The 51,916-nt window shown below is 66.9% G+C and carries 37 protein-coding genes and 10 pseudogenes; 21 read left to right on the top strand and 26 right to left on the bottom strand.

Annotated features, from left to right (window positions below):
- Positions 1-600 precede the first annotated feature (600 nt).
- From ACFYR0_RS35460 to ACFYR0_RS35470, 3 genes are read left to right on the top strand one after another with little or no spacing between them, the layout of a single operon-like run.
- Positions 601-2,706, top strand: coding sequence for an ATP-binding protein (locus ACFYR0_RS35460; protein WP_389337726.1), 2,106 nt, complete (start codon positions 601-603; stop codon positions 2,704-2,706).
- Complete coding sequence (locus ACFYR0_RS35465) at positions 2,703-5,027, top strand: hypothetical protein (RefSeq protein ID WP_389337729.1); 2,325 nt, start codon at positions 2,703-2,705, stop codon at positions 5,025-5,027. The genes ACFYR0_RS35460 and ACFYR0_RS35465 overlap by 4 nt, the downstream gene beginning before the upstream one ends.
- Positions 5,024-5,905 carry a serine peptidase gene (locus tag ACFYR0_RS35470; protein ID WP_389337732.1) on the top strand — a complete coding sequence of 294 codons (882 nt, stop codon included), beginning with the start codon at positions 5,024-5,026 and terminating at the stop codon, positions 5,903-5,905. Before ACFYR0_RS35465 ends, ACFYR0_RS35470 begins: the two co-directional genes overlap by 4 nt.
- Positions 5,906-6,182: 277 nt before the next feature.
- Here the strand turns inward: ACFYR0_RS35470 and ACFYR0_RS35475 are convergent, their stop codons facing one another.
- From ACFYR0_RS35475 to ACFYR0_RS35485, 3 genes are all read right to left on the bottom strand, one after another.
- Positions 6,183-6,425: a hypothetical protein gene (locus ACFYR0_RS35475; RefSeq protein ID WP_389337735.1), complete on the bottom strand. Its 243-nt coding sequence runs from the start codon at positions 6,423-6,425 to the stop codon at positions 6,183-6,185.
- A 537-nt stretch (positions 6,426-6,962) separates the two neighbouring features.
- Positions 6,963-7,190, bottom strand: a complete 228-nt coding sequence (locus ACFYR0_RS35480) for a hypothetical protein (protein WP_389337738.1) — start codon at positions 7,188-7,190, stop codon at positions 6,963-6,965.
- A 152-nt stretch (positions 7,191-7,342) separates the two neighbouring features.
- Positions 7,343-7,765: a phospholipase A2 gene (locus ACFYR0_RS35485; RefSeq protein WP_389337741.1), complete on the bottom strand. Its 423-nt coding sequence runs from the start codon at positions 7,763-7,765 to the stop codon at positions 7,343-7,345.
- 807 nt (positions 7,766-8,572) lie between these two features.
- On the opposite strand from ACFYR0_RS35485, the pseudogene ACFYR0_RS35490 reads away from it, so the two are divergent.
- Positions 8,573-8,713 (top strand): annotated as a pseudogene (locus ACFYR0_RS35490) (transposase); the annotation flags it as partial.
- A gap of 49 nt (positions 8,714-8,762) precedes the next feature.
- Here ACFYR0_RS35490 and ACFYR0_RS35495 read toward each other — a convergent pair.
- From ACFYR0_RS35495 to ACFYR0_RS35510, 4 genes and pseudogenes are all read right to left on the bottom strand, one after another.
- Positions 8,763-9,167 (bottom strand): hypothetical protein, encoded by a 405-nt coding sequence (locus ACFYR0_RS35495; protein WP_389337744.1) that lies wholly within the window; start codon positions 9,165-9,167, stop codon positions 8,763-8,765.
- A gap of 395 nt (positions 9,168-9,562) precedes the next feature.
- Positions 9,563-10,087, bottom strand: a pseudogene (locus ACFYR0_RS35500) (transposase); the annotation flags it as partial.
- Between the two features lie 31 nt (positions 10,088-10,118).
- A protein-coding gene (locus tag ACFYR0_RS35505; RefSeq protein ID WP_389337828.1) for an IS3 family transposase occupies positions 10,119-11,365 on the bottom strand; the annotation gives its coding sequence in 2 pieces (ribosomal slippage) (positions 10,119-11,030 and positions 11,033-11,365; 1,245 coding nt in all).
- A gap of 72 nt (positions 11,366-11,437) precedes the next feature.
- Positions 11,438-12,454 (bottom strand): annotated as a pseudogene (locus tag ACFYR0_RS35510) (ISL3 family transposase); the annotation flags it as partial.
- A gap of 139 nt (positions 12,455-12,593) precedes the next feature.
- Here ACFYR0_RS35510 and ACFYR0_RS35515 point away from each other — a divergent pair.
- Positions 12,594-13,136: an SMI1/KNR4 family protein gene (locus ACFYR0_RS35515; protein WP_389337747.1), complete on the top strand. Its 543-nt coding sequence runs from the start codon at positions 12,594-12,596 to the stop codon at positions 13,134-13,136.
- Positions 13,137-13,280: 144 nt separating this feature from the next.
- Here ACFYR0_RS35515 and istB read toward each other — a convergent pair whose 3' ends face one another.
- Positions 13,281-14,072, bottom strand: coding sequence for an IS21-like element helper ATPase IstB (gene istB, locus ACFYR0_RS35520; protein ID WP_389337750.1), 792 nt, complete (start codon positions 14,070-14,072; stop codon positions 13,281-13,283).
- Complete coding sequence (istA, locus tag ACFYR0_RS35525) at positions 14,072-15,577, bottom strand: IS21 family transposase (RefSeq protein WP_389337753.1); 1,506 nt, start codon at positions 15,575-15,577, stop codon at positions 14,072-14,074. The genes istB and istA overlap by 1 nt, the downstream gene beginning before the upstream one ends.
- Positions 15,578-15,848: 271 nt before the next feature.
- Between istA and ACFYR0_RS35530 the strand changes: the two genes are divergently transcribed.
- Positions 15,849-16,517: a VWA domain-containing protein gene (locus ACFYR0_RS35530; RefSeq protein WP_389337756.1), complete on the top strand. Its 669-nt coding sequence runs from the start codon at positions 15,849-15,851 to the stop codon at positions 16,515-16,517.
- A 389-nt stretch (positions 16,518-16,906) separates the two neighbouring features.
- Here ACFYR0_RS35530 and ACFYR0_RS35535 read toward each other — a convergent pair whose 3' ends face one another.
- The 3 genes and pseudogenes from ACFYR0_RS35535 to ACFYR0_RS35545 form a co-directional block, all read right to left on the bottom strand.
- On the bottom strand, positions 16,907-17,506 hold the full coding sequence (locus tag ACFYR0_RS35535; protein ID WP_389337759.1) for a hypothetical protein: 600 nt from the start codon (positions 17,504-17,506) through the stop codon (positions 16,907-16,909).
- Positions 17,507-17,747: 241 nt separating this feature from the next.
- Positions 17,748-17,954, bottom strand: a pseudogene (locus tag ACFYR0_RS35540) (transposase); the annotation flags it as partial.
- 85 nt (positions 17,955-18,039) lie between these two features.
- Positions 18,040-19,914: a pentapeptide repeat-containing protein gene (locus ACFYR0_RS35545; protein WP_389337761.1), complete on the bottom strand. Its 1,875-nt coding sequence runs from the start codon at positions 19,912-19,914 to the stop codon at positions 18,040-18,042.
- Positions 19,915-19,941: 27 nt separating this feature from the next.
- Between ACFYR0_RS35545 and ACFYR0_RS35550 the strand changes: the two are divergent.
- Positions 19,942-20,175, top strand: a pseudogene (locus ACFYR0_RS35550) (transcriptional regulator); the annotation flags it as partial.
- Positions 20,176-20,293: 118 nt separating this feature from the next.
- Entirely contained in the window at positions 20,294-20,554 is a 261-nt protein-coding gene (locus ACFYR0_RS35555; RefSeq protein ID WP_389337831.1) for a hypothetical protein, read from the top strand.
- Positions 20,555-20,584: 30 nt separating this feature from the next.
- On the opposite strand, the gene ACFYR0_RS35560 is transcribed toward ACFYR0_RS35555, so the two are convergent.
- The 3 genes from ACFYR0_RS35560 to ACFYR0_RS35570 form a co-directional block, all read right to left on the bottom strand.
- Positions 20,585-20,869, bottom strand: a complete 285-nt coding sequence (locus ACFYR0_RS35560) for a hypothetical protein (protein WP_389337764.1) — start codon at positions 20,867-20,869, stop codon at positions 20,585-20,587.
- A gap of 131 nt (positions 20,870-21,000) precedes the next feature.
- Complete coding sequence (locus tag ACFYR0_RS35565; RefSeq protein ID WP_389337767.1) at positions 21,001-21,657, bottom strand: DUF6461 domain-containing protein; 657 nt, start codon at positions 21,655-21,657, stop codon at positions 21,001-21,003.
- Between the two features lie 108 nt (positions 21,658-21,765).
- Entirely contained in the window at positions 21,766-22,347 is a 582-nt protein-coding gene (locus ACFYR0_RS35570) for a hypothetical protein (RefSeq protein WP_389337770.1), read from the bottom strand.
- Positions 22,348-22,646: 299 nt separating this feature from the next.
- On the opposite strand from ACFYR0_RS35570, the pseudogene ACFYR0_RS35575 reads away from it, so the two are divergent.
- Positions 22,647-23,066, top strand: a pseudogene (locus tag ACFYR0_RS35575) (transposase family protein); the annotation flags it as partial.
- 665 nt (positions 23,067-23,731) lie between these two features.
- On the opposite strand, the gene ACFYR0_RS35580 reads toward ACFYR0_RS35575, so the two are convergent.
- The gene (locus ACFYR0_RS35580) at positions 23,732-23,953 is read right to left on the bottom strand and encodes a hypothetical protein (protein WP_389337772.1); all 222 of its coding nucleotides are present in this window, start codon (positions 23,951-23,953) and stop codon (positions 23,732-23,734) included.
- Between the two features lie 73 nt (positions 23,954-24,026).
- On the opposite strand from ACFYR0_RS35580, the gene ACFYR0_RS35585 reads away from it, so the two are divergent.
- Positions 24,027-24,548, top strand: coding sequence for a hypothetical protein (locus ACFYR0_RS35585; RefSeq protein ID WP_389337775.1), 522 nt, complete (start codon positions 24,027-24,029; stop codon positions 24,546-24,548).
- Positions 24,549-24,735: 187 nt separating this feature from the next.
- Here ACFYR0_RS35585 and ACFYR0_RS35590 read toward each other — a convergent pair whose 3' ends face one another.
- Entirely contained in the window at positions 24,736-25,077 is a 342-nt protein-coding gene (locus ACFYR0_RS35590; RefSeq protein WP_389337778.1) for a hypothetical protein, read from the bottom strand.
- Positions 25,078-25,803: 726 nt separating this feature from the next.
- Here ACFYR0_RS35590 and ACFYR0_RS35595 point away from each other — a divergent pair.
- Positions 25,804-26,139, top strand: a pseudogene (locus tag ACFYR0_RS35595) (transposase); the annotation flags it as partial.
- A 14-nt stretch (positions 26,140-26,153) separates the two neighbouring features.
- On the opposite strand, the gene ACFYR0_RS35600 reads toward ACFYR0_RS35595, so the two are convergent.
- Entirely contained in the window at positions 26,154-27,833 is a 1,680-nt protein-coding gene (locus ACFYR0_RS35600; protein ID WP_389337781.1) for an IS4 family transposase, read from the bottom strand.
- A 142-nt stretch (positions 27,834-27,975) separates the two neighbouring features.
- On the opposite strand from ACFYR0_RS35600, the pseudogene ACFYR0_RS35605 reads away from it, so the two are divergent.
- Positions 27,976-28,434 (top strand): annotated as a pseudogene (locus ACFYR0_RS35605) (IS5 family transposase); the annotation flags it as partial.
- A gap of 252 nt (positions 28,435-28,686) precedes the next feature.
- Here ACFYR0_RS35605 and ACFYR0_RS35610 read toward each other — a convergent pair.
- The 3 genes from ACFYR0_RS35610 to ACFYR0_RS35620 all read right to left on the bottom strand — a co-directional run bounded on the left by ACFYR0_RS35610 (position 28,687) and on the right by ACFYR0_RS35620 (position 30,328).
- Positions 28,687-29,145 carry an ATP-binding protein gene (locus tag ACFYR0_RS35610; protein WP_389337784.1) on the bottom strand — a complete coding sequence of 153 codons (459 nt, stop codon included), beginning with the start codon at positions 29,143-29,145 and terminating at the stop codon, positions 28,687-28,689.
- A gap of 158 nt (positions 29,146-29,303) precedes the next feature.
- Positions 29,304-29,897 carry a hypothetical protein gene (locus tag ACFYR0_RS35615; protein ID WP_389337787.1) on the bottom strand — a complete coding sequence of 198 codons (594 nt, stop codon included), beginning with the start codon at positions 29,895-29,897 and terminating at the stop codon, positions 29,304-29,306.
- The gene (locus ACFYR0_RS35620) at positions 29,894-30,328 is read right to left on the bottom strand and encodes an ATP-binding protein (RefSeq protein WP_389337790.1); all 435 of its coding nucleotides are present in this window, start codon (positions 30,326-30,328) and stop codon (positions 29,894-29,896) included. Before ACFYR0_RS35620 ends, ACFYR0_RS35615 begins: the two co-directional genes overlap by 4 nt.
- 368 nt (positions 30,329-30,696) lie before the next feature.
- On the opposite strand from ACFYR0_RS35620, the gene ACFYR0_RS35625 reads away from it, so the two are divergent.
- Both ACFYR0_RS35625 and ACFYR0_RS35630 read left to right on the top strand, forming a co-directional pair.
- Positions 30,697-31,473, top strand: coding sequence for an aminotransferase class IV family protein (locus ACFYR0_RS35625; RefSeq protein ID WP_389337793.1), 777 nt, complete (start codon positions 30,697-30,699; stop codon positions 31,471-31,473).
- Between the two features lie 9 nt (positions 31,474-31,482).
- Complete coding sequence (locus ACFYR0_RS35630) at positions 31,483-32,421, top strand: SUMF1/EgtB/PvdO family nonheme iron enzyme (protein WP_389337796.1); 939 nt, start codon at positions 31,483-31,485, stop codon at positions 32,419-32,421.
- Positions 32,422-32,857: 436 nt separating this feature from the next.
- Here ACFYR0_RS35630 and ACFYR0_RS35635 read toward each other — a convergent pair whose 3' ends face one another.
- The 3 genes from ACFYR0_RS35635 to ACFYR0_RS35645 all read right to left on the bottom strand — a co-directional run bounded on the left by ACFYR0_RS35635 (position 32,858) and on the right by ACFYR0_RS35645 (position 34,881).
- Positions 32,858-33,214, bottom strand: a complete 357-nt coding sequence (locus ACFYR0_RS35635) for a hypothetical protein (protein ID WP_389337799.1) — start codon at positions 33,212-33,214, stop codon at positions 32,858-32,860.
- A 193-nt stretch (positions 33,215-33,407) separates the two neighbouring features.
- Positions 33,408-33,875 carry an SMI1/KNR4 family protein gene (locus tag ACFYR0_RS35640; protein WP_389337802.1) on the bottom strand — a complete coding sequence of 156 codons (468 nt, stop codon included), beginning with the start codon at positions 33,873-33,875 and terminating at the stop codon, positions 33,408-33,410.
- Positions 33,876-34,170: 295 nt separating this feature from the next.
- A complete protein-coding gene (locus tag ACFYR0_RS35645) occupies positions 34,171-34,881 on the bottom strand; it encodes a hypothetical protein (protein WP_389337805.1) in 711 nt (236 codons plus the stop codon).
- Between the two features lie 573 nt (positions 34,882-35,454).
- On the opposite strand from ACFYR0_RS35645, the gene ACFYR0_RS35650 reads away from it, so the two are divergent.
- The 3 genes from ACFYR0_RS35650 (at position 35,455) to ACFYR0_RS35660 (ending at position 37,612) form a co-directional block, all read left to right on the top strand.
- Positions 35,455-36,072, top strand: coding sequence for a hypothetical protein (locus tag ACFYR0_RS35650; RefSeq protein ID WP_389337808.1), 618 nt, complete (start codon positions 35,455-35,457; stop codon positions 36,070-36,072).
- 350 nt (positions 36,073-36,422) lie between these two features.
- Positions 36,423-37,253, top strand: a complete 831-nt coding sequence (locus ACFYR0_RS35655) for a barstar family protein (protein WP_389337811.1) — start codon at positions 36,423-36,425, stop codon at positions 37,251-37,253.
- Positions 37,254-37,309: 56 nt separating this feature from the next.
- The gene (locus ACFYR0_RS35660; protein ID WP_389337814.1) at positions 37,310-37,612 is read left to right on the top strand and encodes a hypothetical protein; all 303 of its coding nucleotides are present in this window, start codon (positions 37,310-37,312) and stop codon (positions 37,610-37,612) included.
- Between the two features lie 16 nt (positions 37,613-37,628).
- On the opposite strand, the gene ACFYR0_RS35665 is transcribed toward ACFYR0_RS35660, so the two are convergent.
- Positions 37,629-38,384 (bottom strand): calcium-binding protein, encoded by a 756-nt coding sequence (locus ACFYR0_RS35665; RefSeq protein WP_389337817.1) that lies wholly within the window; start codon positions 38,382-38,384, stop codon positions 37,629-37,631.
- 487 nt (positions 38,385-38,871) lie between these two features.
- On the opposite strand from ACFYR0_RS35665, the gene ACFYR0_RS35670 reads away from it, so the two are divergent.
- From ACFYR0_RS35670 to ACFYR0_RS35685, 4 genes and pseudogenes are all read left to right on the top strand, one after another.
- Positions 38,872-42,513, top strand: a complete 3,642-nt coding sequence (locus tag ACFYR0_RS35670; protein WP_389337820.1) for a LamG-like jellyroll fold domain-containing protein — start codon at positions 38,872-38,874, stop codon at positions 42,511-42,513.
- Between the two features lie 114 nt (positions 42,514-42,627).
- Positions 42,628-49,650 (top strand): DddA-like double-stranded DNA deaminase toxin, encoded by a 7,023-nt coding sequence (locus tag ACFYR0_RS35675; RefSeq protein ID WP_389337823.1) that lies wholly within the window; start codon positions 42,628-42,630, stop codon positions 49,648-49,650.
- Between the two features lie 40 nt (positions 49,651-49,690).
- Entirely contained in the window at positions 49,691-50,227 is a 537-nt protein-coding gene (locus ACFYR0_RS35680; protein WP_389337825.1) for an Imm1 family immunity protein, read from the top strand.
- Between the two features lie 206 nt (positions 50,228-50,433).
- Positions 50,434-50,784: pseudogene (locus ACFYR0_RS35685) on the top strand (transposase); the annotation flags it as partial.
- 16 nt (positions 50,785-50,800) lie between these two features.
- On the opposite strand, the pseudogene ACFYR0_RS35690 reads toward ACFYR0_RS35685, so the two are convergent.
- Positions 50,801-51,841: pseudogene (locus tag ACFYR0_RS35690) on the bottom strand (IS110 family transposase); the annotation flags it as partial.
- Positions 51,842-51,916 lie beyond the last annotated feature (75 nt).

Below are 51,916 nucleotides of genomic sequence, written 5' to 3' on the forward strand. Positions count from 1 at the left end.
TCGCACCGTCCAGGCATACACACTGGAGGTGCAGATCATCCAGGACGGCGTCCTTGACACCACCCCCAAAACCTAAAAGCAACGGTGTTGCACGTAGCGGGAGATGACCTGGTGATCTCGGTGAAGCTGCCGCTGCCGAGGGCCAAGGTTGCATCGGCATTGACGGCGCAGTAACGCCGTGCTGACGCCACCGGCGTACCTTCAAACCGGGCGAAGTGAACGGACCCGCCCCGGTCACTGTCTATAGTCCGCGAAAGGCTGACTGGCTCGCAAATGTAGCCGTGACTACAGCAGCCAAGGGCGGCATCTGACGCTGGTACTACGCGGGCAACCCGCCACGGACGCCAGGCCACCACAGACGAGCGCAGTGGACCATCGCCGATCGCGTCGGGGCCATGACCAGTGCGCCGGAAGAGAGGCGGCCTCCGTGCCTTACTGGGGGCTGGGTGATGTGTGATCAGTCGATGGAACAGATGTGAGGGAGTCGCCCGGAAGCAGGAGGTTTCCCGAGTGGGTGGGCGACCTTCAGGGAGGCGGATCGCCGGGAGGCCTGTCCGGTGCCGAGATGCTGTCCGCAGACGAGCGCCAAGTCTCAGATGCTTGGGCGTGTTTCTGTTAAGTCCCGGCAAGTGGAAGGGCGGGGCCATGTATAAGGCTGTTGATCGCGGAAGCGGGGCACGAACTGCGCTAACTATTGGCCTGTCTCTGCTTGCGCGACACGATGAGGATGATTTGCCAGTACTCGGCGAGTTGGATCCGCTGTATGAGGCTCCCGCGCATGCTGCGTCGATCGCTGAGGTGCTAGGCGGTTTTGGTTACCGCGCAGGCTGGCGGCCCGACGATGCCGTAGAACCCGGTGACGAGATCCGCAAGGCTGTGACGTGCGCTGACACGGAGGTGTTGGTGGTACATATTGTCGCGCACGGCAGACTGGCTAGGACCGGAGACCGCGATCTGCACGTGGTAGGCAGCGATGGAAAAGACCTCGATGATCCGATCTCCGCTTGGATCGGCTTGATCGAATCTCACCCCGAAAAGCCAAGGCCGCGAACTCTGTTTGTGCTCGATTTGTGTCATTCCGGCGCTGCAGCGACGCTGCCCTGGCACCAAGAGATGCCGGTGGTCCGCCGCCGAGCCTGGGTGATCGCTGCCTCCGGACGCGAAGAGAAGGCGTTCGACTACCGGCTGAGCCGGGCTACGACTGCAGTACTTCGACAGTATCTCGATGGTGATTTGCAGGTGGACTCAATCTATCCGTACATACCATTGTCAACCGTCGGTCATGAGATAGAACGTGCGGTGACCGAACTCAATGCGGCAGAGGGATATCCTCAGCAGATCGAAGGCAGCCGAGTCTCTTTCTTCGCTGCGCGCGAGGATGATCTGCCCTTCTTCCCCAACCCTTTTTACCGCCCTCTAAATAGTGCGCTGACAGGAGTTGATTCCGGAATCTCTTCACTGCTGGACGAGGCATTCGACCCGCGGCACTTCATGTTGCGCGGCGCTGGCGCGGAACCACTAGACCGCGGAGTGGGGCAGGGATACTTCCACGGCCGAGAACGGGAGATCGGCACACTGACCGCCTGGTTTAACGGCCAGGGACCCGGTTTTCGCATCGTCACTGGTAAGCCTGGGGTAGGCAAGTCCGCACTGCTTGGCGTCCTGGTCTGCGCAGCCCACCCGAAACTACGCGATGCTACGCAAAACTTGTGGCTCCGGCTGCCAGCCAAGCCAGCCTGCAACTACCGTCTGGCCGTTGTCCACGCCCGGCGCCGTGACCTGGAGCAGATCACAGGGTCCATCGTCCGACAATTGGGTGCCGCTGAGCAAGGCAGCCCTACAAGTAAATGGGACACACACAGGCTGATCGAATTCACACAAACCATCCCCGGCGCCCCGCACACACTGGTGATTGACGCCCTGGATGAAGCGGAACGCCCCGAAGATATCGCCCAAGCCCTGTTGCTGCCTCTCGCTCGCGCCACCGAAGCTTCACGCCTGCGGCTGCTGGTGGGCACTCGCCTCGAGCCACGCTTGGCTAGCCTGATTCGCTTGGCCGAGGACACAGGAGGGCTGATTAACCTTGACGCAGCCCAGCCATCGGACATCTTCGCTGCCCTGCAGCGGTACGTCGGTGACCTACTTGCGGTCGACACCCCCTACGCCGCTTGGGATATGGCTGATGCCGCAACTGCCCTTGCCGAGGGGATCGCGGCGCGCCTGACCGGCACCAACGACCCGACCTGGCGGAGCGGGTCAGGATCACTGGGGTGGGGCGAGTTCCTTGTCGCTGGCCTCTACCTGCGCCACGTGCTCACCATGCCCGCTCAGCGGGATCCGGCAGCCGCCCGCAATCTTGGCCTAGCCGTTCCCTTGGATCTGCACGAACTCCTTGAGCTTGATCTCGCCCGCCGCCCCGACCAGCCAAATCTGCGCCCTGTCCTAACTGCCCTAGCCCATGCTGAGGGACGTGGAATGCCAGAGCGTGTTCTTGCCCATGTCACCACAGCGTTCACTTCTCCCGGACCCTGCGATGGCCCGCTCCCGGTTGGCGACGTTAGATCCGCTCTGGGACAGGCCCGATTTTATCTGCGGCGCGACATCGACATCGATGGGACTACCCTCTTCAGGCTTTTCCACGAAGGGCTTGCCGAACGTCTCCGGGCTACACCGTATGACCGCACAGGGCAGGAGGAAACTCAATGAGCACCCACGTGCCCTATGCCCGGCTTGTCTACGACCGGCTACTCCAGTCCATTCCACCGTCGGAAGACAGCAAGCCCGCCTGGCAAGTGGCCGACCCTTACCTGCTGCGTCATGCCGCCCAACATGCCACACGCGCCAACAGGGCAGGTGAACTCGTCGGCGACCCCCAATTCCTCATGCACGGCGAGCCTGAGGCGATCAATGCCATCCTCCGAGAGGCGACCACAGATTGTGAACGGCTCGCCGCTGCTGTTTACCGGACATCCTACGCGGTTCACTGCACTCTTAACTCCGCTGATCGCCAGCAAATTCTCATGGTGGACGCTGCTCGATTCCGCGCCATGGAACTCGCTGCTGTCTTCGCCCGCAACGCCGACTGGACACCGCTCTGGGCAACTGGCTCACAAGTATCAGCAGCGAACACCGCTGTCTTTACCGGCCACGCTGATTCAGTACGAGCGGTGGCGACAGCCATGGTGGACGACCGGCCCGTTGCTGTCACCGGTAGTGGCGACGGCACCGCGCGCGTGTGGGACCTGGCCACCGGCCGCACCACCGCCGTCCTCGCTGGCCACACCAAGCCGGTGTATGCGGTGGCGACGACCGTGGTGGACGACCGGCCTGTCGCCGTTACCGGTAGTGGCGACGGCAGCGTGCGGAGGTGGGACCTGGCCACAGGCCACCAGATTGGCGCTCCGTTCACTGACTACACGGATTCGATACTCGCGGTGGCGACCGCCGTCGTAGACGAGCTGCCCATCGTCCTCGTCGGCGGCACTAACAGCAGAGTACGAGTGTGGGACCTGGTGACCGGCCATCAAATCGGCGATCCCCTTGCCGGCACCGGCTTTGCTGAATGGGTACTTGCGGTGGCGGTCACTGCGCTGGACGGCCGCCCCGTTGCCGTCACCGGCAGCACCAACAGCACGGTGCGGGTGTGGGATCTGGCCTCCAGGAGCCAGCTCGGCGACCCCCTCGTCGGTCACACCGACCCGGTACTCGCGGTGGCGACTGCCGTCGTAGACGACCTACCAGTTGCCGTCACCGGCGGTGATGACGGCACGGTGCGGGTGTGGGATCTGGCCTCCAGGAGCCAGCTCGGCGGCCCCCTCATCGGTCACACCGACCCGGTACTCGCGGTGGCGACTGCCGTCGTAGACGACCTACCAGTTGCCGTCACCACGAGTAACGACCGCACGGTGCGGGTGTGGGATCTGGCCTCCAGGAGCCAGCTCGGCGACCCCCTCACTGGCCACACCGACTGGGGGCGCACCGTCGCAACCACCGTAGTAGACGGCCGCCCAGTCGCTGTCACGGGCAGCGACGACCGCACGGTGCGGGTGTGGGATCTGGCCTCCAGGAGCCAGCTCGGCGACCCCCTGCCCAGTCACTCCAACTGGGTTCACGCGGTGGCGACAGCCCTGGTAGATGGCCAGCCCGTCGCTGTCACCGGTAGTGGCGACGGCACAGTGCGGATGTGGGACCTGGCCACCGGTCATACCATTGCCGTCCTTACGGGCCACACCGCTGCCGTCCGCACCGGTTATACCGATCCGGTGTACGCGGTGGCGACAACCGTATTGCAGGACCAGCCAGTCGCCGTCACGGGCAGTGGTGGCGGCACAGTGCTGGTGTGGGACCTGACTGCCAGACGTCAGCTCTGCGCCCTCACCGGCCACTCCGACTCAGTGCGTGCGGTGGCGACAGCCGTGGTGAAGGACCGGCTCGTCGCCGTCACCGGCGGTGATGACGACACGGTGCGCGTGTGGGACTTGGCTTCCAGGAGCCAGTTTGGCGACCTCCTCACCGGCCACTCCGACTGGGTTCACGCGGTGGCGACAGCCATGGTGGACGACCGGCCCGTCGCTGTCACCGGTAGTGGCGACGGCACCGCGCGCGTGTGGGACCTGGCCACCGGCCGCACCACCGCCGTCCTCGCTGGCCACTCCGACTCGGTGCGTGCGGTGGCGACCACCGTGATGGAGAACCGGTCCGTCGCCGTCACCGTTAGCGCTGACACCACGGTTCGGATGTGGGACGTGGCTGCTGGCCACCAGGTTGGTGGCCCCCTCACCGGCCACACCGGCTCGGTGCGTGCGGTAGCGACAACCTTGGTGCAGGGGCGGCCTCTCGCTGTCACCACCAGCAACGACCGCACCGTGCGAGTATGGGATCTGACCACTGCCTCCTGTCTGACCATCTTGCAGCTACCGGGCGTGTCGGGGTGCGTAGAGATTGCATCGGGCGACACCATCATGCTTGGCATGGGCCACGACGTCATGGTGCTTACGCTGGCACCGCTCTTCGGGAGACAGTCATGAGCAAGTCCCCGTCTCAGCGTCTCAGTATCGTTGCTGTCCACGGTGTGGGATACCACAATCGCCGCCTCCCAGCCGACCAGGTACGTGCGGCACAGCGCACCCACTGGGCACAGCATTTGGCCAAGGGGATGGGACTGCCCCCGAACCACATCGACCTGGATTTCGCCTACTACGCGGAGGCGCTGAGCACAGGCCCTACAGCCCAGGGGCCGGTGGACGTGGAGGAACTGTCAGACCCGTTGGCGAAGGAGCTACTGGCGGATTGGTTGGGGGAATTGGGAGCTCCGCAGCCTGTTGCGCTGGGAGCCCTGACGCTACCGCTGCGCTATGCGGCCTCCTGGGTGGCGGAGAAGTTCAGTTTGGACGGCCGGCTGACGCAGTTGTTCGTTCAGCTCTTCTTCCGTGAGGTGGCCGAGTACCTGCGGGCTGATGACAGCCCGGCGCGTGTGGCTGCCCGAGACGAGGTCGCGACTCGGATAGCCCAGCACCATCCGAGAGTCGTCACCGCCCACTCGCTGGGCACGGTTGTGGCTTACGAGGCGCTTCACGCGCACCCTGATCCAGGGGTGGAGCTTTTGCTTACCTTGGGCTCCCCTCTGGCCCTACCTCATGCTGTCTTCGACCGCCTTCTGCCCCGCCCCGTTGGCTCACGATCACTACGCGGTGCCCGCCCTGCTAGTGTCGGACGCTGGGTGAACATCGCTGACCCGGGAGATCCGGTAGCAATCCCACCCCGCCTCGCCCGCGCTTTCACCGGCATCGACTTGGATCTCACAACCTCCATCCATGAGGCGTTCGGCTTCCACCACGCCAAGAACTATTTGGTCTGTGCAGCCACTGCAGCCACCCTCGGACCCTACCTTGGCGCTTACCGGTAGTTCGTTACTGATTTCGCCTTATTACTGAGTTTTTCGTTAGTTCTGTGGCGTTTTGGGATGAATGGCCAGGCCGGTGTGGGCGAGGAAGGACCATGGGAGTTGCTCACCGGAGCAGACTCGGTGGATGCCGCGTTCGGCTGCGTCAGCGACACCGGCGAGGTGGTCGCCGGCGAGGTTGGCCAGCTCGCGGGTCTTGATGGCCGACCACAGCAGTTCGACCGGGTTGAGTTCGGGTGCGTAGGCCGGCAGCCGCTCGAGGTGGGCCTTGACCCCGGGGTCAAGGCCCCCCGTCCTCCACGGAACGGGCCGTCTGCCCGTCCACTCCGGCCGAGCGAGCGCCCCTGTTCCTTCGCACCCGAACCCACGCGACCAGCAGGAACGCGGGATCGGCGACGAGATTGAACAGGTCATCGAACCGGCGATCACGATCGTCGGTCGCCCAACAGTGCAGTTTGGTCTGCATCTCCAGTACCCGGCGCTCGGCCTTGAGCAGCGCGAACTCCAGCGCGTCGGTATTCACCGGCGGCCTCCCGGCATTGCAGCATCCTCCCTGCCGACTTGCTGGCCCCCTTCGCCATGCACGGAGCTTTCCTCCGCTCGGACTACTACAGGGCCTCCGCCCCACCTGCGGCCCTCAGCCGGCAACGGGCCTGCCCTCCTCGCCGGACCGGCTGTCCGGAGGAGAAGGGCGACCGCGGGCGGTTCCCACGTTCACCATGTGCCGATCGGCCAGGTCGGCGTCCCGCTACTACCCCGGCAGCATCACCACGCCTACGCCGCAGACCTTCGGCGTGGCCTCCCCATCAGCAGTTGGAGACCGGCTTCGGAGTTGATCGCCCCTGCCGAAGCGAGCGGTCACGCACTGCACCCCGGGCCCATATCCGCCAGATTGGAGCCCGGTGACAAGACTTACGGGGCTTTACACGGATTCCTCTTCGTACGCCTTCTGGCCTTGCTTGCCGAACCCGACGCGTCTGGCAGTTCCGCGCCGTCCCGGCGTTGTCAGGGCTGCTTTCCGTCCTCACCGGCGTTCCCCGGCCCGGACTGCCCTCAGCTTCTACCCGGCCGCTGCGACGGCCCGGCGGTGGAGGTCTCCCACCTCCACTCGGTCACATGGCGCCTCGTGGCGTACCCAGCTGTTCTTGCGGGCTACCGGGGCGAGCAGCCCGCGCACGTAATCCCGCATCCGGCGGCGGAGCTCGACTCGGCCGAAGCGGTGCCCGATGGTCAGGAAGAGGTCATCCAGTTCGAGGTCCCATTGCGCGGCGGCAGACTCGGTGATCACCCTCGGAGGCTGCCCCGCCGCTGTCACTACCTGCGGCGTTGTCGCACGATCGAGGGCGGTCTCCGTGAGACCGCCCCCGCACGATCGAAGTCCCGCTACACTCCCGCCACCCGGCGAAAGGCCAGGTCAGGTGGCGGAATCCTGCTGGAGTACTAGACCACAGGGGTGTTGAACGTCCACACGGCGCTGAAGTAGAGCCCCGCCGTCGCGTGGCAGGCCGAGCGGGCTGCCAGGGACCGGTTGGGTGTGGTGTCGCACACCCGGTGCAGCTCGGTCGAGAACTGGTTGTGACACGCGTACGCGGCTTCCCGGTGCCCCTTCAGGTCGGTGCGGCCGGCGTTGCGGTCGGCGTCGGCCTGGGAGCGGCAGGCGTCGTGGTTGCGGCAGGGCTGGGTGTAGTCGAACCCGAGGGGCTGGTCGGGCACGCCGGTCGTCCATGGGTCCTGGCCGCACGCGTCGGGGGCCCCGGACGCGACGGCGGTTGCGGCCTGGGCGGTGGGGGTGACGGTCAGGCTCACGCCGAATCCGGCGAGGCTGAGGGCCGTGAGCGTGGCGGCGAATCTACGGGAGAGCATCGTTGACCTCCTCAAATGCGCAGGGCGCATCCCGCCCTGCGCGGCGTGGCCATGACAATAAGATGGTCGTTGGTTGAAAGGCAATCAGTTGAAGGAACAAAGTCAACAGCACCGGACACATTCGATGATCCAGAAGCCTCTGTGCCACCCCTCCGCATCCATGCATCCATCATGAAGTCGCCGTCTGAACAGGTCTTTTGTGGATCCGATCAGAGCAAACTCCGGAATCGCTCGATAGACGGAATCGATTACGCTACGGTGGGAGAGCGTGCCAGGAGAGAGCGCTGGCCGTGCACCGAGGGCGGGAATCGCCGTACCGGCAGGCCGACACGCAAGCGGAACCGGTGGTGGGGATCCCCGCATCGATCCCCCTCGGACAGACATTTCGCCTCGCCTGGCCTTTTCGGGCAGAGGCGAAATGTCTGTCGTCATCCGCTCGTATCTGCCGTAGGCGCCAGGTCGGCACGGTGAGGGCTGCGGCGTGTGCGGGAGGCGGAGGGAACACGGCGCCTGAGGCTGTCCGTGCGGCGGCACCGCCCAGTGGTGCGGTGCAGCGCAGCAGGCCTCGCCGGCTGAGCTGAGGGCGGGGGCCGGGGAAGGGCGGAAGGTGCCTGCTGGGGAAGGCGGCTGTGGTGCAGACGTGTCCGGGCGTGGTGAAGGGATCTCGCCGCAGCCGCCCGGGGGCGAGCGGGTGCCCGGGCGCCGGAGGTGTGCTCCGACGGCCAAAGGGGTGTCTCCGTCCCCGTAGACCTCGGCGGGGCCGACGGTTATGGAACACACCCCAGACTGGGTCCTACCGTTCGCCGCCAGCCGGTGCAGTTCTGGCCGTCCAGCCTGCCCTCCGGGATGCTCCTGGCGACGCTGGTGCGGCTGGCCAGGCTCCGCTGGCGCATCGAGCACGACTACCGCGAGATGAAACAGGCCCTGGGACTTGCCCACTTCGAGGGTTCGCACCGGGGTGCTCGAGGCGCGATGTCAGGGGGTTTCTGTGGCGGAGTCAGCCGAGTCGCTTCCAGGTCTGGCAGCCGGAGGTCTGGAATGCCTCGTCGGCGGCGAGGATGGTGATCGTGGTCGGCCCCTTGCCGGAGGCGTTGGCGATGATCTCGCTGAGCTCACCGGTCGTGCCTTTGAGGCGGGCCCAGTAGCAGTCCGCGAGCCCGCCGGAGGGCCCGGCGCTGCGGTAGGTTCCGGGCCGGACCTCCTGGCCCACCAGGAAGGTGCCGTCGCCAGGGATCTCCTGAGCGTTCGCCTGCTCGGGTTCCGTCCCGTCAGGAGTGGAGCGGTCCGTGGACGGGACGCCGGCAGCGGACGCCTGGACCGTTTGGGCGGCGCTCGGCCGGGAGCCGCTCGCCTCGTCACCCGCGTCGCCTGCCGCGCCCACGACGCCGATAAGCACTCCCACGCCGACCCCGCCGAGGGCCGCCAAGGTGTGCGTCAGCGCGGGACGACGCCTGCTCGCGGCGCTCGGGGCAGGTTGTCCCCATTGCGGTCCGCGCGGCGGGCCCGTCGGAGGCCTGCGATCCGTCATGGACTCAGGGTGGGGCCGAGCCCGTCCGATCGCACCCCGGGTGGTCTCTCTGACGTCCGCGTGCACTCACGCGGCGCGTGTGTTCGACAATGCCGGGCTGGGCCGCGGGCACGGCCAGGCCAGTGTCGGAGTTGGCGGAGCCGGAGGCCCGAGGCGAGCCGCCGCACGCCCCTGGCCACGAGCCGTGACAGGGGCCGGGCCCCTTTCGAAGAGAGGGAGTGTAAATCTAACGGCCCTGTCTCACTTTCGGTGGTCACCCAAGGTGACTGTTATCCGAGGAGGATGCGGTGGCGGAGCAGAGCGAAGTCTGCTCGTCCGTGCATCTGGCGCGCGATGCGCTTGGTCTTGGTGTTGACACCCCCGGTGGGGCCGTTGCTGTACGGAAGCGTGAATGCGGCGTTGACGGCGTCGCATTCACGCTCCAACCCGCGCGTGAAGGCGTGCAGGTGAGGCAGGTCGGCGTCACAGACCTGGGTGACCCAGCGTGTGAGCGCGTCGGCGTTGTCGGCGTGAGGCGTGAGGAGCGGAGCGAAGTCCCTCACAGCTGTTGCCAGTTGGGTCATTTCGGCGCAGGCGGCGGTCAGTTGGGCCAGGAGCTCGTGTTGCTGGGTTTTGAGGTTGTCGGGCCCGGTCAGCAGCATCCGGGCGAGTCTGCACGGGGAGATGTGGCTGCGGTCGGCGTCTGCGCGGCCCTGGTTGATGTACTTGTGCAGGAGGTTGAGGCAGCCGATGAAGCCGAGAGCCTTGATCTCTTCGAAGAGGTGCTTGACGGGGACGCCGGGGTCTTCGGGCCTTCCCCCGTGATGGTGGGCACGCGGTCATTGATCACGCGGCGAGCGTGAGCTTAGCGGCGTGGTGTCGGCGTTCGTATTCGTTGGGGCTGAGGTGGCCGTTGGCGGAGTGCCGGCGGCGGGTGTTGTAGCGGGTCAGCCAGGCGAAAACCGTTCTTCTGCAGGTGGCGGCGTCGCTGTAGTCGTGGGCGCCCTGGAGGGTTTCGCGTTTCAGGGACGCGTGGAAGCTCTCGCAGGCTGCGTTGTCCGCGCTGGTGCCGACCGCGCCCATCGAGCGGGTGACCCCCAGCTGGGTGCAGAGGTCGGCGAAGGCCCGAGACCCGTATTGCGCTCCGTGATCGGAGTGGAAGAGCGAGCCGTCCAGACCGCCGCGGCTGCGGGCGGCCATGCGAAGGGCGTCGGCGACCAGGTCGGTGCGCATGTGATCGGCGATGGACCAGCCGACGACCTTGCGGCTGAAGCAGTCCAGGACGGTCGCGAGATAGAGAAACTCCCCGCCCGCCAGAGGGAGATAGGTGATATCCCCCATGTATTTCCGGCCTGGTTCCGGGGCGGTGAAGTCCCGCCGGAACAGGTCCGCGACCAGCGTGGCGGCCGGGTCGGGGACGGTGGTGCGGACGCGTCTGCGCAGACGGATGCCCGTAATCGAGAACGCCCGCATCACCCGGGCGACGCGTTTCTCGTTGACCGGTAGACCCTTCTCCTTCAGCTCGGCGGTCACCCTCGGTGAGCCATAGGCGCCGCCGGACTCTCCGTGAACCTCGCGGATCTTCTCGGCTAGGACCCGATCCCTGTGCTGCCGGGCTGCCCTGGCCTGCCGGCCGGAGAGCCACTTGTAGTAGCTGGACCTGTTGAGCTCCAAGACCTCACAGAGCCGCTTCACCTCGTAGGTGGCCCGGTGATCGTCGACGAACTGGAAGCGGCTGATCACCAGTTCGTCTCCCCGGCGAAATACTTGGCCGCCTTGCGGAGTATGTCCCGCTCGGTCGCCAGCTTGCGCTCACTCGCCTCGAGTTCGGCCACCCGGGCCTCGAGTTGCCGGATCCGTTCGTCCGGATCGGTCGACGATGTTGCCGCCCCGGCCCGGGCAGGCGCCTCAGCGGCCGTCGCAAGGGAAGCGGTGACGCCGCGGCGTTCGCGGTCTCGCAGTACCCACTCGCGCAAGGTGGCCCGGTTGATGCCCAGGTCGGCGGCGATGCTTTTGTAGGTCGCCCCGGGTGTGGACTCGTACAGGGCCACGGCATCGGCCTTGAACTCGTCCGAGTAGTCCTTCATCGCCATCGGCGGTCTTCTCGCTTCCTCCGGATCAAGCAGATCCAGTATCAGCGTGTCCACCACTCAGGGGGAGGCTCCTTCGGCCCGGCGATTACGCAGGTGCTGGCGGTAAGGATCGACCAGGCCGGCCTGGTATTTGGGGACGCGGAGCATGCGCTCGGGCCGGTCGGCTCGCGCGTAGCGTTTGACGGTGTTCAGAGCCAGTTGCAGGCGGCGGGCGCATTCGAGCAGGCCCACGCCCTTCTCGAGCAGGCCGTGGACTTGGTGCTGGCGTTCCAGGGTGGTCTGGGCGCGGGGCCCGTCGTAGATCGGCGCGTCCAGCACTGCGGCCCAGCAGGTGCTGTGTGCCTTCACCTCGCTGAGGGCGGCTTCGCACAGGTTGTGCCACAGGTGCCACCGGTCGGCGACCTGCACCGCTTCGGGCAGTGCGCGGCGGATGGCCTCGGCGTATGTGGTCGAGCCGTCGCGGCACACGACCTCGACGCCCGGATGCCCGCGCAGCCACGCTTCCAGCGTGCCGGCCGTGCGGTCGGGCAGTACGTCGATCCGCTCATGGGTCTCGGCGTCGATCACCAAGGTGGCATAGCGGTGCCGTCGGCGCAGGGCGAAGTCGTCGACACCGATCACGCGGGGCACTCGCCCGGCGGGCAACGGAATGCGCGCCAGGACGCGCAGGGCCGTGTGACGGGACAGGCCCGCCGCGAGTATGACCAGCAGACGTGATCCCGCCCGGCCCGCTAACTCCTTGACCACGGCCTTGACCTGCCTGGTCAGACGGGCCGTGCGTCTCTGGTAACGCTCCAGCACGCCGGGCACCTGCTCGCGGAAGGTGTGCCGACAACCGCGCGTGGGACACACCAGACGCCGCACCCGCACGCGAACCACCACCCGACGCTCGTCGACCGGAACGTCGGCCACCGTCCGCCAGTGATAGCCGTGCACTCGTCCCGACGCCACCCCGCACACCGGGCAGGCCGCGGTCTCTCGCCGCGTCCGGGCCCGCACCACGATCCGCTCGCCATTGTCAACCACATCGTCCATGACCAGTGGCGACAGACCTGAAAACACCATCTGCATAAGCTCGTTGACATTCATCACGCAAAGTCAACGAGTCCCGCAACGCTCCGTTACCACCGAAAGTGAGACAGGGCCGTTAAATTGACACACCCTCCGGCTAAAGTAGGTGAGCCCGTTGAGTGGCATAGCGAATCCGTGCAGAGAGGGATAGCGGGGAATGAGTGTGGTGGAGAGCTGGTCCCGTGTAATGAATCTCCTCCGGGCGCATGCTCCGGCCGATCACGCGGACCTGCCCGGCCCGGCCCCGGAGCGGATACTCGCGGCCGCCGAGGAACGTATGGGTGTCTCATTGCCTCAGGAACTGCGGGCGTGGCTGCTGCAGAACAACCTGGATCTTCCCGAGGACGATGTGGACGACGATGTCGCCTGCTGCGGTTACGCCGGGTTCCCGGACGAGGGGAGCTTCTTTCTGGGCATCCGGGCGATGGAGAAGCTCTACACGAACCACCCCTTGTCCGGTGGGGGCGAATGGCGCGAGGAGTGGATCCCGTTCCTGTCGGATCAGGACGGCTGGATGGGGCAGTTCATCGATGCGACGGACGGACGCATCGGCAGATGGTTTGTGGGTGAGCCCACGATCACCGGCGAGTACGCGTCATTGGCCCACTACTTCGACTCCGTGGCGGAGATGCTGACGAGGATCGGCGCGGGGGACTATCCGGTCTGTTCCGTTGTTGATGGGCGACTTGTCTGGTCGTGAGGCCGCGACGCCGTGAAACAGAAGTGCCCCCGTGTCAACGGCCATTTGTGTTCCCCGGTGGCGGCCAGTTGTTCCATGCACTGACAGCCGATTGAGCGTCCCCAGCGGCGGCCAGATACTTCCCCGCCGTTGTGAGGGCTGCGGTCACCTCAGAGGCATCACTCCCTTTCCGGTGGTGGCCTCGGTGAGCCGGAAGCTGTCACCTTGGGTGACCACGACGTGAGCGTGGTGGAGGAGCCGGTCGACGGTGGCGGTGGCGAGGGTCTTGGGCATGATCTCGTCGAATCCGGAGGGGTGGAGGTTGCTCGAGACGGCCAGGGCTCGTCGTTCATATGCGGCATCGACGAGGCGGTAGAAGCCTTCGGCGGCGTCCGGTGAGACGGGCAGCAGGCCGATGTCGTCGACGATGATCAGGTCGGTGCGGATCAGCCGGGTCATCGCCCGGGCGAGGGAGTCGTCGGCGCGGTGGCTGCGGACGAGGGTTCCGAGGTCTTCGATGGTGAACCAGGCGACGGTCAGGCCGGCCTCGACCGCGGTCTGGCCGAGGGCCTCGGTGAAGTGGCTCTTGCCGGTGCCGGAAGGACCGCAGATGCAGAGGTTCTCGCGGCGGGTGACCCACTCCAGGGTCTTGAGGGAGTCCTGGACCTGCCGGGATATCGAGGATGCCTGCTCGTCCCAGTCCCCGAACGTCTTCCCGGCGGGGAACCCGGCCCGTTTGCGACGAGTACGCAGGTTGGCCGCGTCCCGGCCAGCCGCCTCTTCGGCCAGCAGGACCCGGACGACCTCGGCCGGATCCCACCTCTGGGCCTTCGCGGTGGGGATCAGGTCGCTCAGTGCCCTGCGCAGGTGAGGGAGTTTGAGGCGTTTGGTCAGTTCGATGGCCTCGGCCAGCGGGTCGCCGTGGGCGCCGGTGATCGTGCGGATCGGGGTGGCCATCAGGATTCGTCCTTCTCATCGGTGATGCCGAAGCGGGACCAGGCGGAGGTGCCCGGCTGCAGGCTGTGTTCTTCGGTGGCCCGGGTGGGCTCGACGGTCTCGAGTCCGGACTGGTAGGTGAGGATGGAGATCAGGTCGTTCTCCGCGAACCTGCCGGCGATCGCCGCGGCCCCCAGGGCCCGGTCGACCTCGGCGACAGAGTGGAGCTTGGCGAGCTGGACGGCCTCGGCCATCTTCGGCTTGAGGCGGCGGGCTCCGGCTGCCGCTGCTTCGATGAGCCAGGACGCAGCCCCGGGGCCGAGTGCGAGGAAGGCGGCCTCCTCGGCGGTCTTCGCCCGCGGAGTGCGGTCGGCCTCCTTGTTCTCCCTGACCGGGTAGTGCTCGTCCTTGATCGAGGGGTTGCCCGGACTGGAGCGGTCATGGCGGGCGACTTCGGCCGGTCCGTCCTGGCCGACGGCGGTGACGATCAGCTCGTCGCCGTGGAAGCGGGCCCAGACGCGGGTGTCGACGAGGTCGTGCGGGACCGAGTAGCGGACGCCCTCGACGGAGATCGTGGCGTCCCAGTTCACCCGCCGAGTAGTGCCGAACGCGACGGTGAACGGCTGCTTGGGCAGCGGGTGCAGCCGCTGCTGTTCCTCGAGGAGGGCTTCGGCGGGCCGGCGGCGGCTCTCGCGGTGGACCCGGTTGTTGACCGTGTCGCAGAACTCGCGGCAGGCCGCTTCGAGCTGGCCCATCGTTTTGTAATGCGGCAGCAGGTTCGCGCTGGTGGGGACCAGGTCCGCTTTCGCGATGCGGACTGTCGCCTCGCTGCCGCCCTTCGTCTCGGGGTCTGCCGGCAGGCAGGTCCGGATCGTCATGCCGTAGTGCCGGCCGACCTCGACGATCTCCGGGTTGCGGACCGCAATGTTCGCGATGTGCTCGACCGTGACCGTCTTCTCGTTGTCGGTCAGTGCATAGGTCGGCACTCCGCCGATCCGTCGCAGGGTCGCGTCCAGGCAGGCCACGATCGTCGGCAGGGTCTTGTCGAAGACCGGGATCACGACCCGGAATCTCGACCAGGCCAGCCACGCGCACCACAAAGACGTACGTCTTCCGCCGATGCGCGGGCCCTCGCCCCAGTCCCACTGGAGCCAGAGCGCGGGTTCGGCGATCCAGGGCCGGTAGACGCGGTGGTGCCCCGACCGCATGCGCGTCTTCACCTCGGCGACCGCGCGGCGGGTGGTGCGTTCCCCGCCGGTGAAGCCCATCGCAGTGATCCGCCGGTGCACAATGTCCGCCCGTATCCGCCCCTTCGACGCGGCCACGAGCTCCTCGATCTTCTCCAGGAACTCGTCGATCGGGCGAGCCCGGTGCTGCCGCTCGACAGGACGCTCGCCCTGCTCGCGCAACTGGACATATCGCTTCACCGTGTGGTGGTCGCAGCCGGCCAGCTCGGCCGCCGCGCGGTAACTCCCCGTGAGGTCGTAAGCCTCCAGGATTTCCATGATCTCCCTGCTGTTCTTCACACCGGCCAGCTTCGCTGGCCGGTGTCCGTCCAGATCCGGGGAGGTATCTGGCCGTCACCGGGGAGACTCGTGGCCACAGAATGCTAGATAAACGGCCGCCTACGGGGAGTATCTACCGGCCACCGTCACCCCCGGAACCGAAGAACAGCCGGGGGCACTTCTCATGGTCCTGTTACGGAGTGGGTGCGGTGAACCCGTCGAGGTCGACCCCGAGCCCCCTGCCGCGCCACTCCCCGCGCAGACACGCACGACCGCGCAGCAGGCCGCCACTGTGGCAGATCTGACGAAGCTGGAGCGGCAGGCTCCGGGATTGCTGGCACCTGCGCAACAGGCCGGCCAGGCTCTCGCGGCCCGGGGGATCACGGTGCGGCGGGATGCCGTGTATCTCATCCTGGACCATGACTGGCACATGGAAGAGCTCTACGAGTCGTTCGCCGTGCAGGCCTTCGCCGAACGCGTCCTGGCGCTGTCGGCCAACCTCCACGACGACGGCACGGTACCCGTGATCTTCTCCAGCGGACAGGAGCCGTTCCTGGAGGAGATTCGGCTGGACAACTACCGCGGCCGGATCGGGCAGCTGCACACCCAGGTCGACTGGGGCTGCGGCAACGTCGCGGACGCGATGCGACGCGCCGTCAGCCACTACCAGGAGTCCGGGGCTGCAGACCCGGCTTTCATCGTGACCCAGGTCGGCGATGAGCCCTGGGACAAGGCAGAGGTGCGCTCCATGCTCCAGAACACCGCCTCACTGGGGATCTTCTGGCTCTTCGTGGGGTTCGGCCGTGGCAAGCTCGCCTTCTACAAGAACCTCAACGCCTCCGCTTCCGCCACGTTCACCAACGTGGCGTTCTACGACGCCAGCAAGAACCCCGGCTCGGTGCCCGGCGAGCGCTTCTACACCGGGCTCGTCGACGCCTTCGCTGCCTGGATCCGACCGTGAGGCTGCACAACGAGCCAGAACCCTTCACGTGTCGGCGGGAGACTTCGCGCGCCATAGTGAACTGATCGGTGAAGCCGATCGGTCCCGGCACGGCAGACCGTCGGAATCCCGGCCGTGCCCGGCGGCTGGGATCCGGGAAGGCAAGGCCGCCGCACCCCGGCCCACAGGCCCCCTGCCCACCGCAGGGGGAGCGAACACCACACAGTCACATCCACGCCGCATGCTGCCGTACGCACGTCGGGCAGGGCGAGGGGGAGAGGCTGGTGTCGGACCTGAATGCCGTTGCTTGAGGCGTAGGTGGATTTTCGGTGCCGGGCCCCTTGAAAGGGGCCCGGCTTGGGTGTGGTGGCTGCTGTGCCGCTTCACGCCGGTCTGTGCGGGGCTGGAGTTCAGGAGGGGTGTTCTCGCTCGGAGCGGCGCAGCCTTTCACGTTCCTGGACGGCCTGGGGGTTGAGTGCCTCGTAGTCGATGACGATGGTGTCTCTGTCCGGCCGGGCGCGGACCCCGCTTCCGTAGGCGTCGGTCGCCTTGATCAGGAGGGCGTCCTGGTGTGTGGCGGGCCAGCTCTGGATCAGGTAGGACTCCACGACTCCGTGTACCGATGTCCCGTCGGTGTTGCGGTCTCGGCCGGTGGCGTGCAGGCGTAGCCGGTAGGTGCCGGGGCCCTGGTGGGCGAGGGAGGGCAGGTCTGCCGGGTCGTCCATGAGGGGGGTCACCAGCATTTCCCCGGAGGGGGAGTGGCAGGAGATCTCGGCGATCTCTTCCCAGCCTGCCGCCGGGTCGGGTTGCTGTGGGTGCAGTTCGATGGTGACGTCGACATTGCCGCTGTGAATTCCCGTCAGCACCTCGATGTTGCCGGCGACGGCGGAGACCAGTCCGTTGTGGGTCGGACGGAGGTCATCGCTCACGGCCCCTTCCGGATCTGTGATCTGGAAGAGGTGGTACTCGGTGAAGACCAGGGCTGTACGCGTGCGGTTCGGCTCGTTCACGGTTTCGTCTTCCGGGTCGATGGCTGGGCCTACTTGATCCACACCAGGAACCGGTCGCCCTCCACGACGCGATTGTGGACGCAGAAGCCGTTGAGGGCCCGGCCCGCCTCGGTGTTCTGGGTGTCGTTGATCATACGGCGGCTGAACCGGCCGCCGCTGTGCTTGGCACCCTGTCATGTACTGGCGAAGGGGTACTCGTCGCAGGATTTGCCGGGCGGGCGCTGCAGGCTGGACGGGCATGCCGCATCCCGGTTCTCGTCCTTCTCCGTGCTCGTGCTCGTCGTGCTGCCCCCGCCGTGGCGGGCCGTTCGGCCCGCACCCAGTTACGCAGCGTTTCCCGGCTGATCCCCAGGTCCTTGCCGATGCCCTCGAAGGTGTGGCTCGGGTCCGACAGGTACAGCGCGACAGCGTCCGCCTTGAACTCGGGCGAGTAGACCTTCATCATCATAAAAGATGCCTCCTGCCCGGCCCCTACCAGGGTCCGGGATCAGAGGTGTCCACCACTCGGGGACAGGTCCCGTTGGCTCAAGAAGCTATGGACTGGAGGGAAGCCAGGGCTGGGGCAGGGTGACCCCCGCAGGAGCAGGAATCCCGACGGCAGCGATAAGCCCCTCGGGAGCTGGACCATACGCGCCGCCGAAGTTCACCAGGCCGCCGGAGAACTCCGCATAGTAGAAGGACACTGTGCCGCCGGAGAACCTCGCGCTGGCGAAGGACACCGAACCGCCGGAAAATCTCGCCTGGTCGAAGGACCCTGTGTCGCCGAAGGCCACGGTGCCGCCGGAAAATGTCGCGCTCTCGAAGGACACCGTGCTGCCGCAGAACCGCGCCCGGTCCATACCCACCGAGCTGCCGCAGAACCTTGAGCCAGCGAAAGACACCGTGCCGTCGGGGAACACCGCGCCATGGAAAGTCACCCTGCCGCCGGAAAACGTCGCGCCGCGGAAGGACACCCTGTCGCTGGAGAACCTCGCACCGTTGAAGGACACCTTGCCGCCGGAGAACCTTGCGTGGTCGAAGGACACCGCTCCGCTGGAGAATGTCGCGCTCTCGAAGGACACCCTGCCGCCGGCGAACCGCGCACGGTCGAAGACCACAGTGCCGCCGCAGAAGGACGCACCGTCGAAGACCACTGTGCCGTCGGCGAACGTCGCACGGTCGAAGACCACTGTGCCGCCGGAGAACGTCGCGTTGTAGAAGGACGCCGTGGCGCCGGAGAAGGTCGAATGCTCAAAGACCACTGTGCCGTCGGTGAACGTCGCGCGGTCGAAGGATGCCGTGCCGCCGGAAAACACTGCGTTCTCCAAGGACGCCGTGCCACCGCAGAAGGATGCACCGTCGAAGGCCAGCGTGCCGTCGGCGAACGTCGCACCGTCGAAGGACACCGTGCCGCCGGAGAACGTCGCGTCGCCGAAATGCACCATGCTGTCGGCGAACGTCGCACCGTCGAAGGAGACATCGCTGCCGGAGAACACCGTGCTGCCAAAGAACACCAAGCCGCCGGAGAACACCGCGCGGTCGAAGTACATCGCGCCGCCGGAAAGCATCGCACCACGGAAGGACAGCTGGCCGCCGGAAAACGTCGCGCCGTGAAAGGAGATCCTGCCGGAGAACACTGCACCGTCGAAGGACAACCTGCCGCTGGAGAACGCGGCACCAGTGAAGTCCATGTCCCCGTCGATGGTGACACCGGTGAGGTCAAAGTGGTAGCCCTGCCACGAGCCGTGGGTCCCTGTGGGGCGCCGGTAGTGGTCGCCGATGAGGCGGAGGACGGTGTGGCGGACCTTACGGAAGGCCAGGTAGCGGTGGTGTTCCTCCTGGTGGGTGGGGTCCTCGCCAGGGTCTGGCGTATAGGGGAGCTGGAGGTAGGCGCACAGGACGTCGATGCACGTCTGGCGCAGGCTGGCGTCGGGGGCGTCGTCGGCGAGGGCGTGGACGCCGCCGAGACGGACGGCGGGGGAGTCGTCGCCGAGCTGGGAGACGGCGGTGGTGAAGCGTTCGGTGTGCAGGCGGGTGGCGTCGCGGTGGGCGCCGGCCTCGTCCACGCGCTGGCGGCGGTAGGCGACGACCAGGGCGACGAGCGCACCGGCCCCGGCGACCACGCCGAAGGAAAGTTTCACCAGGTCGAAGAGTGTGCTGGCGTCGAGTTTCGCGGTGCTGTCGATCTCCCGTACGTCGAGCAGGACGACCAGGGTGTAGAAGACGCTGCCCGCTGCCAGGACTGCGGCGGTGAAGGTGACCGTGAGGGCACGGCCGACCTTCCACAGTCGTAACTCCCGCTCGTGCGGGACGGATCGCGGCGGCCGTCGGTTGGCTGTCATGCGGATGAAGACCAAGCGGGCAGACCTACGGTTGCGGTGCCGCTCCGGAGAATGTGAGCGGCCGTCGACACGGTGCTGGACGGTCAAGATCACTCCTGTTCGACGCCGCTATTTGGTCGCGGTACCCGTGTGGGGATACACCCGGTCGATCAGTCCTGCGTCGGCCGGCTCCGCTGGCGGGCCGTGAAGCTGCGGGCGCTGAACGTGCGCCGCTGGGACCGGATCGTCGCCGCATGGGCGGCCGGCGACAGCCAGGAGCTGGACGATGCCTGGGCCGGCAAGGTCGTGGGCCTCGGCTCCCGATGGGGCCGGTACGAGTACGTGACCCACGTCGGATTCGCCGCATGATGCCTGGCGGCAGCGGGGTGACCGGTGGTGAACCGGCGTCCGGAGCACCTGACCGCGCGGGAGGAGCAGATCCTCGCCTGCATCCGCCGCTGGATCACCGAGCGCGGTGAGGCTGTCGGTGCGGGAGCTCGGCCGTGAGATCGCTCTGAGGAGCCCGGCGTCGGCGGTCTACCACCTCACCCCCCTTGAGCAGCGTGGTGCCCTGGTGCGTGACGGCCGCGGCCGGAACACCTGCGTCTGGCCCGATGACGAGCGCAGACAGCCGACCGCTCCCGGGCTGTTGGTTCCCTCCTTCTTCTTTTCCAGCAGTTTGGCGGTGTTCACGTGGTCCGTGTCGATGAAGAGGTTGTCGGTGACGTCGAGGCCGAAGAGCGCGTAGGTGTGGCGCAGTGCTTGGTAGGCGTCGCGTTCAAGGGTCGGTCGCGGCTCGACTCGTCCCGAGGACCTGCTCACACATCCACTGCTGCACGGCCGTCAGGTTGTCCCACTTGAGCCGGACCGAGCGCACCCACCGTCCGAGATCCTCGCCCTGGTATACGACCTCACCCGGCTCCATCGGCAGCTCGCCGCCGATCTCCTCCAGGTGGAGCCGGACGAGGTGGAAGACGCGCTGCCACTCCACCGGCCAGGATGGGCCGATGTCCTCCAGTTGCTCGCGCCGTTCGTCGGACAGTGCCCCGGCCGGCGACTCCACCGGGAAGCCCTCGGCACGCCGCTGCTCGATCTCGCCGGCCTTCCGGGCGGCGGCCCGCGCGTTGGTTCACTTCGGACCGCCCGATGACGGCCCCGACTTCGCCGCGTCTCATGTGAGGACGCGCGGTGCGCTCATGGGAGCCACGCTGCCTCCGACTGCCCGAATAGCTCAGAAGGTGAGGCGAGCAGCACGGTGCGAAGCGCCGTGTCCATCCACCCGGGATCGATGGCCACGCCCATGGTGCGTTCCATGAGCGCGAAGGACTCGGCGCACAGAGTCTCCATGTGGAAGGCGACCCCTTCTGCCCAGGCGGGGACCTCCGGTTCCGGGGCCATCCAGGCCGCGTCCTCGAGCTCGAAGGGGTCGAACATGCCGTCTACGTGGCCATCAAGGGCGTGCATGACCTGATACCTGGCATTCACACTCTGGTAGACGCTGAAGAACTCGCCTCCGTCAGCGGACGCTCGCCGGGCAATCTCCGGGATGCTGCCGTGGAAGCCCCACTCGATGGCAATGACATGCCGATCGGCACTGACCACACGAAGCAGTTCGTAGTCTTTATAGAGGTGAGATGCCTGCTCGTCGGCGGTCTCGGCGAATGTCATCAGCCGCGACGCTCCAGGATCGCCACCGAACGCCCGGATCACCTCGTCCTCCGTTTTTCCTGAGATCACAGAGAAGGTGTACGCATCCGGCTCATCGGCATCGGCCCACGCGTACCGGGCGACGAGGTCTTCCCACCTCGCAGCGTCGCTGCGCCTCGGGCCCCGAGGCACGTTAGGAGTCATGGAGCTCTTTCCGACTTCATGCTGAGCTGGTCAGATACAGGGGCGAGGACGGCTTGGACATGTGCGGTGATGCGGACCGGACGGCGGCGTGCACGAGCGCCGAGTTGGTCACGGGTGGACGCCCGCCTGCGCAGCCAGGTACTCGACGCCGCGGTGGCCGGACTCCTTGGACACATGGACGTGGACCGCGTGCCGGCCGGACGGCAGCGCAGGGTCGCAGTGGTCGCCGCGGAAGGCGACCTGGACCGCGTCGTGGCGGGAACTGTGCAGGCCGTGCTCGGGTCTGTCCGGCCAGCGGCCCGGCCATACGAGGAAGACCGCGTTGCCGTTGTCGCCCAGTGCCGCGATGACCCGGTCCTCGGCCGTCCCCGGTGCCAACCGTGCCGACATCTCGAGCGGCAGGTGTGCCTCCAGTTCACGGTCGTCCATCACCGGCACGTCCGGTTCGCAGCCGCCGGCGCCGCAAGAGGGTCGGGCGCCAGGGTAAGGGCGGTGCACAAAGCGGGAGTTCGGCAGCGCCGCCGCCATTCGGCGGACCTCGTCGACGCTCTCCAGGTGCGTCAGCAGTTCCGCCTCCTCACCGCGGTGCTCCATCAGCGCGCACAACCGCATGGCCCGGCGGTACGCGTCGGCGGCGTCAGCGGTGACGTGGACACAGCGCGTGTAGCCGGCCAGGCAGTCTTCGCACATGACCGCATGGTGCCACCCGCTCGTGCGGACTGTCGCCCGGAATGATCGGGGGACTCCGAGGCCGAGGGGCGGCCGTCGGCATGGCTCCCACGATGCCTTGACGAGCAGGGCGCACCAGCGGTGCAGGCCGATGGTGTCGAGGCGGAGAAAGTCCGTCGCGAGCAGGCCGCCGACCTGGGACTTGAGGAACTGAGTCGACTCCAACCCGGCAACTGAATAGACCAGTTGGGCTGACAGGCAGGTGAAGCCCCTGCCAGACGGGTCCTGAACAAGAAATCCGTCTCTTCCAGAGGCTTCGTGTGTTTGTGTACCCGTCGGGCGTCGACGTGTCCGGCTCTGCCCTGCGCTTCCTGTCCGCCGAGCTCCGCCAACACCGCCGGGGGCTCGGTAGTCGGTGGAGGCGCCTGACTCCGGGCCGGCAGGCTCTGCTCGCACTCGCCCACCTCCGCAACGGCCACCCCTACGCCCGGCTCGCGGCCGGGTTCGGTGTCGGCACTACCACCGCCTGCCGAGACGTCGCCGAGGCTGTCGACCTCTTGGCCGCACTCGCCCCGACCCTCGAGGAGGCTGCCCGTACGGCATCGGCCAAGGCGCTTGTACTGCTGGACGGCACCCTGCTGCCCATCGACCGGGTCGCCGCGGACCGCCCTTTCTACTCCGGGAAGCGCAAAAAGCACGGGATGAATGTGCAGGTTCTGGCCGATCCGTCCGGTCGGCTGCAGGGACGGGAAGGCAGATTCCTGCGCCATGACCCCATCGTCGCGCCCTCTTGCTGCTCACGAACCCGGATTCCGCGACGCTCAGCCATGGACGGCCCGCGCGGCAGTCCTCCTCAGCCGATCTCGGCATGCCGCCCTTCGTCGGCATCGCCCACCGCACCACTACATCGACGGAGCAGCATCATCCCGGAAACCCATGGGCGCCACGAAGCTGAACTGCCTACGCTCCTACCCATGCGAACCGTCTTCGTGTTCCCCACAGGTGAGCGAGCTGAGACCGTGGCCTCGCTCGATCGGCATCTGCCCGAGCAGCGCGATCCGTGGACCCTGGACGGCAACCTCTACATCGACATCGACGATGAGCAGACCGGCTACCTCTTCTCCGACTGGGATCCCGAAGATGTGGCGATCCTCGAAGCGGCCATCGGACATCACCCCACGTGGGCGGTGCAGATCGACATCTCCGGGCGGATCGACGGCACCGCAGAGGTTCACCATCTGGTCGCGCTGCTGCTTGAGCACGGAGGCGTGGCGATCGACGACTACTCCGCCCACCCCTGGACTTTGCAGGAAATCGAGGCTGGAGCAGTGAACGACGGTCTGCGCTTCTTCGACTTTCGGGGCTTCCACGCACGCAACCGCGAACACGGGCGCTCCTGACTCGATCACCTCACCAGCGCAAGTTCACAAAAGCCTGCATCCGTTGCCCCGTACTGCGGCCCGACCCCGAGCAACTGCCCCGGCTGGAGGAGATCCACGCGAACCTGCTCGACCGGCTTCAGGAAGCCGAGGAACAAGGCTGGCTTGGCGAGGTCGCCGCGATCGAGGCCGGCCTGGCCGCCGCCGAGCAGAAGATCGCCGCCATGCGCGACCTGGCGACGCGGCACCCAACCGTCCACCTCGGCATGCCCGATTTCCGTGGCGTCGTCGTGCGCACCGGCTCCGAGCAGCGAAACGAGGATGCGCAGCAGCAGCCCTGAGCACTACAACGAGGGGATGACCGTCTTCCTCTGTTCCAAGTGCGGCACCGCGATCACGCCGGAGCTGGCCGCGCTTGCCGCCGTCCCTGACGTCTCCGACGACGAGCGCGACCGGGACAGGGAGACACGCCGGGCACCTTCCACCGTTCCGCGGGGCCGCTACGCGATCGATCCCGAGCCCTGGGGACCTCCCTACGTCGTGCAGGACGATCAGGAGGACCCGAAACCGGCTCAACCGCGCGGACCTGTGGTCTGCCGGGAAGAAGGCTTCGTCATCTCGGCGGGCAGCCGACACACAGTGCTGGTGCATCCCGACGACGCCGCCGGCCTTCAGCCACTGCCCAACTGGGAGAACAGCACGGGGTGCTGCGGCCCGGCAGGCGACGAGGGGCTCAACCGGGCCTGCCCTTGCGGTGCTCCGGTCGCGACCCTCGCGGCCGACTGCTTCGGCCCCTACGAACTGCACCTCGACCCCGTCCGGACCTACGCGTTCTCCCCATAGGACCGCGAAGCCTACAGCTATCCGCAACTGCCCGCACCGCGACAAACCCGTCACCATCGTGGCGCTTCTCGCTACCCCCGAGGACGCGCGGCCCACCATCCCCGCAGCGAGTCCCGACGTCATCCCCATGCGTCGCAGCTGAGCGACCGCACGTCACTGACCTTGTCGGCCTCAGGCGGCGGCAGGGTCAGTCGGCGTTCTCGAACCAGGCGCCGATGTTGTTCCACATGAAAGCGTCCTTCCAATCCGGGCGCCCCTTGGCCCAGCCGTTCAGGGCGGCGATCACCTTTTCCTGGGAGATCGTCCGGGTCTGGTAGTGCTCTGCCGCCGTCCCGTCACGGAACTCCAGCTGATAGGTGTTGTCATCCCTGAGCCACACCTGCACATACCAATCGCCGACCGCATCATCCTCGACTCGCTCGACGATCACGAAGGCGTTCCCCCGCCCGAGGTTCGCCACCATCCGGCTCAAGGCCGTGGGCCCCGGATTCCTCACCTGACGACCGTGCTCGTCTCTCGCTTGCAGCATGTCCAGATCATCCCCCACAGCTCTGACACCCGAAGAGCAACCACGTCACGCCCGCGCGCGCTCCCCACGTGCCCCAGTTGGTTCACTCCGTGAACCAACTGGGGCGAAAAGTACCTCTGAGGAAAATTCGGGATCGGCAGCAGGGAGTCATCGTCGCCGCCAAAGTCTCTGGCGCGGTTCTTGGATAGGGGCAATTCCTGCGGTCCGGGGGCGAGATGCTCTCTTCCAACTGCCCCAGGCCCCCCACGAGAACAAGGCACTGACGACCAGGCCACGGATGACGCTTGGGGCGTCGTGCCCATTTGCGGCGCTGAGCAAGCCGCCGATGGCGCCGACGATGAGGAACAGGGCGAGGAAGGACCAGATCACGATCTTCATGTCGGGGAACGGTATCCGGCCCACGCCGGCCCTTGGGGCGCAGGGGATCAACACCCCGCCCTGGGGCTAGCCCGCCGCACGGTGCATCTGGTCGTATCTCGCCATCCGACGTGCTGTTGGCGACGTGCTGGCCCACCGTTCAGGGCAGCACCTCGGACGGCCCAGGGATGGCCCAGGGTTCGGCCCCTCTCGGCGACGACCTTCTGATCCGTGGCTCGCGGGTTAGCAGGTAGACCCGCTTCAGAGATTGGCGTTGAAGGCCAGCGGCACTTGCGAGGCCCGCCGGTCCTGTCGTCGCCCTAAGACGTCGTCTCATTTGGGGTACTGGGTAGTCTGCATCGTGTGGTGATGGTTGAGCGCTTGGTGCCGGACGAGTTGTGGGAGCTGTTCGAGCGGGTGGTTCCACCCGCTCCATCGCGGCCGCAGGGTGGCGGTCGCCGCCGGTACGGGGATCGCGAGGTGCTGGCCGCGATCATCTTCGTGGCCACGACGGGCTGCACCTGGCGGCAGCTGCCGCCGGTCTTCGGCCCGTCGGGGCCGACCGCGCACCGGCGCTTCACCGAGTGGACTGCCGCCCGGGTCTGGGCGAAGCTGCACCGCCTCATCCTCGACGAACTCGGCTCGCGCGGAGAGCTGGACTGGTCTCGGTGCGCGATCGACTCGGTGAACATGCGGGCCTTGAAAGCAATGCCGCGTAGTTAAGCCGCAGGCGGGCTGGTCAAGGGCTTGCTCTGATCGCTGTAGACCCACGCCGAGGTGAGTGTGTAGGTGCCGCGGCCCACTTTGTGCAGGAGCCCGTCCTTGGCCCAGCGACTCAGTTGCGCGCACAGACTGCGGAAGTGGGTGTACTCGAGCGCTTGGGCGATTTCCCGGGCCCGCCAGGGCCGGTGGGGGTCGGTGCGTAGGAGCTGGAGGGTGCGGTTTTTGCAGTCGCTCCTGGTGGGAATTCCTGTCTGCTCCCGTGGAGCCCTCTGCTCAGCTGGTAGGGGTGCACCCGTGGCAGGGCGGGGGTGGACATCGATGGTCAGATGGGTGATGTTCTGGCTGGTCAGCGGCCATGTCTCGGTTGGCTTGGCGGGATAGCGCGACATGGGGCACTTCACTGTGCGGGCGCTGATGCGCAGGCGGCGTGCGGGAAGCGGAGCGGCCAGGACGGCGTCGGTGATGGCGCTGTGCTTGTCGGTGGGCTCAGCCGGGGGCAGGACACCGGCGGCTGTGATGACCTGGTCGCGGGCGGCCTGGAGGGCAGCGGTGAAGCTCGCCCGGTCGGGATCGGCGCCTGTAACGGATTCGACGGCGTCCACCATGGCGCTGCGCAATGCCTGGTAGAGCGTGAGGAGCGCCCAGATTTCCTGTTCGAGACCGGATGGGTCGCAGGAGCGCAGCACTCGGCCGGTAAGCAGGGTATGGCGCAGGGAGTAGAAGGCTGATTCCACTTCCCAGCGTTCGTGGTAGAGGCGCACGAGGGTGTCGGCCGGATCGGCACGGTGGTCGAGCAGGGTGGTGGCCAGCCGGTAGTGGTCGCCGGCCTGTCGGCCGTCGCTGGTGGTCACGGTGATGCGGGCTTCGATGATGCGGAGTTTGAGGCCGCCGAGGCGGGTGAGGAAAGATCCGTCGGGCAGGGTGGCCAGCACTGCGGGGCGTCGCCTGGGGTTGAGTCGGACCAGCAGCTGAGCACCGGTGTCGGCTGCCGAGTTGAGGAAGCCGTCTGCGTCGAAGCCGCGGTCGGCCAGCAGCAGCATTTTCGCGGACAGCAGCGGCAGCAGTCGCGATGCGTACGCGGTCTCGCCGGTGCTGGTCGGTCCGAAGACCGCGCCGAGTAGTCCACGGGTTCCCGTCTCGCACAGGGCCATCAGCCGCAATGCGGGATAGCCGGCCAGGCCCCAGTGATGTCGGATCTTGCCCAGGAGAGCGCGGATGCGTGGCTGGTCAGGGGCCTTGAGTGAACCGCAGCCGTCGAAGGCCACGGTCCGCCAGCGCCGGTAGCACACACCGGGCGTCGACGGCTGGGCCAGCGGCCCGGCCAGCACTTCGAAAAGCGTCTTCAGCGGCGCGGGGCCCAGGCGTCGGCGCAGGTCCCGCAGTGCCTTCTCCGAGGGGCGGTGCAGCTGCAGCCCGTGCAATCCCGCGACCAGCTTGTCCCACACGCGTGCGTATCCAAGGGAAGGGAACAGGGCCAGTGCCAGGAGGAAGTACACCCCGACACGTGAGGGCAGGCACCGCAGCCGCTTGTGGACGGTACGGGTCTGGACCAGGACATCGTCAACGAGTTCGAAAGGAACGTACTGGGTGAGCTCACCCAGGTGTCCGGGAGCAAAGACACCTTCGGCAACCGTGATGGTGCGGGTGAGTGTGGAAGTGGCAGACTGGCCGGGCAACGGGACCTCTCGTGGCAGGAAGATCTTGGTCGGTTTCCCTGCTCTACCAGAGGTCCCGTCCTCGTACCGGCCAAGCCCCAAACCCCGCCCCAACTTGACCGACCCGCCTGCGGCTTAACTACGCGGCATTGGCCTTGAAAGGGGGGACCTGACAGGCCCGAATCCTGTCGACCGGGGCAAAAAAGGCTCGAAGATCCATCTGATCACCGAGCGGACCGGTTTGCCCCTCTCGATCGGGATCTCCGGCGCGAACCTGCATGACAGCCAGGCGCTCGAGCCGCTGGTGCGCGGCATCCCACCGATCCGCTCCCGCCGCGGCCCGCGCAGACGACGGCCCGCCAAGCTGCACGCGGACAAGGGCTACGACTACGACCACCTGCGCCGATGGCTGCGCAAGCGAGGCATCCGGCACCGCATCGCCCGCAAGGGCATCGAGTCCTCCACCCGGTTGGGCCGGCACCGCTGGACGATCGAGCGCACCATGTCCTGGCTGGCCGGCTGCCGCCGCCTGCACCGCCGCTACGAACGCAAGCCCGAACACTTCCTGGCCTTCACCGGCATCGCCTGCAGCCTCATCTGCTACCGCAGACTCACCAAATGAGACGACGTCTTAGCCCCCGGCCAGCCCCGTGGCCCGGACAGCCCCGCCGTCGCTCACGCTTCTGAACGAGGAACGGCCCGCTGCCTTCGGGGGTGAAGGAAGACCGCGCAGCCTGTGACGCGCCATGCTGCGGGGCCCTCCCACTCGCCGATGAACTGCACGATGCCGTGCCGTCCCTGGCCGTCCACAGCCCAGATGACCTTGACCCAGCCGGTGCTTCGGGCAGGTGCGGGAGCGCCGTGATCGAAGTGCTCACTCGTCAACTTTCGTGTGCAGCTCCGCCCAGACTTCCTTGGCAAAGGGACGTCGGCCGGGGCCGAGCAGGTCGTAGCCCCACCGGTCGGCGATGGCATCGACGAGGAGCAGTCCGCGGCCCGACTCGTCCTGTTCACCGGCCTGGCCGAGTGCCGGCAGGCGCGAGGGGTCTCGGTCCAGGATCCCGACCCTGACCTGGTTCGCGACCCGCCTCACCACGACCAGGCGGACTGCGGGGCAGCAGGTGTGCCGGGACGCGTTCGCGATCAGCTCCGTGACGATCAGCGTGGCGGGCTCTGCGATGCTGTCGAGACGCCACATGGCAAGAACGTCACGGACGCGCTCACGGCCGATCCTGGCCGCGGACGGCACGTACGGGAAAACCTGGCTGTAGGCGGAGTATCCGAGGCTTGCCGCTGTACGGACTTCCGACGGGCTGCCGGTCGGACGGTGCACGTCGTTGTCCCTTCTCTTGGGACCCGGTGTCGGGCCGCGCGGGGGCAGGCGGCCCGACACCGGGCGTAGGAGCCCGCTCCTCACCGGGCGAGCGGTCCACTCGCGCTCGGTGGGGAGCAGGGGTTACAGGGGGGTGAGCAGTACGTCGCGCGCGGAGTTCAGGCGATGGTGCTGAGCATGGAGCCGAGGAGGGTTTCGTGGGGTGGGGGGCCGGGCTGGAACTGGTCGAGGAGCTGGCGCAGGGATGTGGGCGGGACGAGGCGGTCGCCGCGGCAGGGGCGCAGCCAGTACGGGCCGGGCGGCTCCGTCGCCGTCATCGCCGGCAGGGCGACACGATGGGGGAGGCCGAGGCACAGGGCGTGGCGGTGCGGCGCCCACTGCTCGCTGGTGCCCGGCGGGACGAGCCAGATGAGCCAGGAGCGATGCGGGTCCTCGATGACGGGCCCACACGCGTCGGGCCGGTCGTCCCCCGCGTGCTGGATACCGTCCATGACCGCCATGGCGGCGTATGCCTGCGGGCCGGCGGCCGTGACGACGATGTCGAAGAATCCCCCGCCGAGCGGAAGTTGCAGTACGTGCTGTTGCTGGAGGGCCATCAGGCTGCACACGCGGGCGGCGAGGTCGCTCATGTCGGGGGCGACGTGCTGCGGGTCGACGGTGCCGGTGCTGGTGGTGAAGCCGGCCGGGGCCGCATCCGGCAGTTGCCGGTCGGGGGCGGTGTCGCGGCGGGGCAGCTGCCCAGTGAGGATCACACCGACTCCGTTTCGCCGGCCGGGTGTAAGACCGCGGTGACGGTCTTGCCCGCCACTCGTCCGTCGTCGTCGACCTTGACGTCCCAGGTCAGGCGGCCGCCGTATTGCTGCACCCACCACAGGCCTCGGCCCTGGGGGCGGGGTGCGGAAGCGGCTGTGCCGAAGCCGGGGAAGGCGGGATCGGCGTCGTCGACCTCGATGCGGAGTTCTTCCGTCGCCTGGAGGACGGTCAGCCGCAGACCGATGAAGCCGTCGCCGAACGGCTTGCCGTGGCGGGCCGCGTTGTCCACAAGCTTGTCGCTGATCTGGCCGGCGGCGTCGATGTCCCCGGGCCAGCGGGCGACCGTGAGGCGGGGGCGAACGCGGAGCCGGGCGTTGGGCCCGGATGCCTCGTTCGCCAGCAGCCTGGTGTCCCAGCGGAAGCGGGGCATCTCCGGTTCCATCGTCGGCGATACCAGAGTGGACGTGGAGCTGACCGGCCGCGGCTGAGTGACGTGCATGGGTTCAGCGGCGGACGCCTCGGATAAGGACGCGGCGGCCGTTTGGGATGGGGCGGTGCCCTGCTGGGGTGGGGGCGCGTTCACGGGGACTCCCTGGATCTTTCTGTACTCAGTCGTGAGGGCCGGTGCGCGTTGCTGCGGCCGATGGACGACTCCCGGATGGTCACAGTGAGTGTCCGGGAGGTAACCAGAGAACACCCTCAGACTGTTGTCACGGAAGGAACTTTTGGGGAACTTAGGGTCCGTCAAGAAGTCAATCACTAGCGGCAACTGCACCCTCTGCTGTCATCCTGTAGTGCATGGCAACCCTCAACGGACGACCTGTTACCCCCGACGCTCTGCAGGCCCTCGCGCTCACCGATTACGGCCACTTCACCTCGATGCGAGTGGACGATGGGTTCGTGCGCGGCCTGAGTCTGCACATGGAGCGACTGGTGCGGGACTGCCGGACGGTGTTCGGCGCGGACCTGGACCCGGAGATGGTGCTGAGCTATGCCCGGGAGGCTACGGAGGAGATGACGGGTTCCTTCGTCGTTCGCATCACGATCTTCGACCCGGCCGTTGAGCTCGGCCGTCCCGACAGGGCGCAGAATCCGAGCGTCCTTGTGACCGCGCGGCCGGCCGCTCATCTGCCGATGCCCCCGCTGCGTGTGAAGTCGGTCCGCTACGAACGCGACGTTCCGGGCGTGAAGCACCTCGGACTCTTCGGTGCCCTGTATGCCCGGCGTGCGGCCCTGCTGGACGGCTACGACGATGCCCTGTTCACCGGACCCGACGACCGGGTGAGCGAGGGCGGCACCTGGAACGTGGGCTTCATCGGTGAGGACGGCATCGTGTGGCCGAAGGGGGATGTGCTGCCGGGGGTGACGATGACGCTTCTGCAGCAGATCAGACAGCACCACACCGCGCCGGTCACCCTTGCCGAGGCGCAGGGCATGCAGGCCGCGTTCGCCACCAACACGACCATCGGCGTCCGGGCCCTGTCCGGCATCGACGACGTCGAGATGGCCACCGGACACCCGCTGCTCACGGAGCTGCGGGACGCCTACCTCGCCATTTCGGGCGAGCGTCTGTAGGGCGGCGCGGTGACCGTCGTCGTCAGGTGGACAGGGCGGGAGGTCGCAGACTTCCGCAAGGCTCTGCGGATGAACGGCCGGGACTTCGCCGCCGAAGTCGGTGTCAGTCACCGCATGCTGGTCAAGTGGGAGACCGGCGGGGAGAACATCACACCCCGGGCCGGAAACCAGGCAGCCCTGGACACGATGCTCGCCACCGCCGGCCCCGCGGCACAAGAGCGGTTCGCGGCAGCCGTCACCGAGCGTGCAGCGGCTGACGCCGACGCCAGAGCGGAGCAGCTGCTACTGCGTGAAACCCGGTACACCAGACATCCCGTGGACGGAAAGATCATGGTCTCCGTCGAGGAGGGCATCTACCTCTCCGGGCCGCGCAGCACCCCGATATGGACTGAGGCGTACTTGATCGACGTTTACCCGACTACGAACGCGGACTACGCCCGGTTCGTACAGGCGACCGGACACCGGCCCCCGCAGCACTGGCCAGAAGAAGAATGCCCGGACAGCGTCATCGACCACCCCGTCGTCTGGGTGACCTGGCACGACGCGGCCGCCTACGCACAATGGGCCGGGAAGTCGCTGCCCACGAGCCAGCAGTGGGAGAAAGCGGCCCGCGGCTCCAAAGGCCGCACCTACCCCTGGGGAGACGCACCAACCGCCGCGAAATGCAACGTCCTCGACGCTGGCATAGAGCGCACCACACCGGTCTCCCGCTACCAATCGGGGGTGAGCCCCTACGGCGTCTTCGACATGTGCGGGAACACCTGGGAATGGTGCAGCAACGAAACAGACTTCGGCCGCCGCGAGCTCAAGGGCAGCGCGTTCACCTCACCCTTCACCCGGGCTGCGCCGTCCCTGATGAACGACGCCAACGCCACCATGTCCGACAACGACACCGGCTTTCGTTGCGTCAGCACGAAGCGCGATCCCTTGACAGGGCACGCAACGTGATAGGGGCCCGTTCTCATCGCCGCCAGGCGTCCCACCGGCAGCTACGGAACCAGGCATTCCACGCCTGCCCTCCGGCCGGAGGCCAGAATAGAATTGTCCGGGATGTGCCGCCTCGTCGCAGTGGACCACAGTTCTTCCCGGCTTCCGGCCGCAGTCGGACTGCCGACGGTGGCGCCTCGGCCGTGTCCACGACGTCGTCGTCCGCATGCAGAGCGGCCTCTCGCCCGTCCGTCAGCGCGGTGGCGCCGATCGTGCCGACCGGGTCCGGTACGCCTTCCCTGGTGTGGGACGAGCGCTACGGGCGGCGCACAGCCGTGAGCCGCTGCCACCCGCTCAGCCACGAGCCCGGCAACTCGCCGGGGTGAAGGCATCCGCCATCTCAGCGCGGATCAGCAGCCCGAGGGCGTGGTCCCGCTTGTGCCGCCCCGGCCGCTGCTCAGCGGGCGGGCGTCGGCTCCCGGCGGTTGAGGCGGTATACGCCCGCGAATCCTGCGAGGCTGGCCCACAGAACCCGCTCGTCCTCGACGACGGCGAAGGGCAGGGCCCAGAGCAGATAGAACGCGAAGAAGATCTTCAGGAGGAAGCGTTCACCGGCCAGCATGGCCCAGTCAGCGGGGTATCGCGCGGCCCAGATGAGGGCGAGCGGGCTGAGGGAGCACACGGACCATTCCCAGGTGGGCGTCGGGAGCAGTTCCTCGCCGAAGAAGTCCTTGGTGAACGGCCCGGCCAGTACCCGGAACACCGCCAGGATGAAGAGTACTTTGACTACGGCGAGTTCGTAGGCCAGCCGCATCGCGTGCCGTGCTCCCTGTGCCTGCCGCGGAGGGCACGTGCCTGCGCCCCGCGTGCGTCTCACGGATCCGTCGACGGACGGGTGTTGCCGTCGGCCATCTGTGCCCGCACCGCGTGGCCTGGTCCGTGGTGTTGGAGGTCTTCGAGAACGGCGGCGCCGGGGCGGGCTTCGCTGTTGGTGCCCTTTCGGTGCCCTAACCTGTCGTTGGCTGGGTGCTCAGGATCGATTCGACGGTCAGAGTGCCCTCCATGGCCTCGGCCAGCCACTGGGCCAGGTTGATTCCCTGTGGCCAGCAGTCGCCGTCGTGGGTGCACCACATCGGCCCGGCTGGATCGCGGAAGTCCACCATCGACCAGACGGTGTCTCCCCAGTCGTACAGCGGTACCACTCCGGCAGGGACACGGCCGGACGGGTCCGGGCCGTCCCGGTAGATCTCAGCCAGGTCGTTCCAGTCCCCCTGGGCGGCTCCGCCGGTGACTCCCAGGACGCCATCGTCCGGGCCGAAGCCGCCGTTGGCGACCTCCAGGTACAGGCGACGCAGGAGGGGCGGGAGTGAGAAGCCGATGGCTTCCTCCGCGTCCGTGACGGCTGCCAGTGTCGCCGGCGCGGGCATGCTGCCCGCTGCCGCATGCAGTCGTACCCCCTCGAACACCTCATTCATACCAGGACCCACTTCTCACCATTTCGCATCGCTCGGCAGGCTCCGTCTCAACGGTGCCATCCCTGTGCTGTCGGCTATACAGGCGCCGACCTGCCACCCGACACGGACCATCGAGGCGGCGCTGCCTCTGGCGAAGGCGGCACGCCTGTCTCGGGGAGCGGCGCAGAAGTCCGGCGGGTCGTCGTGGGTACCGTCGGGGTACGCGACGTCGGCCCGCCTGGCGCGTCGACTCGGACCGTATCCGGCGACTGGCCTCGTACGTGGTGTGCTCCGTGGCCGGGGGCTGGGTCAACTCCTAGCGTCCCGTGCTGCGCTGGGCGGCCTGTTCGAGGATGCGGCGTCGGGTCCAGCGCCTGCGTGCGCCCTTCTCGGTGAGCGCGTCGGGTGTTGTGAGCAGGGGGAGGTTGCCCTGGGCGAGGCTGGAGGAGAAGGAGTTGACGCTCTTGAACCCCAGCAGCGCCGCCGCCTGCGTCGCGCCCAGCAGCTCGTCCGGGTCGCCGTCGGCGGGCACGTCGGGCAGGGCGGGGGCGCCGCGGTGGGTGCCGGTGCGTTTGCCGCGGCCGGGGCGGGTGGCCATCCAGTCGGTGAGGGTCTGTACCCGCCACTGCAGCCGCCGGTAGGGCTTGTCGGGGGTTCCCATCTCCTGGACGTGGTCGGGTTCGGGGAAGTAGCCGGGGTGGTCGCGGACGTAGGTGGTGACCTGGTTGGGGTTCTTGTAGCCCAGGAACCGGGAGGCTTCGGCGGCGTTGAGGAGTTCCTCGGGGTCGCGGGCGGGTGGGGTGTGGTCGCGCAGGCGGGCCTGGCGGCGGTCGGCGAACCAGGCGGTGATCTCGGCGTGGTTCCACAGGCGGGCGCGGGCGCGTTGTCCGGCGGTTTCGGGGAAGGGGGTGCCGGCGGCGTTGGGTGTGCGGGTGGTGTAGAGGCTGCTGATGCGGGCGGGGGTGAGGCCGTGTTCGGCTGCGATCTCGGCGGCGTCGGCCAGGCGGGGCTCATCGCGCGAGGTCATGGCGGGGGTGTCCCTCCGGGTCGGGGGCAGTCCGGTTCCCCCGGCCGCACTTCACATAATGACAGGAGTCAGGGTGGGGGTCTAGCACCCGGACCCCGTCTTCCAGAGGATGGCGGGAAGCGGTTCATTCCTCCGGGATCAAGCGGGGCGGATGCTGCCGGATATCAGGCCGCAGGCGGTGTTGTGCAGCCGTCGCACGGTGCCCGCCCGGCCCGCGCGGCCAGGTCGGGCTTCTTGCGGGGCGGGTTCTTGAGGGCTGCGCGGCTTGTTCTGCGAGGGCGGTGAACTCGGGTCCGTCAGCGGTACAGGCGATTCCCGGGTCGCCTGGGTCGCAGACGTCGGCGTGGTGGATGAGGTCGGTGATGCGGCAGCCGGGGCGGAAGCTGTCGCTGCCTACCTGTTCGACTTCGGCGTACAGGGTGGCCAGGCGGGGGCGGTGGGCGATGGTCGGCAGCAGGTCGCGGCGGGAGGCGAAGGCACTCAGTGGGCACGAGCGGCTTTTCCGGACTACTGGGTTGCCGCGAGATCGCAGCTGAGGAGACCGGGTGAGGGCAGTTCGTGTAGAACATCGACATGGACGAGGGGGTCGCGGCGATCGTCGCTGGTGGGGCCGGCATGGTGGGTGCGCTGGGTGGTGCAGTCGCTGGAGGGGTGGCTGCTATTCGCGGCGCGAGGATCGGTGCAGAGAAGACGGCAGAGGCGACACGCGCGCAGGTAAGAGATCAAGCAGCTCTCGAGCACCAACGCTGGCTACAGCAACAGAGGGTTGAGACGTATAGCGCCTTTCTCGAAGCCTGGGATGCCGTACTGATTTCGATAACCGAGGTCGGTGGATGGCGTGACGAGCCAACCCCGGCAGAGGACCTCGGTCCCGTGTCGGACGCTTTGCGCAATCTCCGATCGCAGCTCACGCGGGTGACGATCATGGGTCCGAAGCGGGCTCAGCGACTGGCAGACGACCTTGTCCGAGCAGCCTCCCAGATGCGTCGCATACTGGAGTTGCCGGAGAGCGAGCGCCGCATTCTGGCAGACCGGGACAACCTGACCGGCCCAGATCGCGAACAAATGAGAAACCTCAGCCTGTTCCCCGCTAAGAGGATCCAATTTGTTCGTCTGGCTGGAGAGATTCTGTCTGAAGCACCCGTGATGCTGGGCAGTGACCAAGACGATTCCGAAGGCGCCGGCAGCTGACTTCCTCAAGCTTGTCCGTGGATGATCGGCATGCCCAGGGCGATCGGGGCGCGGTTGCGGTTCCGGGTGAGTCGGTCGAGTGACGGGATGGCTGCGTCCGGTGGCGGAGGGCAGGAACAGCCGCCGTACCCGGCACGGCGCCCACGGCCTGCCGAAGGAACGCCTGACGGCACGCTGGGTCCTGTGCCTGGGCGGGGTCGAACATGTCCAGCGGGGCGCGGCGGCCGGAGAGGCGCGGGTCCAGGGGGATCCGTGACTCGTCAAGGGCCTTCGCGGTGCCAGGAGGTGGACCGGTCGGGTCGGCCACCGGCCTGCCAGGTCACCGGGGCGCCGGTAGGATCAGGGCTCTCATGGGGAGTGCGATACGAACATCAGAGCGGCGGGGTGAGGGGCAGAGGTACGCGCTGACCTCGGATGAGGACGACTCCGACTTCTGGGGCTTTGCTCGCGGGGCCGAGGGGTTGTTCACGCCGCTGCCGGACGAAGAGGGAGCACGCCGGGTGCACCTCGCGGGCTGTCTCCCGCAAGGTGGCCTGCTGAGGAGCGTCGGCCACGTCGGCAGTCGTCGCGCTCTGGCGGGGAATGCCTGGATCGATGTCCTCGACGGTGACGGTGCCACCATGGGGTCCTACTTTGTCAGCGAGGTCACCGTCGTCGATGTGAGGCCCTCCGCCTGCGGGGCCGGCCTCGTCGATCTCACGATGACGTTGTGGTGCGAGCATGCCGTGGCCGGAGCGGAACGGGTATGGGACCTGATCCGCACGGGTCATCTGAACCGAACTGGGGTGTGGCACGAGTTCGCCCCGGATGACAGGCGGGCATGGCTGTCGGTGACGCTGTGGTCCCGGGAGTACCGACGCCAGGGAAAGGTCGACGCTCCTGCGGGTCAGGTGTTCACCTTGGACGGCAGACACATCGTTGACCGGGACAGCTTCTACTGCGCGGTCGGTGAAGCCGTCAATGGCCCCGGCGGATACTTCGGCTGGAACCTGGACGCCCTGAACGACTGCCTGAGAGGCGGTTGGGGTGCCACCACGCCGTTCACCTTGCACTGGGATTTCTCGGCCCAGGCCAGGGCACGGCTGCGAGAGCGTGTGCCCTGCGCAGAGGGCGAGGTTGCACTGTTCGACCTGCTCCTGGAGATCTTCGAGGATCAGGGCGTGAGCGTCGTCCTTCGGTGACAGCCTGATCAGCCCTGCGGACGACGGACGTGGGGCCCGAGGTAGACAGTGGTTCGTTGTCTGATCCTTTGGGCCTCGACGCGCTTGACCTGGAGGAAGGTCAGAGTCGTGTCGATGCCGTCGTCATCAGGATGCCGTTCCTGGTGAGGCGGATGCTGCTGACGTCAGGCCAGGTGCAGGGCGGCGCAGTCCTCGCACGGCGTCCGCACTGCCCGGCGCGCCAGGGCGACGTGTCTGTGCGGCGGTTTCTCGAGGGCTGCGCGGACCTGTTCCGTGAGAGCGGTGAACTCGGGTCCGTGGTCGGCGCAGACGCCGGGATTGCCGCTGACCCGCGCAGCCTTGCAGGCGTTCTCCGGTAGTCGGTCCGTTCCGGCGCTACCTTACGTCGACGTAGTCGCCGGGGGCGTTGGCGGGGCCGGTGGTGGTGTTGCCGGGGTAGCTGTAGCGCCAGTAGCCGTCGCGGGTGGCGGTGACGGTGGTTTTCAGGTAGCCGGTGGGACTGGCGGTGATGGTTCTGACGGTGGCGTACGTGCCGGTGGGGGTGCGGAACTGCAGACGCACGGGCTGATTGGCGTAGCGGTCGTAGCGGGCGTCGTTCCAGTTGACGCGGCTGAGGGCGCCGGTGACGGTGATCGGCTTGCCCTTGGTGACGGGTTCGGGGGCGGCGTTGGCCGTCACCTTCGAGGTGCGCAGCACGCTGACGGACGCTGCGGCTTTTCGGTGGTAGTCGCCGTCGAGTGCGGCGGTGTCGACGAAGAGGCGCCAGGTTCCGGCGTCGCCGTTGTGGAGCCAGTTCTCACCCATGACGAACTCGAAGGAGCACCGTGTCGTTGTTGCGTTGACCGTGGTGCACGGGTGCTTGACTGCGGCCGCCAGGGCGCCGGTGGGGGCGGTGAAGGGGCCCCGGTACAGCAGCGCGTCGATGTAGTCGATCCCTGAGGGATCGCTGGCGGTGACAGTCGCGGTGAAGGATGCTTCCGCGGGGGTTCCGATCACGAGAGGGCGGCCGCCGTTGACGGAGGCTGCCAGGATCTGCGTGTCGCCCTCGCGGGTTTCCGCTGTGGCTGTGGACGCGCTCAGGTTCAGGACCGTGAGTGAGGCGACGACAGTCGTGGCGGCACGCTTGCCCATGTGTGAGACCCCCAGGTGGAATGCCGGTCCCTGAGTTGTGTGATCAGGGAGGACCGAAGCAGCGGGGCGATGCTAGCCGCCTGGCGCTCGTACTTCCGAGGGGGAGGACACCGGACGAGGCGTTCCGCGGCCGTGTTGGTCCGGTTCGCTCGTTTGCACCGTCGCGTGCTTCCCATTGGCGCTGGCCGATGGGGTAGCTGGTAGGAGCGGGTGCCCGGTGGATGAAGGAGGTGAGGGGCGGGGACGTGTCGGCCCATACTCCGAGTGCGCCGAGGGCGCTCCCCCCAAAGCCGGCCTTTGTGTTTGCTGTGCGGAACATCGGTAATGGTTGTATGGAACATCGGCGATTCTTTTCACAGCTGATGTGGCGTCAGTTTTGTTCGTGCAAGTACCCACTTGAGCTGATTCCTTCCTCTTGATCGTTTCCTTACTCGATCTCTAACCTGCCTCAACTTGTAGGTTTTCGCGGGCAGTTGGGGTTTGGACTATGACAGTGGGGGAGTACCGGCGCCGCTTGCGGCGGCCGGTCTCAGGTGCGATCGGGGCCGCGCTGTCCGCGGCTGTGGTCGCCGGTTTGCTGGGCGGCAGCTCAGCCATGGCGGGTGCCGCCGAGGGGAACGGCGGTGCTGAGTCGAGCGTCGGCGCGTCCTCCGCACAGTCGGCGGATGATGGGGCCGAGAGCCGTTCGTTCTGGGAGGACGACGGGCTTCCGGAGGAATCGCCGGAGCTCAAGGCCTCCCGTAAGGCGGCCGAGACCGGCCGACGGGTCGTGGTGCAGGGGTTGACGACGGAGACGAACCAGGTCTTCGCGAATCCGGACGGTACGTTCACCGCGGAGTCCTCCTCGGTGGCGGAGCGCGTGCGCAACAACGGCGTGTGGACGCCGGTGGACACCAGCCTCGTCCGGCAGGCCGACGGCACCCTGGCCCCGAAGGCCGCGCAAGAGATGACCTTGTCCGGCGGCGGCGCCGACGAGCCGTTGGTGCGGCTCGAGCGGAACGGGCGGGCCTATGAGGTGTTCTCGCCGTGGCCGCTGCCGGAGCCGGTGCTGGACGGCTCGCACGCCGTGTACAGGCAGGTGCGTCCGGACGTGGACCTGGTGGTGCAGGTTCTGCCGGACGGCTTCACCCAGAACCTCGTCGTGCACACCCCCGAGGCCGCGGCCGCCCTGGGCAGCATCGACTACCCGGTGCGCACCGAAGGCCTGCAGACCCGCACCGTTGACGGTGTGACAGCGCTGGTCGACGAAGGCGGCCGGCCGTCCTTCATCAGCGGCTCCCCTCTGATGTGGGACTCACCCACCGACACGAACGCCGGACCCGCCACCATGATGGGCTCGGCCAGCCCAGCGGATGACGCCGACACATCCGCCGCGGTCGACCCGGTCGACGCAGTCACCCCGGACACCCAGTCACGCACCGCAGTGGCAGATGCGACCCTGGCCGCCGACCGGCTGACAGTGGTGCCGGACCAAGACTTCCTCACCGACCCCGACACCTCCTACCCGGTCGTGATCGACCCGCCGACCGTGTCCGCCAAGCTGACCGGCTGGACCACGCTGTGGTCGAACCTGTCCACGACCTCGTTCTGGGGCACCAGCCACGCCCTCGGCGTCGGCTACGACGCCTACGTGGACAACAAGAAGTCCCGCGCACTGTTCCAGTTCGACACCCGGGCGGTAGCCGGCAAGAAGATCCTCGGCGCCGACTTCTCGGCCTACGAGATCTGGTCCGCAAACTGCACCAAGCAGGACATTCAGCTGTGGCGCACGTCCACGATCAGCTCGGCCCGCACGTGGTCGAGCCAGCCGTCGTGGCAGGCGCTTGTGGACACCGTGTCTGCGGCCAAGGGCTTCTCCTCCTCCTGCCCGGACGGCTCGGTGGAGTTCGACGCCACCGCGGCCGTGGCCTACACGGCCAAGGCCAAGAGCACCACCACCACGCTGGGCCTGCGCGCGGACGAGAGCGACCCGCTCGCGTGGAAACAGTTCATGTCCCCCAAGGACGACCGCGTCACCGCCGAGCGCATGCCCAAGCTGTCGATCACGTACGTCAGCGTCCCGACCGCAGCACCGTCGTATGTCAAGATCTCGGATCCGAACATCGCCTGTTCGGCCTCGAGCTCCGCGCCCTACATCCGGGACACCACCCCTCGGTTCACCGCCACCCCGACGTCAGCGGACGGTTCGCAGGCGGTGCTGCGCCCGCAGTTCGAGCTCTACACAGGCAGCAGCACGACCCCCAGCCAGACGCACCTGCCCACCGCGTGGACCGCGAGCGGCACTGCCGGCACGTGGCAGCCGACCCTGACCAACCAGCAGACCTACCACTTCCGCGCCCGCACGCAGTACAAGGTCACCTACGACGGGACGACGCAGTACCTGTACGGCCCCTGGTCCGCTTCCTGCTACTTCAAGATCGACAGTATGGGCCCGCCCGAGCCCACGGTGACGTCGGTGAACAACGTCTATCCGGAGTGCGCGGAGACGACCTGCGGCGGCTCACCCGAGACCGGCAGCGTAGGCATGACCGGCGAGTTCAAGATTGCTGTCGCCGCCACGGATGTGCGCCGCTACGTCGTCGAGCTGAACGGCCTCATGATCGATGACACCACCTACAGTACAAACACCGCCAGCCACACAGTCTCCGTCACCCCGACCCAGCGGATGACGAACACGCTGCGAGTGTGGGCGTACGACGCTGCCGGCAACCGAGGCACGACCAAGGACTACCTGTTCAAGGTCGCCAAGCCGGCGCCGCCGGTCGGGGCCTGGTCGCTGGACGAGAACAGCGGCACCACCGCTGCCAACGCTCGGGGCGCAAGCCACCCGCTCGCCTTGAACACCGCATCCTGGGCGGCCAAGGGCCGTAACAAGGCCGCATGGCGGGGCACGGGAAGCAGCTACGCGGCCACTGCCAGCAGGGTCGTGGACACCACGGGCAGCTTCTCCATCTCCGCTTGGGCCAGGCTGTCGCGTACCGACCTGATGAGCACAGTCGCCAACCAGAACGGCGTCAACGTCGCCGGGTTTGCTCTGTACTATTCGCCCTCGGTGGGCAAGTGGGTGTTTAACCGCTACGACCAGGACGCCTCCTCCGGCGCGACCATCGTGCGGGCGACCTCCACCACCTCTCCGGTGGAGGGGGCGTGGACGCACCTGCTGGCCGTGTACGACCGGGAACTCGAGCACCTGCGCCTGTACATCAACGGACAACGCGAGGCCATTGTCCCCTACACCGTGCCGTGGGCGGCCAACGGCCCGTTCGAGATCGGACGCACGAAGGGAACGGCCGGCCCCGCCGCCTACTTCAACGGCGATCTGGACCAGATCGAGGCGTACAACCGGGTCGTCTTCCCCGACGAGCTGTCCGACCTGGTGAACATGGAGAACCCCACCACCGGACTGCCCCAGGCCGAACTGCTCGCCCACTGGAAGATGGACGAGCTCTCCGGCACCACAGCCACCGACGCCAGTGGCCGCGGCCACACGCTCACCTTGCAGCCCGGCGCAAAGTTCACCACGACCGATGACTCCGATCGCGGCAATGCCGTCGAGCTCGATGAAGCCGCAGGCGGTCATGTCACGGCCACCGTCCCGATGGACGAGTCCGGCAGCTTCACGGTCGCAGGATGGGTCGATCTCGAGGCCCAAGGCCGTCTGGATGACACCACCCGCACACACTCGCTCACGGTGATCGCCCACCCCGGTGTCGCGGGCAACTCCTTCCGCCTGTGGTACCAGCAGGAGGCGGGACAGGCGGCAGGCGTCTGGAACTTCGGCAGCTATCAGACGGACGCCATTGCCACGCGCTACAAGGTTGTGTCTTCCGACGAGGTGAACGCCCCGACCGGCTGGGTGCACGTCGTCGGGGTGTACGACTCGGCCAAGCAGACCGCCAAGCTCTACGTCAGTGGCGGGCGGGAGGGCCCGGAGGAGGGCGTCTTGATCGCCAGGACCTTCCAGCCCACGGGCCCGCTGATGATGGGTCGCTCCCGTACCAGCGACGGCACGTTGGGCAATTCCCTGCCCGGCCTGCTGGACGACATGCGCGTCTACACCGGCGTGCTGTCGGAGCAGGACATCACTCAGTTGGCGACGGTTGACGAGCCGCCGATCGACATCGGCTGACCGACACATCACACCCGCTGCACCCTCGTGGGGTGCAGCGGTGATCCCTCGCGGTGTGCCGGGCCGTTCCCGGCCCGGCACACCGTTTCGTTTGACGACTGAAGGAACCCCACTGTGAACAGGCGCAGATTCGCGCTGTCCTCGTGGTCATGGCAGCGGGCGGGCAGGCGCAGACTGACAGCGGTCAGCCTTCCCGTCACCGCAGCCGTGATCGCTACCCTGCTCGGTGCCGCCCCCGCCCAGGAGGCCGCCGGCCGCAGTCACACGAAGCTGCCCGAGCCGGAGTACGGCAGGGCTGCCGTCTTCAAGGCCAAGGCCGACAAGAGCACCGACCCGGCCGTCGCGGCCGCAGCCAGGACCCGCAAGCAGGCCGCCGCCAAACCCCTCTGGCCCACCCCCGGCTCCGCGACCGTGGAACTCTCCGCAGCCGCGGGCCGCATGGCCAAGGCGAGCGGCCTGCCGGTGAGTCTGGCCGCTCCGGCCCAGCCCCGGATTACCACCAAGGCCAAGGCCAGGCAGACCCCGGCAGGGCGTGCCCCCTCCCGGGCCAAGGTGACCGTCGCCGACCGCAGGCTGGCGAAGAAGCTGGGCATCGAGGGCCTGGTGCTGTCCGTGCAGCGCTCGGACGGCAGAACCGGCGCCTCCAGCATGTCGCTGAGCGTGGACTACAGCGGTTTCGCGAACGCCTACGGCGGCGCCTGGGCCTCGCGCCTGCGCGCCGTCGAACTGCCCGCCTGCGCGCTGACCACGCCCGGCAAGCCGCAGTGCCGCACCTCCAGGGTCCTGCCCACCAGCAACGACGCCGGGAACGGCACCCTCACCGCGCAGGTCACGACCCGCCAGGCCACCAGCGCGGCCGCGACGACCACGGTCGTGGCGCTGGCCGCGGGAGCCTCCTCCGACCAGGGCAGCTACACGGCCACCCCGCTGTCGGTGTCCTCCACCTGGGCGGGCGGCGGCTCCAACGGCGACTTCACCTGGTCCTACCCCATGGACGCGGTCCCCGCCCCGGCCGGGTCGAGCCCGTCCGTGTCGCTGGGCTATTCCGCGCAGAGCGTCGACGGCCGCACCTCCGCGACTTCCGGCCAGCCGTCGTGGGTGGGAGAGGGCTTCGATGTACCGAATTCGTACATCGAGCGTTCCTACGCCTCCTGCGACGACGACGGCCAGAACGACAAGGCGGATCTGTGCTGGAAGGAGCACAACGCTTCCGTCGTCCTGAACGGCAAGTCCAGCCCGCTGATCAAGGACGCGAACGGCTGGCACCTGAAGAACGACGACGGCGAGAAGGTCACCCTCGCCACCGGCGCGGTCAACGGCGACGACGGCGACATCGGCACCGGCGGCGACCAGGGCGAGCACTGGACCATCACCGCGACGGATGGCACGCAGTACGTGTTCGGCAAGAACCGCCTGCCCGGCTGGTCCGACCACGGCACCGCCGCCGACGACCCGGTCACCAACTCCGTCTGGGTCGTTCCCGTCTTCGGCGACGACACCGGCGAGCCCGGCTACTCCGCCGGCACCACCTTCGCCAACCGGGCCAAGCTCCAGGCCTGGCGCTGGAACCTCGACTACGTCGTCGACCCGCACGGCAACGTCACCAGCTACTGGTACTCCAAGGAAGGCAACTACTACGCCAAGAACGCCTCCACCGGCAACGGCACCTACTACCACCGCGGCGGCTGGCTCAGCCGCATCGACTACGGCCAGCGCTCCGACTCCGTCTACACCAAGCCCGCAGCCGCACGTGTGAAGTTCACCGTCGCCGAGCGCTGCATCCCGGTGTCCGGCGGAGAGTCCTGCACCAGCCTGACGTCCACGAACAAGGCCGCCTGGCCCGACGTGCCGTTCGACCAGATCTGCGCCGCCAGCACCGTGTGCACCGACCGCAACGCGCCGTCGTTCTTCACCCGCAAGCGGCTGACCGACGTCACCACGCAGGTGTACAAGGGCACCGGCACCGGCGTGGACACCGACTACCGCGACGTCAACGCCTGGCACATGGAGCACTCCTTCCCCGATCCGGGCGACGGCTCCGCACCAGGCCTGTGGCTGAAGAGCATCCAGCACACCGGCAAGTCCGGATCCACCCCGATCACCCTGCCGGCGGTGACCTTCTCCGGTGTCCAGATGCACAACCGCGTCGACAAGACCGGCGACGACGTCGTGCCGTACATCAAGTGGCGTGTGCGTGAGGTCAAGTCCGAGACGGGCTCGGTCCTTACGGTCAACTACTCCAACCCTGAGTGCATAGCGGACACCAATCTGCCCACCGCGCTCGACAAGAACACCAAGCGCTGCTTTCCCGTCAAGTGGATCCCGCCGACCAACCCCACCGGCGGTGAGGACCCGCAGCCGCGCACGGACTTCTTCCACAAGTACGTCGTCACCCAGGTCCTCGAATCCGACCCGACCGGCGGCGCACCCCTGAAGGAGACCAACTACACCTACACCGGCGGCGGCGCCTGGGCGTACGACGACCAGTCGCCCATCTCCCCGGCGAAGTACCGCACCTGGGGCATCTGGCGCGGCTACAACACCGTCACCACCACCATCGGTGAAGCCTCCGGCACCCGCTCGAAGAGCACCGCGCTGTACTACCGCGGCATGCACGGCGACAAACAGACCGACGGCACCACCCGCACCGAGACGATCACCGACTCGCAAGGCGTGGCCAAGACCGACTCCGAGCAGTTCGCCGGCCAGCTCCGTGAACAGATCACCTACAACGGCACCACCGGTGCCGAGGTTGCGGCCACCGTCGTCACCCCCTGGTCACACCAGACCTCCAGCGACAGCCACTCCTACGGCACCGTCCGCGGCCACATCGTGCGCACCGGCACCGAGGTCAAGCGCACACGGCAGAACGACGGCACCTACATCACGGCGAGCACCTCGAGCACCTACGACACGACCAGCGGCATGCCGCTGACCGTCGAGACCGATGCGGGCGGCACCAAGAACTGCACCCGCACCTGGTACGCCACCAACACGGCTGGATGGATGCTGACCTACCCCAAGCGCATTGAGGTGGTCTCCACCGGTTGTCAAGCAACTCCCAACCGCACCAACGACCCCGACACGACGGACCTTATCTCAGACGTACGCAGCGCGTACGATAACCAGGCATACGGCGCAACTCCAGTCAACGGTGATGTCACACGCTCTGAGCGTCTCACGGGTTACGCCGCGGATGGAGCCGGCCAGTACACGACGGTCAGTACTGCCTCGTTTGATGCCCTGGGACGGCCCACCGACAGCTGGAATGCCAAGGGCATCAGAACGAAGCACATCGACTACACCCCGGCCGATGGTGGTCCCCTTACTCAGACGGTTGAGACGAACGCCAAGGGCCACGCCGTCACCACCAATCACGCCCCAGACTGGAGTGTTAACACAGCCAGCACGGACCCCAACGGCAACCGCACCGAACTCGCTTACGACGCACTTGGCCGCCTTACCGATGTGTGGCTGGCGGACCGTGACCGCTCGGCCGGGCAGACGCCCAGCCGTAAGTTCGAGTACAAGGTGCAGTCCGGCGCAGCCTCCTGGGTGGCCACCAAATCCCTCAACAACGACGGCACCACTTACCAGACCGAATATGCAATCTATGACGCACTAATGCGACCCCGGCAGGTGCAAAGGCCAGCTGCCACCGGCACCGGCCGTGTCATTTCCGAGACGAAGTACAACACCCGCGGTCTGGCCGTAGAGACCGCTGCGGATTTCATTGACACCAAGGCACCTAGCGGTGCCCTGGAAGTGCTGACCACGGCCTCACCTGGCGGGACCGTGACCACGTACGACGGCGCAGGCAGAGCCACGGTGCAGGTGAACCTGGTCAATGGTCAGGAGCATTCACGAACCACGACCGCCTATGACGCCAATGCCACTACGGTGGAGCCGCCCACCGGCGCTTCCGCAGTGCGTGAGCAGTTCGATGGTCGAGGGCGCCTGGTTGAGAAGCGTGAGTACGACGGAAACCGTGTCACTGCAGCCTACATGGCGTTCCGCTACACCTACGATCATGCAGACCGCCTCAAGACCGTCACGGACGACGACGGCAACACTTGGTCCTACGGATACGACTTCCTCGGCCGACAGTCCACCGCGAATGACCCCGATGCTGGACAGTCCATTAGCAAGTACAACGAACTTGACCAGGTCGTGGCGGCAACCGACGCGCGCAACAGAACGCGGGGCTACACCTACGACGAACTCGGTCGACGGACGGCCCTGGTTGACGGGGAGGTGCCAGTTGTAGGCGGAACGCCCACCCCGGACGACGCGAAGATTCTGGCCCGATGGTCCTACGACACCATCGCCAAGGGACACCTCACCTCCTCAATTCGATACGTCGGCGGCAAGAGCGGCGATGTGTATGCCAAGACCAATGCCGACTACGACAAGCTCTATCGGGTGCTCAAAGAGCAGTACACGATCAGCACAAAGGAAGGAGCTCTGGCTGGCACCGGCTACTACATCATCAACAACGTCTACAACCTCGACGGCACCCTGCAAAAGCGCTCAATCCCGGCCATGGGAGGACTGGCTGCCGAAACCCTCACCTACGGGTACACGCCCACCCGGCTCCCTGACGCCCTTCAGGGTCTGACGGGCGTTGTCCAGAACACGGACTACCTCCCCGCCGGTGAGCACATCCGCACCACCCTTGGCGTGTCCTCCGCCGCCGACTGGACCGACGTCAACTACACCTACGAGGACGGCACTCGCCGCCTGGCTCGCCAGACTGTTGTCTCCGAGACTCATACCGGAACAGACGCTGACGTCTACTATCGCTACGATCAGGCTGGCAACCCGGCCGAGATCGACGACCGCTCCACGAGCCCCGGCGACAAGCAGTGCTTCGCATACGATGGCCACCGGCGCCTGAAGATCGCCTGGACCGCTGTTGGCGACTGCACAACCGCTCCCGGCAGTTCCACCGTCGGAGGCCGCGCACCTTACTGGCAGAGCTTCGCCTACGACTCTGCGGGGAACCGCGAGACTGCCATTAACCACCTTGCGTCAGGCGGTCCCGCCACTACCACCTACACGTACAAGACTGCAGGCCAGACCCGCCCGCACGCCCTTGACTCAACGGTCACCAGTCAGGCCGCAGGCACACAGACGAGCAACAGCTACACCTACTGGGAGAACGGAGCCACCAGGACCCGTAACCTCAACGGCACCACCCAGACGCTTAACTGGAACGTCGAAGGCAGTCTGGAATCGGTGACCGAAGCCAGTGGTGCCGCCACCACGTTCCTTAACGATGGCGACGGCAACAGGCTCATTCGCCGGGATCCTAGTGGTACCACCCTCTATCTTGCCGAGACCGAACTGCGTCTTGACAAGGCAAGCGGCAGCGTTACGGCCACCCGCTACTACACCCACGCGGGTCAGACGGTGGCGATGCGCACCCCAAACGCCCTGGTCTGGCTGTTCACCGACTACCACGGAACAGCCAGCCTCCAGATCGACGCCGCCACCCAAGTTCTCACCCGCCGCCCTACCAAGCCGTTCGGTGAAGACCGCAGCGCGAAGCCCACCAACTGGCGCGGAGAGAAGGGCTTTGTAGGAGGCATTGAAGATCCGACCGGCCTTGTTCACCTCGGAGCCCGCGAGTATGACAGAGACAACGGGCGGTTCGTCAGCGTTGACCCGATTGGCGACCTCAAGGACCCGCAGCAGATCAATGGATATGCCTACAGCAACAACAATCCAGTCGCCTTCTCGGATCCCACGGGGCTGCTACTCGCCTGCGGCGGCGGGGAGCCTGACTGCCCGAGCGGTGGCGGTGGCGGCGGCAGCGGGGGTGGCGGCGGCAGTGGCGGCAGCTCCTCTGGCGGAATGTCCACCATGGGGAGCGCCAACTATGCCTCCAGCGGAGGCGGTGGGTGCAGCGGAGCTATCGCTGACAAGGCATGGGTCCCGTCGTGTGCGTCACAGGAACCGCCGGATCCTCGGGCCAAGGGCGATTGGAAAGACGGGGTCGCCGGCCTAGGCGGCAGCGCCGTGAGCTGGTTGGACTTCATCGAAAAGGCCACGGAGCCGTGGTGCTGGTTTGGTGCCGATTGCGGCATAAAGGATGCCTATGAAGGCATAGTCGAATCTCATGGAATAGATACAGATTCCCAAGCGTATCAGAATACCAGAGATGCGGCTGATGCGCTTTCCATGGTTGCGAATCTGGGCGGTCTCTCGAAGGGGATTGCCCAGCGTATGATTCGCGGGGCGCTCACAAGATCCTGCAAGTGCTTCCTCTCTGGAACCAAGGTCGCTATGGCCGATGATTCCAAGAAGAACATCGAAGACGTTGAACTCGGCGATAAGGTCCTCGCTACTGACCCCGAAACGGGGCGCACAGTGAGTGAGGAAGTTACCAGCGTCATCGTCACCGAAGATGACAAGAAGTTCAACGAACTCTCCATCTCAACCAAGATGGGAACGGGAAAACTCGCTGCGACGCACGAGCATCCGTTCTGGTCACCGGCTAAAGGGGCCTGGGTCCCGGCTGCCAAGCTCAAAGCCGGTATGACGCTGCTATCTAATGACGGAAGCGCGGTTGAAGTAACCGCAAATCGCTCCTATGTCAAGCATAGTCGCACCTTTAATCTCACAGTAGACGCACTTCACACGTTCTATGTGCTAGTCGGTAAAACGCCGGTCCTGGTTCACAATTCAAATTGCCCGGCGTGGGCCAAGAAATACATGGATTCGCTTCCGAAGCGGAGTGATTCAAACAAGACGACCACTGGAGGGCTCTTCAGTTCGGATGGTACAGAGCTTGCCCCTCAGATTTCCTCAGGGCGGTCGCGGACGAGTAGCGATATCCAGGACTATCTAGCCGAACGAGGGGTGGCTATGCCTGGGTCGCGAGGTCAGGGAGAGCATCCCAGTGTCACCCACGTGGAGACCAGGTATGCGTGGCTCATCAGGAACCGGCTGAAACAGAAGAATACTGTAGTTGTCATCAACCACAGTGGTGGGATATGTAACGGCGACTACAATTGCCTGACAAGCGTTCAGGCTATTCTTCCAAAGGGGTATAGGATGGAGGTATGGTTCCCAGGTGAAGGAGGGCCAGCCATGATCCCCCTCATTGGAAATGGCCCACCCCACACCGGATGATTTGACCGCTCCGGCTCGTCGGCGTAAAGTTTGGAGCATCATGATTCTTAATGTTGCTTCAGGTGGCCGCCGGTGGTGCGCGGAAACGGACGCCGAGATTTCGGCTGTCGTAGCCGAAGTTATCTCTTCTCTGCGAGGATGGGACCGTGAGAGTGAATGGGTGTCTCCTGGCACGAATGCATGGTTTTCCTGGTCGGATCACCGGATTGTGGACCCTGCAGACATGCCTACCAACACTCTCATAGTCTCGCTGAATAAGGAGACCGGCTACGGCGGACTTATCTGGTTCGTCACCGCGGAGTACCCAGGAGCCGAAGAAGACGAAGTCCTCGCAAATATCTGGGTCTCGGATAACCCGCACCCACCGAGTGGCGAGACGGAGGTTGTTGCTGAACCCGGTGAGCCATACTTCTTTGAATCTCGCAGCGTGCTGCTGATCGACGAGGTCAAGGCGGCTCTCGACGAGTTTTGTCGCGTGCGCACAGGAATGCGTCCTGAGTGTGTGCAGTGGACTCCGGGGGAAGTGAGTGGAAGGCGTGCAGACCGGGAGGAGGAAGAAGTGCTCCACGACTTCTGAGGCTGACGTTCAATTTCGTGGGTCACTCGGCCTGTGGAGCTGGCGTTCTTCCCGGGGCAGCGGAGGCGGCCGTTCTTCACGCTTCGAGATGTTGAGTAGAGGTGTGTGAGGAACGGTCGCTGCTCAGCAGTTGTCTGCTGAAGCTTCCCCCAAGGCCGGGTAGTTAGAGGCCGTTTCTAATGGCGTGCTCGCTCGTTGAGCCGTGCATGACTGATCTAGTGGAGCGGTTGGTGCCGGACGAACTGTGGACGCTGTTCCGGCGGGTGGTCCCGTCGACGGAGGTCATACGCCCGCAGGGCGGCGGGAGACGGCGGGCCGGGGACCGTGAATGTCTGGCAGCGATCATCTTCGTGGCCACCTCGGGCTGCACGTGGCGGCAGCTGCCGCCGGTGTTCGGGCCGGCCTGGCCCACCGTCTACCGGCGCTTCGCTCAGTGGAGCCGAAACCGCGTCTGGGCCCGGCTGCACCGCGTCATCCTCGACGAGCTCGGCGCCCGGGGCGAGCTGGACTGGTCGCGGTGCGCGATCGACTCCGTCAGCGTCCGGGCGGCAAAAGGTGCCTCTATGGCTTTCGTCAAGCCGTAGCCGGTGTGGGTGGTTGGTAGAAGGTGCCGTCGCGGAGCATGGCGAACAAGACGTCGATACGGCGTCGGGCGAGTGCGACGAGGGCGGCGATGTGGTGTTTCCCCTCGCGGCGTTTGCGGTCGTAGTAGGCGCGTGACTCGGGCTGGGAGAGCGAGGCGAACGCGGCGAGGTAGAAGGCCCGTTTGAGCTGTTTGTTGCCGCGCCGGGAAGGGTGTTCGCCGCGGATGGAAGAGCCGGAACTGCGGGTCACGGGTGCGAGGCCGGCGTAGGCGGCGAGGTGGCCGGCGGTGGCGAAGCCGCTGCCGTCGCCGACGTCGATGAGGATGCGGGCGGCGGTCCTGATCCCGATGCCGGGCATTGAGATCAGGACCTGGGAAAGAGGGTGGGCCTCCAGGAGTTCCTCGATGCGGGCGGCAAGGAGTCTGCGCTGGTCAAGGACGGACCGGAGGGAACTGGCAAGGCTGGGGACGATCAGCGCGGCCGCGTCGGTGCCCGGGACGACGACGGTCTGTTCATCGAGTGCGGTGAAGATGTCCTCGACCAGCCGCTCGGCCATCCGCGGCGCCTTGGGACGTATCAGGGCCAAGAGGCGACGGCGTCCGGCCTTGCGGATCTGGGCCGGGGAGCCGAACTGGTCCAGCAGTCTGAGCACGGCCGGGTGCTGGATCCGCGGGCCCAGGACGCGTTCCAGGGACGGGTGGATCTGGGTGAGCAGGCCGCGAAGCCGGTTGGCGATCCGGGTGGACTCGCCCGCCAGGTCGTCGTCGAACCCGGCGATCATCGAGAGCTCGGCAACGGTCTCGTCCGCGGGATCGATCGTCCTCAGGGTATGGGGCATCGCTCTGGCGGCGTCCGCGATGATGAACGCGTCGCGGGCGTCGGTTTTCGCCTCCCCGGGATAAAGATCGGCGATCCGCCGCATCGTGAGTCCGGGCAGGTAGGCGACCTGGCATCCCGAGTCTTGGGCGACCGCCAGCGGCAGGGCCCCGATGGAAGCCGGCTGGTCGACGACCAGGGTCTTTGAGAAGTGATGTTGTGTCCGGGTTCGTCATGCCAGGCCGAGGGCGGTGAGGGGCCGCAGGTGGTTTCGGGCGGTGTGGCGGAG

The organism is Streptomyces sp. NPDC005017 (genome assembly GCF_042873115.1).
Classification (GTDB): Bacteria; Actinomycetota; Actinomycetes; order Streptomycetales; family Streptomycetaceae; genus Streptomyces.

Excerpts from the sequence above, each read along its gene's own strand:
- ACFYR0_RS35470 (WP_389337732.1), top strand. The coding sequence starts at position 5,024 with ATGAGCAAGTCCCCGTCTCAGCGTCTCAGTATCGTTGCTGTCCACGGT.
- ACFYR0_RS35670 (WP_389337820.1), top strand. The coding sequence starts at position 38,872 with ATGACAGTGGGGGAGTACCGGCGCCGCTTGCGGCGGCCGGTCTCAGGT.
- ACFYR0_RS35680 (WP_389337825.1), top strand. The coding sequence starts at position 49,691 with ATGATTCTTAATGTTGCTTCAGGTGGCCGCCGGTGGTGCGCGGAAACG.
- istB (WP_389337750.1), bottom strand. The coding sequence starts at position 14,072 with ATGGCCACCCCGATCCGCACGATCACCGGCGCCCACGGCGACCCGCTG.
- ACFYR0_RS35665 (WP_389337817.1), bottom strand. The coding sequence starts at position 38,384 with ATGGGCAAGCGTGCCGCCACGACTGTCGTCGCCTCACTCACGGTCCTG.
- ACFYR0_RS35565 (WP_389337767.1), bottom strand. The coding sequence starts at position 21,657 with ATGACTCCTAACGTGCCTCGGGGCCCGAGGCGCAGCGACGCTGCGAGG.
- ACFYR0_RS35655 (WP_389337811.1), top strand. The coding sequence starts at position 36,423 with ATGGGGAGTGCGATACGAACATCAGAGCGGCGGGGTGAGGGGCAGAGG.
- ACFYR0_RS35625 (WP_389337793.1), top strand. The coding sequence starts at position 30,697 with ATGGCAACCCTCAACGGACGACCTGTTACCCCCGACGCTCTGCAGGCC.
- ACFYR0_RS35635 (WP_389337799.1), bottom strand. The coding sequence starts at position 33,214 with ATGCGGCTGGCCTACGAACTCGCCGTAGTCAAAGTACTCTTCATCCTG.
- ACFYR0_RS35585 (WP_389337775.1), top strand. The coding sequence starts at position 24,027 with ATGCGCAGCAGCAGCCCTGAGCACTACAACGAGGGGATGACCGTCTTC.
- ACFYR0_RS35645 (WP_389337805.1), bottom strand. The coding sequence starts at position 34,881 with ATGACCTCGCGCGATGAGCCCCGCCTGGCCGACGCCGCCGAGATCGCA.
- ACFYR0_RS35515 (WP_389337747.1), top strand. The coding sequence starts at position 12,594 with ATGAGTGTGGTGGAGAGCTGGTCCCGTGTAATGAATCTCCTCCGGGCG.
- ACFYR0_RS35650 (WP_389337808.1), top strand. The coding sequence starts at position 35,455 with ATGGACGAGGGGGTCGCGGCGATCGTCGCTGGTGGGGCCGGCATGGTG.
- ACFYR0_RS35465 (WP_389337729.1), top strand. The coding sequence starts at position 2,703 with ATGAGCACCCACGTGCCCTATGCCCGGCTTGTCTACGACCGGCTACTC.
- ACFYR0_RS35485 (WP_389337741.1), bottom strand. The coding sequence starts at position 7,765 with ATGCTCTCCCGTAGATTCGCCGCCACGCTCACGGCCCTCAGCCTCGCC.
- ACFYR0_RS35570 (WP_389337770.1), bottom strand. The coding sequence starts at position 22,347 with ATGTGCGAAGACTGCCTGGCCGGCTACACGCGCTGTGTCCACGTCACC.
- ACFYR0_RS35620 (WP_389337790.1), bottom strand. The coding sequence starts at position 30,328 with ATGCCCCGCTTCCGCTGGGACACCAGGCTGCTGGCGAACGAGGCATCC.
- ACFYR0_RS35590 (WP_389337778.1), bottom strand. The coding sequence starts at position 25,077 with ATGCTGCAAGCGAGAGACGAGCACGGTCGTCAGGTGAGGAATCCGGGG.
- ACFYR0_RS35640 (WP_389337802.1), bottom strand. The coding sequence starts at position 33,875 with ATGAATGAGGTGTTCGAGGGGGTACGACTGCATGCGGCAGCGGGCAGC.